Source organism: Pseudomonadota bacterium (assembly GCA_039033415.1).
Lineage (GTDB): Bacteria > Pseudomonadota > Gammaproteobacteria > Xanthomonadales > SZUA-38 > JANQOZ01.
Genome location: JBCCCR010000022.1, coordinates 57,451 through 114,472, shown reverse-complemented (window position 1 = coordinate 114,472; position 57,022 = coordinate 57,451). Strand labels below are relative to the sequence as shown.

Genomic DNA, 57,022 nt, shown 5'->3' with positions numbered 1-57,022 from the left:
CGGCGTTCTTCGTGCCGGCGACCACCAGGTCAAGCTTGGATTCCGTCATAGCGCTGCGGTCGGGGTTCAGCACGTAGCCGTCGTCGATGTAGGCAACACGCGCAGCCCCAATCGGGCCGGCAAACGGCAGGCCGGACAGCGCTAGCGCCGCCGAGGCGCCGATCAGCGCAGGGATGTCGGAATCAACTTCAGGATTCAGCGACATCACCGTGGCGATGACCTGGGTTTCGTTCATGAAGCCCTTGGGAAACAGCGGGCGAATCGGCCGGTCGATCAGGCGCGACACCAGCGTTTCTTTTTCCGTCGGCCGGCCTTCGCGTTTGAAGAATCCGCCCGGAATCTTACCGGCCGCGTAGGTACGCTCCTGATAGTTAACGGTGAGCGGGAAAAACCCGCGATCGCCGGCGTCGCCCTTGCGACCTACGGCGGTTACCAGCACCACGGTTTCATCGACGCTGACCATCACCGCGCCAGAGGCCTGACGGGCTACCTGGCCGGCTTCGAGCGTGACGTTTCGGCCACCGTAATTAAAGGTTTTAGTGATCTTCGCCACAAATTTATCCTTGATTTTCTAGGTCGGCACACCGTTGTGCCGGAGGCATATAAAAGCGAACCCGGAAATTCCGGGTTCGAGGGTCTAGCAGGGCTTCAGCGTCGCAGGCCAAGGCGCTTAATAAGCGACTTGTAGCGATCTACGTCCTTACCTTTGACGTAGGCCAGCAGGCGGCGCCGCTGGTTGACCATTTTGAGCAGACCACGGCGTGAGTGGTGATCTTTCTTATGACTGGCAAAGTGGCCGGAAAGATCGTTGATCCGTGCGGACAGCAGCGCTACCTGCACCTCCGGTGACCCGGTGTCCCCTGGAGACAGCTGGTATTCCTTGACAACTTCACTTACTTTTTCAGCAGACAGCGACACGATTCTTTTCTCCACAAAAACATGCGAGGTCGTTACCCGAACCCCTGTTGGCCCGCCAACGCCTCGCGAATAATAGGTATTGCCTGATTTTCGGACCGCGTATTGTACCGTTGCCCCAAACGCTTCACAAGCCTGCCGAAACCCGGAATTTCACCTGCCGAAACGGGCCGTAAGGGTTCGTTCGCAGGTTCACGTGCTACGGTCCCCTCGGGCGGGGGCCGCACCGGGCTCCGAAACCGGTCCTTCCGACACCGGCAGGATCTTGGCTGGCGCCAGGCCAGCCGGCGTTTGTCGGGCGAGGCCCAGGAACTCCTCGCCAGCGTAAAGCCTGATCAGGCTCTCAGCTTCGCCATCACCGGTTCCAGCGCCGCTGTCGGCTGGCTCGATTGGCGGGCTGCCGGTCAGCAGCTGCCCATGACGCACGGCTGTCGCATCCTGCGGAGCAAGAGACACCCGCGGCATCCAGCGCAGCGGAAAATCGACGGGCAGCAGCCGCTCGGCGGACGGTTGAGCCTCGAGCGCCTCCAGCGTAAGCATCGGCCGCTCGGCAAACGGCCCGACCCACAGGCGGCGGAGCTCAGCGCAGAACGCCACCGTCCCAAGCGCCCTCGCCAGATCTTCGACCAGCGTACGGATGTAAGTGCCTTTGGAACAATGAACCTCCAGCTCCAGCTGATCAGCGCCCAGTCGTCTCGCGGTAAGCCGGTGGATTGTGACCTGCCGGGCGGGCCGCGGGACCTCGATACCGGCCCGGGCCAGCTCGTAGAGCCGTTTGCCCTCGTGCTTCAGCGCGCTGTACATCGGCGGGCGCTGGTCGATCACCCCAGTTAGGTCCGTCACGACCGCCGCCAGCTCGGCGTCGCTGAAGTCCCCGACGGGCTGGCGCTCCACCACCTCACCCTCAGGGTCACCGGTTTCGGTCGCCTGCCCGAGCTGCGCCACGGCGCGATAGCACTTGCTGGCGTCGAGCAGATATTGACTGAAGCGCGTGGCCTGTCCAAAACACAGCGGCAGCATTCCGGTCGCAAACGGATCGAGGCTCCCGGTGTGGCCCGCCTTGCGGGCATTCAGGATGCCGCGAGCCCGCTGCAGCGCGCGGTTGGAGCTGATCCCCGCGGGCTTATCGAGCAGCAGAATTCCGTCGATAGCTTGACCACGCTGGCGGCGTCCCATGAGGTCTCCCGATCATGTCGAAGCGCGCCTGGGTCCGTGGTGTACTGCGGCAGGCGCGCACTGGTTGGTGGCGATAAGGTGGCGCCGGAACCCGGCGAGGCTTCGCGTAGGGCTACTGCCTAGGAGTCTCTCTTGGTACCCGGCTCGTCGCCGGTCTCTTCTCCGTCGGCGCCCAGCGTGTCGTCCTCCGGCTCGCTGCCCTCCTCTGGCGCGTCTGCCGGCAGCACCGATTTCAGCAGCGATTCAATGTGGTCACCGCGCTGCGCGGAATCGTCCCCGAGGAATCGAAGCTCAGGGACCATGCGCAGCGTAAGCCGCTGACCGAGCTCGCGCCGAAGATACCCAGCGGCGCGCTTCAGACCCGCCACCGATTCGGGCAGCGTTTTTTCATCAGCGCTCGCCACATACACTTTCGCCAGCGACAGGTCGCCGGTCACCTCCACGTCAGTAACCGTTACGTCCCTGACGCGCGGATCTTTGACCTGACGCTGGATCAGCAGCGCGAGTTCTCGTCGCAGCAGCGCCGCGACGCGATCATGGCGTCCGTACTCGCGATCCATCAGCTGGCCAGCGCGAAGCCTGGATCAGTCGAGCGTGCGAGCAACTTCTACCCGCTCAAAGCACTCGATCTGGTCGTTCGGCTTAACGTCGTTGTACTGCTTCACGCCGATGCCGCATTCGGTGCCTGACTGCACTTCCTGCACGTCGTCCTTGAAGCGCCGGAGCGACTCCAGCTCACCTTCGTAGATCACCACGTTGTCGCGCAGTACACGAATAGGGTTAGACCGTCGCACGACACCTTCCAGCACGATACAGCCAGCGATGGCGCCGAGCTTGGAGGAACGGAACACGTCCCTGACCTCAGCCAGACCCACAATCTGCTCCTTGGTCTCGGTGCCCAGCACGCCGGTGATAGCTTTCTTGACCTCGTCCAGCGCGTCGTAGATGACGCTGTAGTAGTGCAGGTCGATCTCCGCCTCGCGGATGATGCGGCGCGCCGTAGCGTCCGCCCGAACGTTGAAGCCGATCACAATCGCGTTGGACGCCTGAGCGAGTACCGCGTCAGACTCGGTGATACCGCCGACGCCGCTGCTGATGACGTTGACCGTCACCTCGTCGTTCGACAGCTTGGTCAGCGAGTCGCGGAGCGCCTCGGCACTACCCTGCACGTCAGCTTTGATCAGCAGGTTCACCTGCTTGACCTCACCCTCTCCCATCGAGGAGAAAACGCTTTCGAGCTTGGCCGCCTGCTGCTGCGCCAGCCGCGCATCGCGCAGCCGCGCCTGACGCTGAGAGGAAGCCTCTTTGGCCTTCCGCTCGTTGTCGACCACCAGCACCTCGTCACCCGCCATTGGCGTTCCGGACAAACCGAGGATCTGCGCGGGAATGGACGGCCCCGCTTCCTCGATGGTGTCTCCCGCCTCGTTGAACATCGCGCGAACGCGCCCGAATTCCTGACCGGCCAGCAGCATGTCGCCCTGGCGCAGCGTGCCGTTTTGAACCAGGATCGTGGCCACCGGACCGCGGCCTTTGTCGAGCGAAGACTCGACGACCACGCCGGCAGCCCGCCGGGTGGCATCGGCCTTCAGCTCCAGCAGCTCAGCCTGCAGCAAGATCGCCTCGAGCAGCTCGTCCACACCCTGGCCGGTGATGGCCGATACGTGCACAAACTGGTCTTCGCCGCCCCACTCCTCGGAGATCACCTCGTGGGTGGACAGCTCCTGGCGTGCCCGCTCAGGATCCGCTTCCGGCTTGTCGATCTTGTTAATCGCCACGATGATCGGCACCTCGGCCGCACGTGCGTGCTGAATCGCCTCGATCGTCTGAGGCTTGACGCCGTCATCAGCGGCCACCACCAAAATCACAATATCGGTGGACTGGGCGCCGCGGGCCCGCATCGCGGTGAAGGCCGCGTGGCCGGGCGTGTCCAGGAAGCTCACGACCCCCTTGTCGGTGGTCACGTGGTAGGCACCGATATGCTGGGTGATACCCCCGGCCTCGCCGGCCGCCACACGCGTCTGCCGGATGTGGTCCAGCAGTGAGGTCTTGCCGTGGTCGACGTGACCCATGACGGTCACGACCGGCGGGCGTACGTCGGAGTCTTCCGAGGCCTCGTCGTACTCTTCGCGCAGCTGCGTCTCGATGTCCTTTTCCTCAGCGGCGCGCGCGGTGTGGCCCATCTCCTCAACGACGAGGATCGCCGTGTCCTGATCCAGCGTCTGGTTGATGGTGGCCATCATGCCCATCTTCATCATCTCTTTGATGACTTCGGTGGCCTTGACCGCCATCCGCTGGGCCAGATCACCCACGGAAATGGTTTCCGGAATATCCACTTCGCGCTTGACCGGCGCGGTGGGCCGGGAAAATCCATGCTGATCGGAGGTTTCGGTCGTTTTGCGCCGCGAACCTCGTCGGCCGCTGCGCCGCATGCCGCTCTTGTCGGCGGCCACGTGCAGCTCGGAACGCCCGTAGCGCGTGTCGCCTTTCTTTTCCTTGCGCTTGGACTTCTTGCGCTCCGACTCCCGCTCCGCCGCCTCTTTTCGGGCGCGCTCCTGCTGAGCCTTCAGGCGGGCCTCTTCTTCGCTCTTGCGGGCCGCTTCCTCAGCCGCCAGGCGCGCCTCCTCGGCGGCCTTTTCAGCTTCCTGCGCTTCTTCTTTCAGCCGGGCCTCTTCCGCCAGCCGGGCCTGCTCAGCCTCCTGCTCGGTGCGAAGCCGCTCGCGCTCCTGCTCTGCGGCGGTCTCCTGCTCCTTGGCGGCGGCCCGCTCAGCCTGAACCTCTTCGAGCCGGCGCTGCGCCTCTTCGCGCATCGGGTCGGCCTTTTCCTTTTCGTCGATGACGCTGCGCTTGACGTAGGTCCGCTTCTTGCGCACCTCGACGTTCACCGTCTTGGCACGTCCTGTGCCCGCCGGCACCTTGAGTTCGGTTACAGAACGGCGCTTCAGCGTCACCTTGTCGGGTGCGGTGAAGTCGCGCTCCGCCTTGCCGTGGCTTTTACGCAGGTGGGTAAGAAGCTGCATTTTGTCAGCGTTGGAAATGGTCGAATCCGGGTCGCTGATAGACAGGCTGGCTTCGCTCAGCTGTTCCATCATTCGATCGATCGGAATGCCCACCACTTCGGCAAGCTGCCTTACGGTCACATCAGACATAGTTACTCCGCTTACTCTTCCTCGGCGAACCACGGCGCACGCGCCGCCATGATCACCGCGGCCGCCGACTCTTCGTCGAGACCGTCAATTTCCAAGATTTCGTCAACCGCGCATTCAGCCAGGTCTTCCTGGGTGACAATGCCGCGGGCTGCGAGCTGGAACGCCAGCCGCTCCGAAACGCCATCGAGCGCCAGCAGGTCGTCAGCCGGCTTAACGTCGTCGAGCTTCTCTTCAACCGCAATCAGCTGGGTCAGCAGCGCATCACGAGCCCGCGACCGCAGCTCCTCGACAACACCCTCGTCAAACTCCTGAATCTCCAGCAGCTCGCTCGCTGGCACGTAGGCCACCTCTTCGACGCTGCTGAAGCCTTCCTGGACCAGGATGTTGGCGATCTCTTCGTCAACGTCGAGCTTCTCTACAAACAGGGCCCGGGCCGCGCCGGCCTCAGCGTCCGACTTCTCTTCCGCCGCTTCCTCGGTCATCACGTTGAGCTGCCAGCCGGTCAGCTCGCTGGCCAGACGCACGTTCTGGCCGCCGCGACCGATCGCCTGAGACAGCTTGTCCTCCGCAACCGCGATGTCCATCGACTGACTCTCTTCGTCCACCATGATGGACACCACCTCAGCGGGCGCCATGGCGTTCACCACAAACTGCGCCGGGTTGTCGTCATACAGAATGATGTCGATGCGCTCGCCCGAAAGCTCGTTGGATACGGCCTGGACTCGCGAGCCGCGCATACCGACACACGCGCCGATGGGATCGGTGCGCGGATCGTTCGACCGCACGGCAATTTTGGCGCGCATGCCCGGATCCCGGGCCGCGGCGATCACGTCGATCAGGCCCTGGCCGATCTCCGGCACCTCCAGCTTGAACAGCTCGATCAGAAACTGGGGTGACGTGCGGGTCACAAAAAGCTGCGGACCGCGCAGCTCGGAGCGCACCTCGTAGAGGTAGCCCCGAAGGCGATCGCCGGGACGGACCGATTCGCGCGGCACGGTGCGTTCGCGCGGAACAAACGCCTCGGCATTGCTGCCCAGGTCCAGGTAAATGTTGCCGCGTTCGACGCGTTTAACGATGCCGTTCACCAGGGTGTCGGCTTTGTCAGCGAAGGCTTCGACCACCTGCGCTCGCTCCGCTTCGCGAACCCGCTGCACGATCACCTGTTTGGCAGCCTGCGCCGCAATCCGACCGAACTCCGGGTTCTCCATCGGCTCTTCGATAAATTCACCGACCTCGATATCCGGATGATCTTTGCGGGCGTCCTCGAGCATGATGTGGCGGTCTTCAGTTTCGAACAGCTCTTCGTCGTCCAGCACCTCCCAGCGCCGGAAGGTCTCGTACTCGCCCGTCTGCTGGTCGATGGAAACACGACACTCGATGTCGTCCATTCGCTTTTTCTTAGCAGCAGAAGCCAGTGCGGCCTCAATGGCGCCAAAGATGACGTCTTTCTCAACGCCCTTTTCGTTGGCGACGGCGTCCACCACCATCAGGATTTCTTTGCTCATCGTTTCACCCTCAACACTCTTTAGGTCCGGATCTGCCGCGCCCTGCGTCAGAACTCCGGTACGAGACGCGCCTTGGCCACGTCCGCATGATCAATCTCGACGGCCTCGTCATCGACCAGCAGCCTGATCGTTTGACCTTCGACAGCCCCGATCGTGCCCCGGATCTTGCGTCGACCTTCCACCGGCGCATGCAGCGAAACCTTCACCTGCTGTCCCGCAAAACGGGCAAACTGGTCGACGCTGAACAGCGGCCGGTCCATTCCTGGCGAACTCACTTCCAGGTTGTAATGACCTTCGATCGGGTCGTTCACGTCCAGCAGCCCGCTGATTTCGCGGCTCACCAGCGCACAATCTTCGAGCCCGATGCCGGTTTCCGGCTGATCGATGTAGACGCGCAGCACACCGTTGCTCGGATGGGGGTGATACTCGAGCCCCACCCACTCGTAGCCCAGGTCTTCTACCAGGGGCGCCAACAGTTCTTCGATGTCCGTCTTGATCGACAAAGCCAAAAAAAATGGGCCAGCGGCCCATCCCTCAAAATCCTTGGGGAAATAAAAAGGCCTCGCAAGGGAGGCCTCCATAAACCCGTTCTTTAAGACGTGCTGCACTCTGTGAGCCGCGTCTGAAGTTCCGCTTGCCAGCTGCGTTACTGTCCGAATTCGGAGGGAGCCCGCGCTTGGCGAAGCGGGATTTTACCTTTTGCGCCCGGTAGCGGCAAGCGTTGTCGGTGAGGCTCGCGAGCCGCGCTACGCTTTACGTTTCGCCCGGATCGGATGAAACACCAGCGAGAGGATCACCAGCACCAGCATTGCGATATGACTGACCTTCAAAACCAGCGAAGCGTAGCGACGAACCCCCTGCTGCTCGCTGGCGATCCGCTGCACCAGTTCGCTGCCGCTGGACTCCCCCGCCAGCCGAGCGACGTCCGCGTAGGCGGCAGTCAGAAGCTCGAGCTGGGTGCTCATCTGACCATAGTTGATTGCCGCAAACCCGAGGTAGACCGCAATGCCAAACAGCTTCTCCGCCGGGTGCAGCGGCTTATCGACATACGCCAGCGCGCCGAGCAGGGCCATGTGTACCGTCACAAACAGCCCCCACTGGACGTCGATCCGATTGCCGATTTCCAGGGACAGCGTAATGATCTCAGCCGGGGTCATGCGCTCACAATCCAGGTGGTCCGTGTGGGGTCAGAGGCTCAGCCCGTGATGCTAACCCAACGGCGGCACGGCCTAAAGTCGGCGGCCGATCGTTTCACGCCCGCCATTCACCGATGCAGACCCACAAAAAAAGCCCGGCGAGAACCGGGCTTTTTGAATATTGGTAGCGGGGGCAGGATTCGAACCTGCGACCTTCGGGTTATGAGCCCGACGAGCTGCCAGACTGCTCCACCCCGCAACTGGGACGCGAATTATATATGGACTTCTTTTCGCCTTGCAAGACCACTACAAGAATACTGGCGAGAATTCTGCCGCGCGACGCTATGCCGGCCAACTAGCCGGGGAACGCGGCCGCGCACAAAGCGATCAGCGGTCCGGGGAAGATGCCCAGAGCGAGCTGAACCAGGCCGTTCGCGCTCAGCACCGCGCCCACGTCGCTGCCGGTGGTCACCGGCTCCGGCGTGTCCGGTTCGTCCATATACATCAGCTTGATCACGCGCAGGTAGTAAAACGCGCCGACCACGGCAAACACCACGGATACCACCGCAAGCCAGACCAGATCAGCTTCGACCGCGGCCTTGACCACCTGCAGCTTGGCAAAGAAGCCCACAAACGGCGGAAAGCCGGCGAGCGACGCCAGAATCATCATCATCATCAGCGCCAGCCACGGGCTGCGCTGGGCAAGCCCCTTGTAGTCTTCCAGATTCTCCGCCTCAAAGCCGGCCCGGGAAACCACAATGACAACCGCGAAAGCCCCCACCGACATCATTGAGTAAACGATGGCGTAGAACATCGCGGCCTCGAAGCCCGCTTCAGTCCCGGCGAGAATGCCCATGAAGATAAAACCAACGTGAGACACGGTGGAATACGCCAGCATGCGCTTGATATTGGTCTGCGCAATTGCCACGACGTTGCCGATCGCCAGCGACGCCACCGACAGCAGCACCAGCATCAGCTGCCAGTTCTGCAGCTGACCGATCAGGCCATCGCTCAGCAGGCGGATGGCCAGCGCAAACGCGGCCAGCTTGGGCGCTGAGCTGATAAATAGCGTGACTGCCGTCGGCGAGCCCTGGTAGACGTCCGGCACCCACATGTGGAACGGCACGGCCCCAAACTTGAAGGCGAGACCCACCACAACAAACGTCAGGCCAAACGCCAGCACAACGCTGTCAGCGGCACCCGCGACCGACGCCTGGATGGCCAGCAGGTCCAGACTGCCCGTGGCGCCGTAGATCATCGACATGCCGTACAGCAGCATGCCCGACGCCAGTGCCCCCAGCACAAAATATTTCATGGCCGACTCGCTGGCCATCGGGTTGTTGCGGTCCAGCGCCACCAGCGCGTAGGTGGACAGCGCCAGCAGCTCCAGCCCCAGATAAAGGCTCAGCATGCTGCCCGCGGAAATCATCACCATCATCCCGAGCGTGCCGAACAGACACAGCACAAAGAACTCACCTTTGTACAGGTTTCGATCGCGTAGATAGGTCTTGGCGTAGACAAACACCATGCCCATCACCAGATAGACAAACAGCTTGAGCACGTCACCCATCTGGTCCCGAACGAACGTTCCGCTCAGCAGGCGCTGCGTCTCGATGATGCTGTCGCCATCGTGCACGCGAAGCGTGGCGAGCGCCGCAAAAATCAGCGTCGCCAGCGACAGAATCTGGATGATGCCCCGGCGCTGTTCGCTGATGTAGAGATCGACGATCAGCACCACGCAGGCCATCAACAGCACGATCATCTCCGGCAGGAGAGGAATCAGTTCACTGGCTTCAAACACCGGTCTTCCTCACAGTCTTATTCTTGGTCATAGCTGCACCTGGATCTTCGACTGGGCGACGTGGGTCAACAGGTTATCCACGGAGACGTGCATCAGCTCAACCAGGGGCTCCGGCCAGATGCCAAAACCCAGGACCGCCACCGCCAGGGCGCCCAGCGTGACCGCCTCGCGGAAGTTCAGGTCTTCCAGCCGCTCGACCTTCTTGTTGCCGATCTCGCCGAAGATTACCCGCTTGACCAGCCACAGCGAATAGGCGGCGCCGAGAATGAGCGTCAGGCCAGCCAACACGGCGTACCAGAAGTTGGCCTGGAAACTGGCCAGGATCACCATAAACTCCCCGACAAACCCCGATGTGCCCGGCAGTCCGCAGTTTGCCATCGCAAACAGCACCATAAACGTCGCGAACCAGGGCATGGTGTTCACCACGCCGCCGTAGTCGGCGATCTCGCGCGAGTGAATGCGGTCGTACATCACGCCGACACAGAAAAACAGCGCCGCCGACACAAAGCCGTGTGACAGCATCTGCACCATGGCGCCTTCAACCCCGAGCACCGCCCCGCTGCTGCCCTCCCCGCGCGCCAGAATCGCAAAGGCGATGAAAATCCCGAGCGTGACAAAACCCATGTGCGAGATCGACGAGTACGCGATCAGCTTTTTCATGTCCTGCTGAACCAGCGCCACGAGCCCCACGTAGACGACGGCAATCAGCGACAGGGTGATCAGCAGCCAGTCCAGGCTCAGGCTGGCATCGGGCGTGATCGGGAGGGAGAAACGGACAAAACCGTAGCCCCCGATTTTCAGCATGATCGCCGCCAGCACCACCGAACCGCCGGTCGGCGCCTCCACGTGGGCGTCCGGCAGCCAGGTGTGCACCGGGAACATCGGAATCTTTACCGCAAAGGCCAATAGGAACGCCACAAAGATCCACAGCTGTTCCGTCAGGCTGAGCGGCAGCGCGTGCAGATCCAGGATCGCTGCGGAATCGGCTTTCAGGTACAGGTAGATCAACGCCACCAGCATGAAGACCGAGCCCAGGAAGGTGTAGAGGAAAAACTTGATGGTTGCGTAAACCCGGTTGGGGCCACCCCACACGCCGATGATGAGGAACATCGGAATGAGCATGGCCTCAAAAAAGACGTAGAAAAGAAACGCGTCCAGCGCGCAAAACACCCCCACCATCAGGCCTTCCAGAATCAGGAACGCCGCCAGGTACTGCGCCACGCGCTGCTGGATCGCGCCCCAGGCGCCCATGATGACCAGCACGGAGATGAAGGTCGTCAGCAGAATCAGCGGCAGGGACAGACCGTCCACCCCCAGGTGGTAGTTCAGATCGAAGGTTGGGATCCAGGGCGCCAGCTCCTGAAACTGCATCTCGGCCGTACCGCGGTCGAAAGCGCCGAACAGCGGCAGGCTGGCGATGAAGGTCGCCAGCGTCGCGGCGAGCCCAACCCAGCGGGCCAGCTCCGCCCGGCGCTCTCCCACCAGCAGCACCGCTACGCCGCCGGCGATGGGCAGCCAGATCAGGACACTCAGCACAGGCCATTCGATAGTCATGCCTGCCCCCGATAGACCATCAGGCCCAGCAGTCCGATCAGTCCGATAATCATCGCAAACGCGTAGCCGTAGAGCCGGCCTGTCTGGATCTTGCGAACGATGCCCGCCAGCCAGCCGACGGTTCGAGCGCTGCCGTTGACCAGCAGGCCGTCGATCACCGTCTGGTCACCGCCGCGCCAAAACAGCTTGCCCATGCCCCGGCTGCCGCCGGCAAAGAGAAACTGGTACAGCTCGTCGAAGCCATACTTTTTCTCCAGCACAACCCTTAACGGTGCTAGGGCCTTCGAAGCCGTGGCGGCCAGCGCCGGATTAAAGAGATACACGTAGGTCGCGAGCGCGGTACCACCCAGCGCAAGCCAGACCGGCAGCGTCACAAAGCCATGTAGCGCAAAGGCGGCCGGACCGTGCCAGATCTCCCGGAGGTGGGACAGCGGGTCATGGCCGGGCGCTACGTAGATGGCATCACCCCAGAAATCACCAAACAGCAGGGGTTCGGTCGTGAACCAGGCAATGCCGATGGAGGGAATCGCCAGCAGCACTAGCGGCAGGGTCACCACCCAGGGCGACTCGTGCACGTGCGACCGCGTTTCCTCGTCCATCCGCGGCGTGCCGTGGAACGTCAGATACAGCAACCGAAAGCTGTAAAGCGCCGTGACAAACACGCCGGCGATCAGCAGCACCTCAGCCAGGCCCGTGCCGACACGATCGATATGGCCAACGGCCGAAATGATGGCGTCCTTGGAGTAAAACCCCGAGAAGCCCGGAAACCCGATCAGGGCCAGCGTGCCGACGACGCCGGTGATGTAGGTGATCGGCATGTACTTGCGCAGCCCGCCCATCTCCTGCATATCCTGTTTGTGGTGCAGCGCAATGATCACGGAGCCGGCGCCCAGGAACAGCAGCGCCTTAAAAAACGCGTGGGTCATCAGGTGGAAGACCGCTGCTGAGTAGGCGGACGCGCCGAGCGCCGCCGTCATGTATCCGAGCTGGGACAGCGTCGAGTAGGCCACTACCCGCTTGATGTCGTTTTGCACCAGGCCGATCAGCCCCATAAAAAACGCGGTCAGCGCACCGATCACCAGCACCACGCTCAGCGCCGTTTCGGTGAGCTCGAACAGCGGCGACATGCGCGCCACCATAAAAATACCGGCGGTCACCATCGTGGCGGCGTGGATCAGCGCCGAGATCGGCGTCGGGCCTTCCATCGAGTCCGGAAGCCACACGTGCAGCGGCGCCTGCGCCGACTTACCCATCGCCCCGATGAACAGCAAAATGCAGGTCACGGTCATCAGGTTCCAGGGTTTGCCGTCAAACAGCTCGATGGTCTCGTTGCTGAGCGCGGGCGCAGCGGCGAACACCTCCGCATAATCGAGGCTATTGAACGTCATCAGCACCGCAGCGATCCCCAGCAGGAAGCCGAAGTCCCCGACCCGGTTCACCAGGAACGCTTTCATGTTGGCAAAGATGGCCGTGGGCTTTTTGTACCAGAAGCCGATCAGCAGATAGGAGACCACGCCGACCGCTTCCCAGCCAAAAAACAGCTGCATAAAGTTGTTGGCCATCACCAGCATGAGCATGGCGAAGGTAAAGAGCGAGATGTAGGCGAAAAACCGCTGATAGCCCGGATCGTCTTTCATGTAGCCGATGGTGTAGATGTGCACCATCAGCGAGACGAAGGTCACCACACACATCATCAGCGCGGTCAGCTTGTCCACCAGAAACCCAACCTCAAAGCGGACGCCGCCGCTCACCAGCCAGGTGTAGACCGTCTCGTTGTGAACCTCCAGTCCCTCAAACAGGAACCGGCGCATCACGTCCAGGGACAGGACCGTGGACACGGTCACCGCGGCAATCGTCAGCCAATGCGCGCCCGCGCGGCCGATCTGGCGTCCGAAAAGCCCGGCCACGATGGCGCCAAAGAGCGGAGCAAGGGCAATCGCAAGATATTGATTCTGCATCGTCAGCCCTTCAGGGAGTCCAGTTCTTCCACGTTGATGGTTTCACGGTTGCGGAACAGCACCACCAGGATCGCAAGCCCGATGGCCGCCTCCGCCGCCGCCACGGTGAGGATAAAGAACACAAAAACCTGGCCGTCGGTGTTGCCGAGGAACCGGGAGAACGCCACAAAGTTCATGTTCACGGCCAGCAGCATCAGCTCGATGGCCATCAGCAGAATCAGCACGTTTTTCCGGTTGAGGAAGATGCCCGCTACGGAGATGCAGAACATCACCGCGCCCAGCACCAGGAAATGGTTGAGGCCAATCATGATTCCACCTCACGCTTTTCCGCCGGCATGGAGATGATCTTCAGCCGATCCTCGCGCTTGACCTGCACCTGCTTGGAGGGCGTCTGGTGCTTCACCTGCGGCCGACGTCGCAGCGTCAGCGCAATCGCCGCCACGATGGCAACCAGCAGGATGACGGCCGCGATTTCAAACGGGTAAACGTACTGGGTGTAGAGCACCTCACCCAGCTCCCGGGTGTTGTTGTAGTCAGGCGGATTGGGCACCGGTGCGGGGAATCGCTCCAGGCCAAAGCGCTGTGCCCCGAGCACCAGGAGCATCTCGGCGAGCATGGCCGCCGCCACGAGCAGCCCAACCGGCAGGTAGCGGGCAAACCCTTCCTTGAGCGGCGCGACGTTCACATCCAGCATCATCACCACAAACAGGAAGAGCACCATCACTGCCCCGACGTAAACCAGGATCAGCACAATCGCCAGGAACTCCACCTCCAACAGCAGCCAGATGGCCGCGCTGGTGAAAAAGCAGAGCACCAGGTAGAGCGCCGCATACACCGGATTGCGCGCGCTGATCACCGCCAGCGCCGATGCAACCAGGGCTGCCGCCAGCGTAAAGAAAACGATTTGTTCGAGCATTACCGGTACGCTGCGTCCTGGCGGCGGGCCGCAGCCAGATCTTGCTCAAAGCGATCCCCGATGGCCAATAGTTGTTGTTTGGTCACCACGTTCTCCCCGCGGTTTTCGAAATGGAATTCATGGATATGGGTTTCGACGATGGAGTCCACCGGACAGGACTCTTCGCAGAAACCGCAGTAGATACATTTGAACAGATCGATGTCGTAGCGCGTTGTGCGCCGCGACCCGTCGTCGCGCGGCTCGGAGTCGATCGTAATCGCCAGCGCCGGACAGACCGCCTCACACAGTTTGCAGGCGATGCAGCGCTCCTCGCCGTTGGGATAGCGGCGCAGCGCGTGCAGCCCGCGAAAACGATTCGATTTCGGCGTCTTCTCTTCCGGATACCGGATGGTCACCTTGGGCGCAAACATGTAGCGCAGCGTCACGGACATGCCCTTCAGCAGTTCCAGCAGCGCCAGAGACCGAAAATAGTTAGCAACGCTGTTCATGGTGCCCACCACAGCCACTGTTTAACCACCATCAGCGCAACCACTAAGATCCACACGATGGTGATCGGAATGAAGACCTTCCAGCCCAGCCGCATGATCTGGTCATAGCGGTACCGGGGAAAGGTCGAGCGAAACCACAGGTACAGGAAACAAAAGAAAAAGGTCTTCAGGAAAAACCACAGCGAGTGGTCCGGGATCAGCGCCGGAAACGGTGACAGCCAGCCGCCGGCGAACAGGGTCGTCGACAGCGCCGCGATCAGAATCATGTTGGCGTACTCGGCCAGGAAGAACACCGCAAACGGCGCGCCTGAGTACTCGACGTGGAAGCCGGCGACAATCTCCGACTCCCCTTCCGCCACGTCAAACGGCGCGCGGTTGGTTTCGGCCACGCCGGAGATAAAGTAGATGACAAACAGCGGCAGCAGCGGCAGGAAGAACCAGTTCCAAACGCCACCCTGCTGAGCTTCAACAATCTCGACGAGGTTGAGGCTGCCCGCGGCAATCAGCACCCCGACCAGCGCAAACCCCATGGCAATTTCGTACGACACAATCTGCGCTGCGGATCGCATGGCGCCCAGAAACGCGTACTTCGAGTTGGACGCCCAGCCGGCGATGATGATGCCGTAGACGCCCAGAGACGTCATCGCCAGGACGTAGAGCAAGCCAGCGTTGATGTTGGACAGGACCAGCTTTGCGCTGAAGGGAATCACGGCCCAGGCGGCCAGCGCCGGCGCGAGAGTAATGAGCGGCGCCAGGATGAACAGGAAGCGATTGGCCGACGTCGGCAGAATCACCTCTTTCATGATCAGCTTGAAGACGTCGGCAAACGTCTGGAACAACCCGAGCGGCCCCACGCGGTTGGGCCCCATGCGCGAGTGCATGAAGCCGATCACCTTGCGCTCGGCGTAAACAAACATCGCGACTGAAATCGTGACCGGTATGACGATGGCCAGGATCTTGGCCACCGTCCAGGCCAGATAGATCAGCGAATCATTCATCAGCGTCAACCGCCAGTTTGAGGAAGTCCTCCGCCACCAGCGCGCTCGACGCGGCGGTGCCGGCGGTGACCCGGACCGTGTTCGGCGCCAGCGTGTCATCCGCCTGCAGCATCACGGCGACCGCTTGCTCAGCAACGGTTACCGAGATTTCTCCGGCCGCCAGCCCGGCGGTTGCCATCGTGTCGGGGTGCACGCTCAGGTGGCCGTGTTCCCCGTGGGCAGTCTCCTGCAGAGGATGGCTTCTGCGCACGACGCTGCTGCCGGCGTAGATCGGCGTTTCCAGCAAGACGCTGAGCCCGTCACCCGAGGGCGCTGACGCCAGCTCGGGAGGCAGCTGATAACCCCGGGCTTCGAGATCCTTGAGTTCACCCAGGACCGCCTCGTGGACGGAGACAAAGTCGACGTAGTCAAAGCCGGCGACGTCAGCGGTGTCCGCCAGCGCCTTGAGGATTTTCCAGCCGGGGCGCGCTTCACCCGGGGGCTTCTGCGCCGCCGCGCTACCCTGCACCAGCCCCGCCAGATTGGTCAGGCTGCCCTCACACTCCGGCAGCGGCGCAAGCGGCAGAATCACGTCCGCGTACTGCTGAACCTCCGGCGTCAGGAACGGGCCGATGTGAATGACGGTCGGGATCCGAGTGAGATGCTCGGTCGCCTGGGTACCCTCCGCCGTGTCCAGCATCGGCTCGAGGTCGTACACCAGCGCCAGGTCGAGATCGGCGGCCAGCATTTCGCGGGCGTTGAGGCCACCGGCGGGCGCATCCGCGCCGCCGGCCAGCCGATGCGGTACGGCGCCAAGCCGCCAGGCACCCACGCTGTTCGCGCCCAGCGGCGGTTCGGCATAGGTTGCACCGGCGGCCTCGCAGATCGCGTGGCAGAGCGCACGCAGCGTCGCCGCCCGGTCGCTGATCAACGCCACGTGCCCGAGCATAACCGTGGCACGCTCAGCGCTCTTCAGGCCATCAGCAATACGCTGGCCGGCGTCGGAGGCCGGCGCATTACCCACCAGTTCTGCCAGCGCGCCGTCCGCTTTGACGCTGAGTGCAGCGGCCACCCCAGCCAGCGCGGCGACAAGCTCTGTCGGCGGCACCAGCAGCGATTCGCTGAGCTCGAAATGATTGGCATAGTCGCGCGAGGACAGGCTGTAGATCTTGGCGCCGGATCGCCAGGCCTGCCGAACCCGATGCCCGATGAGCGGCTGCTCGTGGCGGACGTTCGCGCCGATGAGAAAAACCGCGTCGCTGGCCGCCAGCTCAGCCAGACTCTGGCCAAGCCCAGGTGCGGTGCCAAGCGTCGCCTGGTCGGAAAGATCGCGTTCGCGCAGCCGGTGATCCACATTGTGGCTGCCGAGGCCACGGGCCAGCTTCTGGGCCAGGTAGAGCTCTTCGTTGCTGGCGTGGGGCGACAGCAGAAAACCGCTGGTGCCCGCTGCCTTCAGCCGATCGGCGGCAACGTCGAGCGCTTCTCGCCAGCTGACCTCCTGCCACTGCCCGTCACGCCGCAGCATCGGCGCGGTGATACGGTCGTCACCCTCCAGCCCATGGAAACCCCAGCGATCGCGGTCCGACAGCCAGCTTTCGTTGACCGCCTCGTTGTCGCGAGGAACGCTGCGCAGGATCTTGCCGCGCCGCGCGTGGTAGTGCAGATTTGAACCGACGCAGTCGAAGTTGGCGATGGATGGCTTCGCGCGCAGCTCCCAGGAGCGGGCGGTAAAGCGGAACGGTTTGTTGGTCAGCGCGCCGACCGGACACAGGTCGATAATGTTGCCCGACAGCTCCGAGTCGATAGAGCGTTCGATAAAGGTGCTGATGAAGGTGCGGTCTCCGCGGCCGATTCCGCCCAGCTCGTTGGTGCCGGAGATCTCGTCGAGGAAACGCACGCAGCGGGTGCAGTGGATGCAGCGGGTCATCTCGGTGCTGATCAGCGAACCGAGGTCCTCATCTTTGACCACCCGCTTGCGCTCGGTAAAGCGCGACGCCGAGCGTCCGAAGCCCATGGACACGTCCTGCAGCTCGCACTCGCCGCCCTGATCACAGATCGGGCAATCGAGCGGGTGATTGATCAGCAGAAACTCCATCACGTTCTGCTGTGCTGACTGAGCGCGCTTGGACTGGGTATACACCTTCATCCCGTCCATCACCGGCGTGGCGCAGGCGGGCAGCGGCTTCGGCGCCTTCTCCACGTCCACCAGGCACATGCGGCAGTTGGCCGCAATCGAGAGCTTCTCGTGGTAGCAGAAGCGCGGAATGGTCATGCCGGCCTTGTCAGCGGCCTCGATGATCATCGAGCCTTTCGGCGCCTCCATTTCGACGCCATCGATTTCGATCGTGACGGTATCGGTGGCTACGGGGGTCTCGCTCATGCCGCCACTCCGGTAGCGCCGCCGTCAACCATCGAGCGGCCGTGCTCCACGTAGTACTCAAACTCGTGCCAGAAGTGACGCAGGAATCCCTGTACCGGCCACGCGGCGGCTTCGCCAAACGCGCAGATGGTATGCCCCTCGATCTGGCCGGCTGCCGACTTAAGCAGCTCCACGTCTTCGCTGCGGCCTTTGCCGTCGACGATGCGGCTCAAGACCCGATACATCCAGCCGGTACCTTCGCGGCAGGGCGTGCACTGGCCGCAAGACTCTTTGTAGTAAAACCGAGAGATCCGTTGGCAGGCTTTGACCATGCAGGTGGCATCGTTCATCACGATGACCGCGCCAGATCCAAGGCCAGAGCCCGCCTTCTGCAGGCTGTCGAAGTCCATGGTGATGTCCATCATGGTTTCCGCCGGCAGCACCGGCATCGACGATCCGCCGGGGATCACGGCCTTCAGCTGACTGCCGTTCAGCATACCGCCCGCCATTTCCAGCATGTCCTTAAAAGGGGTTCCGAGCGGAATCTCGTAGTTGCCGGGTCGATTGACGTGACCAGACACCGAGAAACACTTGGGACCGCCGTTGTTGGGAATGCCGATGTTGAGAAACCAGTCGGCGCCGTTGCGCATGATGGCCGGCACCGAGGCAAAGGTTTCGGTGTTGTTGATTGTGCTGGGTTTGCCGTACAGCCCAAAGTTCGCGGGAAACGGCGGCTTGAAGCGCGGCTGGCCTTTTTTGCCCTCCAGCGATTCCATCAGCGCGGTTTCTTCCCCGCAGATGTAGGCGCCGGCGCCGAGCGCGGCGTAGAGATCAAAATCGATCCCGCTGCCTTTGATGTTTTTGCCCAGATACCCCGCCTCGTAGGCTTCTGCCACGGCCGCGTCAAAACGCTCAAACGGCTCGTGGTGAAACTCGCCCCGCAGGTAGTTGTAGCCGACGGTACATCCCATGGCGTAACCGCCGATGATCATGCCTTCCACCACCGAGTGCGGGTTGAAGCGCAGGATGTCCCGATCGTGACAGGTCCCCGGCTCGGACTCGTCCGAGTTGCAGAGCACGTATTTCTGACCGGGCGCGTTGCGCGGCATAAACGACCACTTCAGGCCCGTCGGAAAGCCGGCACCACCACGGCCGCGCAGCGCGGAAGCCTTGATGGTTTCGATGATTTCTTCCTGCGGCGTCTTGTCAGCCAGAATTTTCTCCAGCGCCTCATAGCCGCCCAGCGAACGATAGGTTTCCAGCGACCAGGGCTCGTCCCGGTCGACCGTTGTCAGTGAAACCAAACCCGATTCAGACATGTATTGCTCCAGCATCGCGGCCCGCCATCAGGACAGACCGTCCAGAATTTCATCCACCTTCTTTTCGTCGAGATTTTCGTGATAGTGGCCGTTCACGATCATCATGGGTGCACCGACGCAGCCCGCCAGGCACTCCTCTTCCTGCACCAAGGTGATGCGGCCGTCGTCGGTCGTCTCACCCATTTCGATGCCGAGTTTTTTCTCCAGGTAGCCGGCGAGATCATTGGCGCCCCGCAGCCAGCAGGAGATGTTGGTACACAGCGCCACCTTGTTGCGCCCGCAGGGCTCCAGGTGGAACAGGGAGTAAAATGACGCCACCTCGTAGGCCCAAGCGGCGGGGATATCCAGATATGCCGCAACGTCGGTGATCAGCGCTTTGCTGAGCCAGCCGCCGTTCTGGTCCTGTGCCGCCGTCAGCGCCTGGATCACCGCCGAGCGCTTTTGCTCGGGCGGAAATTTGGCCACCCAGTGATCGATTTTGCTTTGGGTATCAGCGGACAGCGTGGTCATCGGTCGATTTCTCCGAAAACAATATCCTGAGTTCCGATCACGGCCACCACGTCCGACAGCATGTGGCCGCGCACCATTTCGTCCATCGCCGCCAGGTGGGCAAAACCCGGCGCGCGCAGGTGCAGGCGGAACGGTTTGTTCGAACCGTCGGAAATAATGTAGGCCCCAAACTCACCCTTGGGCGCCTCAACGGCCGCGTAGCTCTCCCCTTCCGGCACGCAGTATCCCTCGGTGAACAGCTTAAAGTGGTGAATCAACGACTCCATGTCGTCTTTCATCTCTTCCCGGGTCGGCGCGATGATCTTCTGGTTGTCGACCATCACGGGGCCAGGGTTCTCGCGCAGCCACTTTACGCACTGCTGGATGATCCGGTTGGACTGACGCATCTCTTCCATCCGCACCAGATACCGGTCGTAGCAGTCGCCGTTGGTGCCGACGGGGATGTCGAACTCGACCTCGTCATAAGCGGCATACGGCTGCTTTTTCCGCAGGTCCCAGGCAACGCCTGAGCCCCGCAGCATCGGCCCGGAAAAGCCGAGCTCGATGGCCCGTTCAGCGCTGACCTCAGCGATGTTGACCGTGCGCTGCTTCCAGATCCGGTTGTCGGTCAGCAGCGTTTCGTATTCGTCGACCCGGTCGTAGAAGTCGTTCGCGAAGGCGTCGAAGTAGTCCAGCATACTGCCCTCGCGCCACTCGTTGACCCTTTTCAGGTCGTCACCCTTGGTCCAGGGCGTCTCGGTGTATTTGGGCATCTGCTCCGGCAGATCACGGTAGACGCCGCCGGGCCGGTAATAGGTGGCGTGCATGCGAGCACCGGACACCGCCTCATAGCAGTCGAGCAGCTGCTCGCGCTCCCGGAAGGCGTAGAGAAACAGGGCCATGGCACCCAGATCCAGGCCGTGGGTGCCGATCCACATCAGGTGATTGAGGATTCGGGTGACCTCGTCAAACAGCGTGCGGATGTACTGCGCTCGCTTCGGCGCCTCGACCCCCAGCAGGCCTTCGATGGCCCGCACGTACGCGTGCTCGTTGCACATCATCGAGACGTAGTCGAGCCGATCCATGTAGCCGATCGACTGGTTGTAGGGTTTGCTCTCGGCGAGCTTTTCCGTGCCGCGGTGTAGGAGCCCAACGTGCGGATCCGCCCGCTGGACCACCTCACCATCCATTTCCAGAATGAGGCGCAGCACCCCGTGCGCGGACGGGTGCTGCGGGCCGAAGTTCATGGTGTAGTTGCGGATCTCAGCCACGGGAGCCCCCTTTGGCGCCCTGCTGGCCGTAGCGCGAGTCGGAGCGAATTACCTTGGGCACCAGCACCCGCGGTTCGATGCTGACCGGCTGATAGATCACCCGGCCCTTTTCCGGATCGTAGCGCACCTCAACGTTGCCGATGAGCGGGAAGTCTTTGCGGAAGGGGTGGCCGATAAACCCGTAATCGGTCAGCAGGCGCCGCAGATCCGGATGCCCCTCAAAGATGATGCCGAACAGATCGAACGCCTCGCGCTCGAACCAGTTGGCGGACGGCCAGGTGTCGACCAGCGACGCCACCGCCGGCACCTCATCGTCGGGCACCTTGCAGCGCAGCCGCAGCCGCTCGTTGTTGCTGATGGACAAGAGGTGGGCAACCACCGCAAATCGCTGCCCGCTGACGTTGGTCGGTCGGCCCGCCCAGTCAAAGCGGCCCGGACCGCCGTCACCCTCGATGCCGCGGGAGAACGTCTCCGAGGTGGCGTCATCGGTATCCCACTCATCTTCGCCGTAGCTCAGGTAGTCGACGCCACAGAGGTCGATCAGCTGCTCAAAGCCCAGCTCGTCGCGGGCCAGGCGGCAGCATTCGACCCAGCTGGCGGCCGCCACCTCGGCGGTCACGCCGGTCGGCGCCTCGATGATGTTCAACGCCAGATCGCCGAGCGTGTCGCGCAGGCGATCGGGCAGCATTGCAGATTTTTCTAGCATCTAGACTCTGGCCGTAGGTTTCAGCGGGCGATGGTGCTGGTTTTTCGCACCTTGGACTGGAGCTGCAAAATGCCGTACATCAGCGCTTCAGCGGTCGGCGGGCAGCCCGGCACGTAGATGTCGACCGGCACAATCCGATCGCAGCCCCGCACCACCGAATAGGAGTAGTGGTAATACCCACCGCCGTTGGCACAGGAACCCATGGAGATCACCCACTTGGGGTCCGCCATCTGGTCGTATACCTTGCGCAGCGCCGGGGCCATCTTGTTCACCAGCGTACCGGCCACAATCATGACGTCCGACTGGCGGGGGCTGGGGCGGAAGATCACGCCGAAACGATCCAGGTCATAACGCGAGGCGCCGGCATGCATCATCTCGACCGCGCAGCACGCCAGACCAAAGGTCACCGGCCACATCGAGCCGGTGCGGGCCCAGTTCATCAGCGCGTCCACCGAGGTCACGGCAAAGCCCCGGTCCATGACCGGGTTGTCGTCTTCGGGGCGAAGAATGTCGTCAACGATCCCGAGCCCGTACTCGTTGCCCGGGTCGGTGGCGTTGCGCGAAGACATCAACATTTTCATCAGCAAACGATCCTGTTTGGCAGCGGCAGGGGGGCAGCGTCAGTCATCATTCCCAATCCAACGCACCCTTTTTCCACTCGTACACAAAGCCGATCACCAAAATCAGCAGGAACAGCGTCATGGAAATCAGGCCGAATAATCCGATTCGATCGAGGACCACCGCCCAGGGAAACAGAAAGGCGATCTCGAGATCAAAGATGATGAATAGGATTGCGACGAGGTAATAGCGAACGTCGAACTTCATCCGCGCGTCTTCGAAGGCCTCGAAGCCGCACTCATAGGGCGCAAGCTTTTCCGCGGACGGGCGGTTCGGGCCAATAATGCCGCCCGCGAGGACCAAAACAGCGCCAAACGCGAGGGCCACGATAAGAAACAACAGTATGGGCAGGTAATTAGCTAGCATGGGCTAATTTTACCGTATCGACTCCGCGAACCAACATCTTTACGCTCGCAATTTCGTCGTTCAATGTTCGACTTTTCAAATGGTGCCGAAGGCCGGACTCGAACCGGCACGGCTTGCGCCACTGCCCCCTCAAGACAGCGTGTCTACCAATTCCACCACTTCGGCTTTGATGATCTCCGGGCTCAGGGCTCCGGCGTTTCCTCTCCCTCAGGCTGGGCGGCCTCCATCGCCGCACCGCCGGCACCCTCTTCACCCGCGCCTTCCGGCGCCGGAACCACCGGGACGTCGTCGGTCTGCGACGGCGTGCTGACTTCCGGTACCTCCAGCGTCGGCACGTCGAAGGCCGGAACCTCCGGCGTGCTTTGTTCGATTTCACCCATCACGCCAAGATCCGGGCCGGCAGAGGTGCTGGCGACGCGGCTGGCGAGCACCGCCATCGTCATGCTGACGGCAAAAAACGCGATCGCCAGCAAACCGGTGGTGCGGGTGAGAAATGACCCGGATCCGCGGGCCCCGAAAACCGTGCCTGAAGCACCGGCGCCGAAACCCGAACCGGCGGCGGCACCCGGCCCCCGCTGGATCAGGATGATGGCGATCATCGCGATCGCGATTAACACCTGAATAATGCTGAATATGGCGTCCATGTAACTATCCGTTCAGATCACTGCACTCAGACCCGCGCGCCTCAGGCTTGTTCCCCGGCGTGGCAGATCGGCAGGAAATTTTCGGCAGACAACGAAGCACCGCCAATCAGGCCGCCGTCGATGTCCGCCATGGCAAACAGCTCGCCGGCATTGCTGCCCTTCACGCTGCCGCCGTAAAGAATGCGAAGTTGACCGCCTATTGTAGCATCCAATGCGGCGATTTTGGACCGGATAAACGCGTGTACGTCCTGCGCCTGTTCCGGGCTCGCCGTGACGCCGGTGCCGATGGCCCATACCGGCTCGTAGGCCAGCACGCAGCGGCCTAAGCCAGCTATTTCGAGCTGATCGATGACGGCGTCAATCTGTTCGGCGACCACCGCTTCGGTGGTGCCGGCCTCGCGCTGCGCGAGCGTCTCCCCGATGCACACGACGGGCGTCAGCCCGGAGCCCAGCGCCGCTTTGGCCTTGAGCGCTACCTGCTCATTACTCTCGCCGTGAAGGGTACGGCGCTCGGAGTGTCCTACCAAGGTCATGGTGGCGCCACAGTCACCGATCATCGCGCTGCTGGTTTCGCCGGTGTAGGCACCTTGCTCATGGACGCTCACATCCTGCGCGCCGACTGCAACCGGCGAGCCTCGGACCAGCTCGACCGTGGCCGCCAGGTATGGCCCAGGCACAAACACCGCCACGTCCACCGACGACTCCGCCGGCAGCCCCGCGCTGATCGCCTCGACCAGCTGGCGGTTACCCGCGAAGCTTCCATGCATTTTCCAGTTGCCGGCGACCATCACGCGGCGCATAGACATCACTCCCCGAAAATTGACGCGCAAGGATAACGGCGGCGTTGCGGGGGCGCAAGCCTGACGAGGTGGCCCTGAAACAGGACCTCATGGACAGGGGGTCAGGGGCAGCTCAGACCAAACGGCTGGCCGGTGAATCGCACCAGGGACAGGCTCCCGGCCTGATCTGACCCGCCGTCGAACGCCCCCTCGTACTGAACCGCCAGGCCGTTACAGGCGGAGAAGCTAAGCGTCGCCTGGCCCCAGGGGCGGTTGAACACATCCTGCGGATTGAAGGCGGCGCCAAACTGCGCGCCGGCCGGTTCGACCAGCGACAGCGGCTCAACTATGCCGCTTGCCGGGTCAAAGGCTGCGCTGCCCACCAGCCAGCGCTGGGCGCCGTCGTGGTAGGTAAACCAGCTGAAAAACAGCGTCGGCTGGGCGCCCCGCGTTTCCAGGTCCACTACCACACCTTCGCCAGCCCGCGCCGGATCCCACCAGGCGCCGGCGCTGCCCGCGCCCAGGCTGGCACCCGCCGCGCCTTTGGCATCCGAGTTGTCGGTGCAGCCGGGCTGCTGCAGCAGGTCGCTGAGCAGCGGCAGGAACTGGCGCTGGCCGCCGCCGATTTCGGGTGGCCCCTGATAGCGCCACAGCAGCTGATCGCACGCAACTCGGGTGAAGGTGACGCTGCCCCAGACGTCAAACGCCACCGCATCAGCGTCAAAATCAGCGCCGAAGCTGCCGCCCGAGGTGCTCAGCAGGTCCATGGTGACCTCCGTCTGGTCAGGCTCCAGGCTCACCGGCCCGGCAGCCAGCCAGAGCTGCTCACCGCCAACGTGCGTATACCAGGTCACAAACAGGGACGGACCGCCGTCCAGGGTGCCCACCTCAACCATAATCCCCTCGCCGGCGCGCTGCGGGTCGTACCAAGCCCGGCTGTCAGCCCCCACCAGGCCAGCCAGCGAGCCGCCTTGGCCATTGATCGCGTAGATACGTCCATCGTTGGCTCCCGCCACGTCCACCTGACGAGCGCCGACCAAAATCTCGGGGTTGCCGTCCCGATCGAGATCGCGCCCGACGGCGAGCCGATCACCGACGCTATCGTCTACCGCTTCGCCGAGGAGCTTCTGCCCCTGGTCACTGGCGCTCAGGCCCGCGACTTCCACCCGCGCCGGAAAGCCGCCGGCTCGGCCGTAGACCACATAGACGGCACCCGCCTCCTGGGCGCCCTGGCCGTCCGCCTTGGCGCCAACCAGGAAATCGTCCAGCCCGTCACCGTTGAAGTCACCCGCACCCGCGATTGCGTCACCGAGTTCCTGCCCCGGGGCGCCGACCAGCACAAAGCCATCGCTGCCGTCGCCGCCGTTCTCCGGCAGCAGCCCGGCCAGCGAATAGCTCTCCGGCACCGGTCGCGAGGCTGGCCGACCATAGAACACGTAGACGCTGCCGCTGTCTTCGCCGTTGTGGTCAGCCAGGGGCGCACTCACCGCCAGATCCGGCCGTCCATCACCGTTGACGTCGCCCAGGCCGGCCACCGCTTCACCCGCCTGGTCCTCGGCCACGTCGCCGAGCAGGCGGTGGACAAAAACCCGCTCCTCTTCAAGCGACAGGTTAAGCCCGCTGCCATAGCCCTCACCCGGACCCGATACACGGCCGGGTATCAAAAAGCCCGCGCTGTTGCCAATGCCGTCCGACGCGCTCGCGCTGGGTGAACCCATCACAAAATCATCGAAACCGTCCCCGGTAAAATCGCCCGTAGCGGCCAGGCGGCTGCCCAGCGCGCTTGAGGCCACGTCGCCGATAATCTGAAAGCCTTCGTCACCGGTGCCGAGGTTGTCGCGCAGATCGATGAGCCGCTGAACCGCCGGCCACGGGTTATCGGCCGAGCGGCCATAAAGCACGTTGATGATCCCCGGCCGCGGGGTCCGACCCGCGCCGAAAAAGAGGCTGCCAATCACCATATCTGACCGGCCGTCGACGTTGACGTCGATGTTGCCGACCAGGGCGGTGCCGGACCGGCCACCGGCCTGACTGCCCTCCAGCACAACACCAAAGCCGCTGTTGACGTTGTCTGAGGTCCGCAGGTTGCTCAGAAAGAACTCCGCCGGCATCGGGTCAGCGGCGCTGCGACCGAAAATCAGGTAGACACCGCCGCCCCCCAGGGCGTTTTGCATCGTGGTGGAGCCGATCAGCAGATCGTCGATACCGTCGCCATTCACGTCGCCAGCGCTCGCCAGCGCGTTGCCGACGTTTTCGTTGGTGAGCTGGCCAAACAGGACAAAGCCGCGGCTGCCGTCGCCGCCGCCAGCCGCCGTGAGCCCGGCCAGATCGATTTGATCGAAGCCTTCGCTGCTGCCGAAGACCACGTAGACGGCACCGGCGTTGTTGGACGTACCGTTGGCACCGACAACGTCGAAACCCTGCGCGGCGATCGCCAGATCGTTGATGCCGTCGCCGTTGTAGTCGCCGTCCCCGCTCACGGCCCAGCCGAGGAGGTCCCCGGCTGAAGCCCCGTCAACGGCCGCGCCGTTGCTGTCCGAGACAGCCTTCGTCAGGTTCAGCTCAATGGATTGCGCCAGCACGTCAGCGCAAAGCCATAGCCCCAGAAGAGCCGACAGGCTCTGGATCTTGTTCTTTTTCAACATCGTGGCACTCGATGAAAAACAGCACTTTTATTGTAGGGCGACTGACCAAGTACGCAAGTCGTCGTAGTTCAGCGCCCTGGGCGCTGGCCCGATCAACCCGCTGGCTGAGGCCTGAGTGAGGACGAAGAAAAGGCTGACTAATGCGTATTCGGGCCAGAATCGGAGGCTTCCGGGGCCGGCTAGCGAGGCGTCGGATGCTCCACCCAGGCCTCACGCTTGAGGTAGCTGTCGAGGTGCTCCTGAAAAATCGCTTTGACTTCCGGGTCCTCCTCCATCGCCAGCGCCTCCCGCTGAGCCACCTCAGCGCTCAGAAAATCGCCGGCGGCCGCGTAGGCGGCGGCGAGGTTGTCCATCTGATTGGCGGTCTTCATGCCTCGTCGATAGACCTGATCGAAGGCCAGGCGCAGCGCGCGGGATCCATCGCGCTGACCCTCCACCGGGCAGGTCGCCAGCACCCACACGAGATTGCTCTGGGCGGTCTCGTGACCCACCGCGTCCGCTTTCTCCAGCCAGCCGGCCGCGGCGGTACAGTCGGGCGTGCTGCCGTCCAACCCCTGAAACAGGTACATACCAAACAGCGCCTGGGCATCCGCCAGCCCGGCCTCAGCCGCGCCGCGAACCCAGGTCATCGACTGCCCTTCATCGCGCAGGCTATCGAATCGGTTAAGCATGACGCCGAGGCGGAACATGGCGTGAACGTGCTGCTGGCGCGCTGCCTGCAGCAGCCAGTCCCGGGCCTGTTCCAGCTCGGACTGCGACGCGTGGTTTTCCATGTACCAGGTACCGAGCCCGTACTGCGCGTCAGCGTCACCCCGGTCGGCCAGCTGGGCCAGCAGCGTCACCCCGGCGGGAATCGTCTCGCCGACCGCGGTCCTCAGGCCCGATGCAAACGTCAGCAAAAGCAAAACGGGCAGCATCACCCGCCGGGCTCTGATCGACGTGAGATCGACGCGCGCCACCGTCAGCTTTTGAGCCCGATTTCGACCAGCCGCTGCTCGAGGTAGTCGTGCGACGACAGCGCCTCGGGGTAGCGGTTGGGCCGATCTTCGCTGATACAGGTCGACAGCGTTTCGATCATAAAATCGGCGTTGGGATGCAGGAAAAAGGGAATCGAGTAGCGCGGCTTCAGCGCCTCGTCCCCGGGCGGATTCACCACCCGGTGGGTGGTCGACGGAAACACGTGGTTGGTCAGCCGCTGCATCATGTCGCCGATGTTGCACATGATGGCCCCGGGAACCGTGGTCACGGGTACCCAGTCACCGCTGCGGCTCAAAATTTCCAGGCCCGGCTGCTCGGAACCGATCAGCAGCGTGATCAGGTTGATGTCTTCGTGCCGTCCCGCCCGCACCGATGGCGTTTCTTCCTCGATGGGCGGATAGTGAATCGGTCGAAGGATGCTGTTGCCCTCGTTGACCCGGGAGTCGAAGTAGCGTTCGTCCTGTCCAAGGTAAAGCGCCATCGCTTGCAGCACGCGGCGACCCAGGTCGTCGAGCGCCTCGTAGAGTGCGTAGGCGTTTTCCCGGAACTCGGCCACCTCCGTGGGCCACTGGTTGGGCGGCATGCGGTCTCGCTGCGGATGATCGACCGGCAGTTCCCGGCCCACGTGCCAGAACTCCTTGAGGTCGGGATGCTGCGCATCCTTGGCCGTTTCGATCCCGATGCCGGTATAGCCTCGGGCCCCGCCCTCACCGGCGGCATACGCCTGCTTAACCGCCGCGGGCAGCGCAAAAAATTCCTGGAACACGCGATACGCGGAGCCCATCACGGCGTCGCTGATGCCATGGTTGCGGATGCCGCAAAAACCGTAGCGCTGGTAGGCCTCGCCCAGCGCCGTCACAAACCCTTCGGGATCGACCTCAAACGTCGACAGGTCCAGCGTCGGGACCTTCTGGGTTTCCTGCACTAGCTAAATTCCTCCTGTACCACCTGCGCCAGCTGCTGCGCGAGTTCGTCAACCTGGCCGCCACGTCGACCCTCGACCGTCACCCGAACCACAGGTTCGGTGCCGGAAGGACGGAGAATCACCCGGCCGTCATTGCCGAGGCTCGCCTCAACATCTTTGACGGCGTCGAGCACGGTGGCGGAGCTGTCCATCGCCACCTTACCCTTCACCGGCACGTTGATCATGGTCTGCGGAAACTTCTCAAAGCCATGGGCGGCCTGCGCCAGGGTCTGCCCGCTGGAGGACAAAATCTCCAGCACCTCCAGAGCACTGATAATGGCATCGCCGGTGGTGGTTTTGTCAAGACAGAGAATGTGCCCGGACGCCTCACCACCCACCAGCCAGCCACGCTTGAGCAGCTGCTGGTGCACAAAGCGGTCGCCGACGTCAGCCCTCACGAAGTTGATGCCCCGCTCTCGGAAGCAGGTCTCCAGCCCAAAGTTGGTCATCAGCGTGCCGACGATACCGCCACCGAGGCGGCCCGCGTCCTCGCGGTGTCGGGCGATGATGTAGAGGAGCTGATCACCATCGATCAGCTCGCCGGAACCGTCGACCATCTGCACGCGGTCGCCGTCGCCGTCGAACGCGATGCCAAGATCTGCCTGGTGTTCCACGACCGCCTGCTGCAGCAGCTCAGGATGCAGGGACCCGGCCTTTTCGTTGATATTGAGCCCATCGGGCTCGTTCCCGATGGCAACCACCTCCGCACCCAGCTCGGTGAACACGGCTGGCCCCACGTCGTACGTGGCACCGTTGGCGCAGTCGAGCACCATCTTGATGCCGGCCAGCGAGCTTGTATAAGGAATGGTGCGCTTGCAAAACTCGACGTAGCGCCCGGCCGCATCTTCCACGCGCTGAGCCCGTCCTAAGCTGCCGGAGTCCACTGTGCTGAACGGCCGGTCCAGCTCCAGCTCAATCTCTGCCTCCACTTCGTCCGGCAGCTTCTCGCCGGCGCTGCTAAAGAACTTAAAGCCGTTGTCGTAATGAGGATTGTGCGAGGCGCTGATCACGATGCCGGCGCCGGCTCGCAGGGTGCGGGTGATAAATGCCACCGCGGGGGTCGGCATGGGTCCCAGCAGTCGAATATCGGCCCCGGCTGCCGCCAGACCGGCTTCCAGCGCGGCCTCAAACATATAGCCCGAGATACGTGTGTCTTTGCCGATCACCACCAGCGGAGCGCCGCGGCGTCGCAGCACGCTACCCATCGCATGGCCCAGCTTGAGGGCAAACTGGGCGTTGATAACCTCATCCCCGACACGGCCCCGAATGCCGTCAGTACCAAAATATTTTCGGCTCATGGTGGTTTCCCCTGGCCGGCGTTCCCTGGCCGACCATCGTTTAAGTTGAGTTGTGTCGCAGCGCGCGTACGCGTTGCCAGACCTGGCGCATATCGTGGTGCTCCGCCACGTCGTGAACCCGCAGGACGTGGGCGCCACCGTCCAGCGCCAGCTGCCCTGCCGCCAGCGTTCCGGCAAGCCGTTCGTCAACCGCCCGATCCAGCAGCTGTCCAAACATCGACTTGCGGGACACGCCAACCAGCACGGGGCAGCCCGTCGACTGTAGCTCAGGCAAGCGCGCGAGCAGGGTTAAATTGTGTTGCAGCGTTTTGCCAAAACCAAAGCCCGGATCGATCATGATTCGGCTCCGGGTGATGCCGGCTCCCTCGCAGCGCTGCACCGCGTGCTCAAGAAACGCCGCGACCTCATCCACCACCTCAGCATAGTCTGGATTCGTCTGCATGGTGAGCGGTGTACCGCGCATGTGCATCAGGCAAACGGCGGCGTCACTTTCCGCGACCGCCTCCAACGCACCTGGCCGCGACAGGGCCCGTACGTCGTTGACCAGCTGAGCACCTGCAGCCAGCGCGGCCCGCATGACCTCAGGGTGAGAGGTGTCGACCGAGATCGGCGTTGCGATCCGGGACGCCAGCGCTTCAACCACCGGCACAACCCGCGCCAGCTCCTCTTCGGTGCTGACCGGCTCCGCGCCCGGTCGGGTGGACTCCCCGCCAACGTCGATCAGATCAGCACCTTGCGCCGCCATCCGCTCGGCAGCCGCCACGGCGCGGTCCAGCGTAGCGTAGCGACCGCCGTCAGAAAAAGAATCGGGAGTGACGTTCAGCACGCCCAGCAGCGCCGGCTTTGGCAGCGTCAGCGGCCCGACCGTAAAGGTGTCCGAAGGTTGCGTCACCATGGCAAGAGATCGTGCTGCACAAGCCGGCCAAAGAAAACGCGCCGGTGGAAAGGATGGGGCCCGAACGAGGTTCGGGCCCTAGGTTCTCTGTCTGGGTCTCTTAGTGCTGTTCGGCCGGGCCGCCCAGCGGGGGCTCGTCCTGGGTCGAGGCGGTGACGCGAGAACCGCCGCTGCCGGTGTCGTCGTCCGGCGTGTCCCACCAGTCGCGCGGTGGTCCGGGCGTGCGTCCGTCCATGATGTCGTCGATCTGACCGGAATCGATCGTCTCGTACTTCATCAGGGCCTCGGCCATGACGTGCATCTTCTTCTCGTTTTCCTTGAGCAGGCGAGTCGCCCGACCGTAGGCTTCATCGAGAATGCGACGGACCTCCGAATCAATCTGCCGGGCCGTCTCTTCGGCAACCGCCTTGTGCTGGGTGACCGAACGACCCAGGAAAACCTCCTCCTCCTGCTCGCCGTAAGCGACCGGTCCGAGCGCGTCAGACAGACCCCAGCGCTGAACCATCAGGCGCGCGAGATCGGTAGCCCGCTCGATGTCGTTGGAGGCACCGGTTGTAACCCTGTCCTTGCCGAAGATCAGCTCCTCGGCAATCCGGCCGCCGTAAAGGCTGCACAGCTGGCTCTGGAGCTGGGTGAGGCTCTGGCTGTACTTGTCCTCCTCAGGGAGAAACATCGTGACACCCAGCGCTCGCCCGCGAGGGATGATGCTGACCTTGTAAACCGGGTCGTGCTCAGGCACCAGCCGGCCGACTATTGCGTGACCCGCTTCGTGGTAAGCGGTCAGACGCTTTTCGTCTTCGCTCATCACCATCGAACGACGCTCGGCGCCCATCATCAGCTTATCTTTCGCGCGCTCGAAGTGCTCCATGTTGACGTCTTTGGAGTCCTCGCGAGCCGCAAACAGCGCCGCCTCATTAACGAGGTTCGCGAGGTCCGCCCCCGAGAACCCCGGCGTGCTCCGGGCCAGAACCCGGGCATCAACGTTGGAGCTGTAGGGCACCTTTCGCATGTGCACTTTGAGGATCTGCTCGCGACCGCGCACGTCCGGCAGCGGCACCACCACCTGGCGGTCGAAGCGACCGGGGCGCAGCAGCGCCGGATCGAGAACGTCGGGGCGGTTGGTTGCGGCCACCACAATGATGCCCTCGTTGCCCTCAAAGCCGTCCATCTCAACGAGCAGCTGGTTCAGAGTCTGCTCGCGCTCGTCGTGCCCGCCACCGAGACCGGCGCCACGATGGCGGCCGACCGCATCGATTTCGTCGATGAAAATGATGCACGGCGCGTGCTTTTTGGCTTGATCGAACATGTCGCGCACTCGAGAGGCGCCGACACCGACAAACATTTCGACAAAATCCGAGCCGGAGATCGTAAAGAACGGCACCTTGGCCTCGCCCGCGACCGCCTTGGCCAGCAGCGTCTTACCGGTACCCGGCGACCCAACCATCAGCACGCCGCGTGGAATTTGACCACCCAGGCGCTGGAACTTGCCCGGGTCCTTCAGGAACTCCACCAGCTCGGTGACTTCCTGCTTGGCTTCCTCAACGCCGGCAACGTCTGCGAAGGTGACCTTCACCTGATCCTCGCCCTGCAGCCGCGCGCGTGACTTCCCAAAGGACATGGCTCCACGGCCGCCACCACCGCCCTGCATCTGGCGCATGAAGAAGATCCACAGGCCGATCAGGAGCAGGAACGGGAACCAGGAAATAAAGATGTCCACCAGCAGCGAACGACGCTCGGGCGGCTTCACCTCGATCTGCACGTCCCTTGTGACCAGATCGTCGATCAGCTTTTCATCGTCCGGCGCAAAGGTTTCGTTGATATCACCATTGCTCGACTCGTAGGCGATAACCCGGCCGTCGGGCGACTCTTGAATGCGGACCTTGGAAACCTGGCCGTTGCGAACTTCGCTTAAAAACTCCGAGTACGCGACCGGAGCATTTGCGGATCCGCGCGGCGAGAAGGTGTTGAACACCGACATCAGGACAACCGCGATGATGATCCAAAGGACCAGGTTCTTTGCCATATCGTTTCTCAATGCTCTACCTCTTGAAAGGACGCGCCGCTCGGCGGCTTTGCGCCCACCCTTGCCTTACGAAATCGGCAAGTGTCAACTTCTCTTGACCGGCACGATAGCACCGCCTCTCAGCGTGCGCCACGTGCCAAAACGTACACCTCTCGGCTCCGGGGTCGGGACGCTTTGGGTTTGACCACGCTGACGGTCGAAAAATCCGTCCGCAGCTGCCTCACCAGTTCGTCAAAACCCTCACCCTGAAACACCTTCATCAGCAGCGTGCCGCCTTTGCGGAGGTGCTGCCGGGCGAAGTCTTGCGCCAGCTCCACCAGGTACATCGCACGCGGCTGGTCGACCGCGCGCATACCGGAGATATTGGGCGCCATGTCCGATAACACAAGATCGACCGGCTGACCCTCAAGCGACTCCGTCAGGGCCGCCAGCGGCTCGTCTTCGGTGAAGTCGCCCTGAATCAGCAGCGCGCCCTCCATCGGCTCGATCGGCAGCAGGTCCAGACCCACCGCCCGGCCCTTGCCCTTAAGCCAGCGAAGCACCAGCTGGACCCAGCCCCCGGGAGCAGCGCCAAGGTCCACCACGGTCATCCCCGGTCGGACCAGCTGATACCGCTCCTGCAGCTCCTGCAGCTTGAATGCTGCCCGCGACCTTAGTCCCTCGCGCTGCGCGCGAAGCACGTACTCGTCGTCGAAATGCTCAGCCAGCCATTTCTTGCTGCTCTTGGATCTCGCCAAGGGTCACCGACATAAGCGATACTGGGACGGACACTATCCCACACCAGATGAGAACATTGTGAACAATCTGACCCGCAGCCAGACGCGCTTTCTGCGCGGCCTGGCGCATGGACTAAAGCCGGTTGTTACGGTCGGCAATAACGGCCTGACGGAGGGTGTGCTGGCGGAGCTGGAGCTGGCGCTGGACACGCACGAGCTGGTCAAGCTAAAGCTGCGCGGCGACCGGGAACAGCGCAGCGGCTGGATCGACACCGTTCGCGACTCAACCGGGGCAGCGGTGGTTCAGCAAATCGGCCAGGTGTGCTGCCTTTACCGACCGCACCCGGAGAAACCGCAGCTGGCCCTGCCCCGCTGATGGATCTGACGCTTCATAACGCGCCCCCCAACGCCATTCGCAGCCTGAGCGACGACGGCGTGATCATCGGGCAGCAGCATTACACCCAAAGCCTGCTCGTTTCCGGCCAGCAGCTAAACGCCGAGTGGTCGGTGACCGACGCCGCTCAGCTCGACCGCGACCAGGCGGCGATGATGCTCGACTGGCGGCCGGAGCTGGTGATCCTGGGCACAGGCGCCACGTTGACCTTTCCACCGCCGCCCTTCGCAGCCTCGATTATGGCGGCTCACGTCGGGCTGGAGTCGATGCACAACGCCGCCGCCTGCCGCACTTTTAACATCCTGCTCGACGAGGGTCGGGCGGCCATGCTGGCGCTGATCTTTCCGGTGACCTAAGAGTCGCCGGCGGCCACAGGCCTTAATCGAACAGCGGTGTTTCCTCAACGCCGCAGGCACTGGAGATTTGCCGCAGGCGACGGAGCGCCTGGATCTGGATCTGGCGGACCCGTTCCCGGGTCACACCCATTTCCCGACCGACATCGGACAGCGTTTGGCTGGTATAGCCGTGCAGGCCGAAGCGTCGTTCCAGCACCTCCCGCTCGCGGTCGGGCAGGCGCCCCAGCCACTCATCGACCTGTCCCCCCAGCCGATTGTCCGCAACGATTTCGCACGGGTCGGGGTTGTTGTCGTCCGCCAGGGCATCGAGGAGCTGGCGGTCGCCGTCTGTCCCCATGGGCCCGTCGATGGAGGTCGAGCGTTCGTTCAGACAGGCCAACCGATCCACCTGCTCGAGCGAAACGTCAAGCTGCTGCGCAATCTCTTCGCGCGTCGGTGCCCGATCGAGCTGCTGCGCCAGTTCCCGCGCTGCGCGCAGGTAGGCGGCCACGTCCCGCACCACGTGGATCGGTAGTCGCACCGTCCGTGCCTGGTTCATGATGGCGCGCTCCACCGCCTGGCGAATCCACCAGGTGGCGTAGGTGGAAAAGCGGAAGCCCCGTTCGGGATCAAATTTTTCGACGGCCCTGATCAAGCCGAGATTGCCTTCCTCTATAAGGTCTAACAGCGGCAGGCCGCGATTGGCGTAGCGGCGGGCGATATTGACGACCAGTCGCAGATTCGATTCGATCATCCGCTGGCGACCGTTTTGATCGCCCTGGCGCCAGGCCCTGGTGAAGTGAACTTCCTCCTCGGCGGTGAGCAGCGGCGCGGCGCCGATCGACGAGAGGTAAACGGTGGTTGAGTCTGCGCTGGCTGCACCAACACCGGATGCCATTGGCTCCAGCGCTGACGAGCGCTCCTGCGCTTTCAGTGCATGCATATTCCCTTATCCCTGCCTGATCCTCAGGCGTCGTTCCATCCTTGAAACGCCATGCTAGCCCAAACACCTCAAATCTTTGTTAAAAAACCGTGCACCACCCTTGACGTTTAGCGCTTCGGCAGGTGTTTCCGGGGGTTGACCGGTTTTCCGTTTTCCCGAATTTGGAAGTGCAGTCGTGACTTTTGACTGCCATTCGACCCAACTTCGGCGATCTTTTCCCCAGCACCAACCGCCTGCCCTTCCCTCACAAAACGCTGGCGGTTGTGGGCGTAGGCGCTGAGATAGCGATCGCTGTGTTTAATGATAATGAGCTCGCCATACCCCACCAGCCCGTTGCCGCTGTAGACCACTTCCCCGGCTGCGGCCGCCTGGACCGCGGTGCCCGGGGCGGCCGCAATGTCGAGACCTTGAAGGTTGGGCGCCGCGTTCGAAAACTCGGCCAACACCTTTCCCTCCAGAGGCCAGCGCCAGGCGACGGCCCCGCTGGTGGCGGCCGGTTTGGGTTTGGCCGGGGTCGCGGCGGTGGCTCGCGGCTTCGCTGACGGTCGCACTGCGGGGGTATTGCTTGAGGCTGTCGGGGGAGTCGCGGCGGACAGCCTCGGCGTCGACTCCTGGGCTCTCGGCGGCGGCGCCGCTGTCGATGCAGTTGACGATGTTCGAACCGGAGTCGCCACAACCCGCGGCGGATACAGACGCAGCGGCTGCTGCGGATGGATCACAAACGGCGCCTGAACGCGATTCCAGCGCGCCAGATCCCGATAGTCCAAACCATAGCGCCAGGCGATGGCGTAAAGCGTGTCCCCGCGCTTTACCGTATAGAACGAGGGGCGCTGAATCCGAGTAGATCCGGGCGCCGCCGGCTCATAGCGCGGCGCGGGTCGGCGCTTTTCCGGCGGCGCGGCGCGATAGCTGCACGCCGCGAGCGCGGTGACCAGAAGCGAGACCAGGGCGATCGAAAGCCGCCCGGTGGGCCGGCGCCCTAGTGGCGCAGCCACAGCACCGCCGCCACCACCAGCACCACCAGCAGCCAGCCCAGTACCTCAACGTACTGCCGAATCTTGTCCGCCGCCTTGACGCCGCCCAGCCGGATCAGGCCAGCCACCAGGAAAAACCGGCCGCCCCGACCGATCAGGGAGCCGATCGCAAAGGGCAGCAGCGCCATGCCGACAGTGCCGCTGGCGATGGTAAAGATCTTGTACGGAATCGGCGAAAAGCCCGCCAGCAGGACCACCCAGAAGCCATACTCCTGAAAGCCAGCTTGCGCTTTTTCGAAGGTTTCCCAGTAGCCGAAGCGATGGAGCAGCGGCTCGATCAGCTCGAACGCAAAGACCCCGATCAGATAACCAAACAGGCCACCCAGCACCGACATCACCGTGCACAGGCCCGCCAGCTGGAGCCATCTTGCCGGCTTGCCGAGCACCATGGGAATCAGCATCACGTCCGGCGGCACCGGAAAAAAGGTGGACTCGGCGAAACTCAATCCCGCCAGATAGCGGGGCGCAAGACGGTGCTGCGACCAGCGCAGCGTCGTGTCGTAGAGCGGCGCAAACAGCCCCATTTAGGGCCTGCGAACGCTGCGGAAATGGACCCTGCCGGAGTCCCTGTTTTCGTCCGGCAAGGCGGAGGGAGCGCCGTTTAGCACCGCTAAACAAGCGACTGACAACGCCGCCGGCGGGAACAGGGGCCCGGCCCTGCGGGTTGCCCCTGAAAAAGCGTCACTGGGCGTTGCTCGTCGTTCATTTGGACCCACCAGATTTCTCTCCTCGCGCCTACATTGACGCTTTTTCAGGGGCAACAGGATTCATTTCCGCAGCGTTCGCAGAACCTATTCCAGCCCACTAAGCAGCGGCACAAACACCACCGCCCCAAGATCCTGCCGGCGGAAACCCGCCGCCCGCCGCGAGAACTTAAGCAGCCGCTGAACGCCGCCCACCGGCCCCACCGGCGCCACCAGCACACCGCCGGGCGCCACCTGATCGAACAGCGCCTGCGGCACGTGGTCAGCGGCGGCGGTGATCATGACGCCGTCATACGGCGCGTTCTGGGCCCAGCCCTCGCCGCCGTCCGCCTGCTTGGCGCGAATGTTGCGGATCTTCAGATGGCGAAAGCGTCGCCGCGCCTGCCGCGACAGCTCATCGATTCGCTCCACCGTAAACACCTGCGGCACAAGCAGCGCCAAAACGGCGGCCTGGTAACCCGACCCGGTGCCGATTTCCAACACACTCTCCAGCGGTCCGTCCGTCAGCAGCGCCTGCGTCATGGTCGCCACCACCAGCGGCTGCGAAATGGTTTGCCCGCGTCCGATGGGCAGCGCCGTATCCTCGTACGCGCGGCTGGCCATGGCCTCGTCGACAAACTGATGGCGCGGCACGGCGGCCACCGCGTCCAGCACGCGCTGGTCGGTGACCCCACCCTGGCGCAGCCGCTCGATGAGCCGCTGGCGCGTGCGCGCAGAGGTCATGCCGATGCCGGCGACCGACTGCGTACCCGGGTTGTTCAACGGCGTGACACGTCCGTCGTCGCGGCGGGCGCGGCAGCCTCCGCCGGGTTGGTCAGCGCCCGGTCCAGGCCACTGACCCAGCTGCCCACCGTTTCCAGCGCCGTGTAGCGGGTCAGATCCACGTGGATCGGCGTGACCGACACGCAGCCGCGGCTGATCGCGTGAAAATCGGTACCGGGACCTGCGTCCAGCGCGGGACCGGCCGCGCCGATCCAGTAAACCGGTCGCCCGCGGGGATCGTGCTGCTTGACGAACGGTTCAGCGCGATGGCGGTGCCCCAGCCGGGTCACTTCAAAGCCGGCAACCTGATCCCAGGGAATATCCGGCACGTTGACGTTGAGTATCGTGTCCGCCGGCAGCGGATCGCTCACCAGGCGCTGGACAATCTGCACCGCCGCCAGCCCGGCGGTCTCGAAGTGACGCGGCCGGTTGTCATAAACCAGCGATACGGCCACCGCCGGCAGCCCGCAGTAGCGCCCCTCCATGGCGGCGGCGACGGTGCCGGAATAGATCACGTCGTCACCGAGGTTAGCGCCGGCGTTAATGCCGGAAACCACCATGTCGGGTTCCGGGTCCAGCAGCCCGGTCAGCGCGAGGTGCACGCAGTCGGTAGGCGTTCCGGCGACGCGATAGCGGTGGCCGGCATGGTGCAAAATTCGGATGGGCGCGCTCAGCGTCAGCGAGTTGGACGCACCGCTGTGGTCGCGGTCGGGCGCCACCACGGTGACCTCGGCGACCCGGCTGATCTGACGCTCGAGCATCTCGATGCCCGGCGCGTCCAGTCCGTCGTCGTTGCTGATCAGAATATGCATCCGTGCGCTTCTCAAAAAAGAAGCGGGTAATATACTGGAATTGCCCGGCAGCCGCCTGAATGAGTCACCGTTTCACCCGCCATGAGCCCGCCCCCGCCCAGCGATTCGACCAAGCCACCCAAAGGCGATTCGCGAGCGCCGGAGGCCGATGATCTGGATCTTTTTCGTCAGGAGATGGCCGACGTGCGGCCCATCAAAAGAACCCGCGAGCGCCGGCGCAAACCGCCCCCGCCACCGTCGAATCGACACAGCCGCGCCGACGAACGCCGGGTGATGGACGAGCTGAAGCGGGGCGAGATCGACTGGGCCGAGGTCGAGTCCGGGGAGGAGCTCAACTTTGTCCGCGACGGTTTGTCGCCCAAGCTGCTGAAGAAGCTGCGCCGCGGTCAGTACAGCGTCGGCGCCGAGCTCGACCTGCACCAAATGAACATCGAGGCCGCGCGGGTCAGCGTGCTGGACTTCATCGACTACTGCCAGCAGCGCGGCATCACCTGCGTCAAAATCATTCACGGCAAGGGCTTGCGCTCAAAGTCGCGCGGTCCGGTGCTGAAGGGTTTGACCAACAGCCTTTTGCGCCGGCGCAAAGCGGTGCTCGCCTTCACCTCAGCCCGCCCAAACGACGGCGGAACGGGCGCGGTTTACGTGCTGCTGAGCGCCGGCTGAGCCGGCGCGATACGGACTGCGCCGGCAACCCCTGGCACGGGCCAAGCGACCCTGGCGTCTGTAGGGTAATGCTCTCGACTTAGGCCGGCAGATGAACGAACCCGCTCAGCCCGCAAATACGCCGGACGCCGCTCCGGCTAACGCCAGCCGCTCGCCGCGGCCAACGGTCCCCGACGCTGCGCTCCGGCGCGCTCGCCGGCGAAGCATCACCGCGTTAGTACTGGTCCTCCTGCTCGCAGCGACGGCAGCCGTCCTGCTCTGGGATCTGGAGATGGATCTGGTTCAGCTGCTCACCGACGCGCGGCAGACGCCGGCGCTGCTGATTTCCAGCGGCGTCAGCTACGCGCTGTTGCTGGCGCTGCCGTTTATGCCGGGCATCGAGCTGGGGCTGCTGATGATGCTGGTCTTCGGCAAGGTCGGCGCCCTCGTGGCCTATCTGGCCACTCTCGCCGGTCTGAATCTGGCCTTCGGCGCCGGCGTTTATCTCCGCGGCCACTGCCTTCAGCTCCCCATCCTGCGCCGCTGGCGGGAGCAGGCGCGCCACTTTGACGATCAGCGGGATGCCGCGCTGGCCGGCCACCGGCTGACCCACCGTGCCGCGGGCTGGCTGAGGAACCGCGGCGGTCCGGCGGACTACGTGCTCCTCGGGCTCCTGCTCAACGTGCCGGGCAATTTTCTTCTGGGCGGCGGTGGCGGCATCGCGCTGCTGGCCGGGCTGTCGGGCCGCCTGGGCTGGCCCGGGTTTGTCCTCACCGTCGCGCTCGCTACCTGCGTGGTGCCCCTGCTGGCAGCTACCGGCGCCATCGATCTACGAGAGTGGCTTATCTACCTCACGGACTGAGCGTCAACATTGATCAGCTCCCGGAGCACAACGGTGGCAAACTCGCCGCGCGCCAGCTCAAAAGACAGGCTGAGCTGGTCGCCGTCGACCGTCCACTGAAAATTGTGAGGTCTCAGGCTCAGGCGGCGGCGCGCCGGCCGGGCGCCCGCAGCATCGAGACCGCCGGTCAGCTCGGGGTGACGCTCCAGCAACGCCTTCTCCCAGACTGGCCATAGGGTGCCGCCCGACCGACCGTAGAGCGGACCGGTCGGCGTAACGTCACCCGCCACACGGCGCGCCCGCAGCTCGTCTGTCATTGATTCGGGGCCAAAGATGGAGCGCGTGCCGGCCAGCATCCAGATATCGCCGTCCCGCCCCATGGCCCAGTCGCCGTCGCGCACGCGTTCGGCCAGCACCTCGTTGAATAAAAATGCGCGAGCCGTCGAGTGGAGCAGCCCTTCGAGGTGGCGGCCGCGTCGCCGCGAGCGCTGTCCACTCTGCTGGGCCGCGTACCAGCTTTGGACCTGTCGCAGGTTGTCGCCGTTGCGGCCGAAACGCTGTCCGCCGAAGTAGTTGGGGACACCCTCGCGCGACACCTGGTCACAGCGTCGGCTGAGGTCATCGAGCTCCAGGCGGCAGTCCCTCAGCAGGATCTGAAAGCGATTGGCGCGGTGGGTACCGCGGCGCAGCTTTTTCTGGTGGCGAACGCGCTCCAGAATCTCTATTCCCGGGCTGAGCGCGTCGGGGAGGTCAGGATCGGGCAGACCTGGCAGGTGGAGGCTGAACCACTGGGTGGCCACGGCCTGCCGGTCCTTGAGACCCGAATAGCTCACGGCCCTGGCGGGCAGTCCGGCACCCTCGGCCAGCAGCTTTGCAACGTCCGCGGTGTTAACCGCACGCTTGGCGACCCGAAGCCAGAGGAATTCGCCCGTGCCCGTCAGGTCGAGATCGAGCAGCTCATCCACCACAAAGTCGTCGGGCTGAACTTTCAGCCGGCCCGTGGCGGTCGGGGGTGGGTTTACGGTGGGCCAGTCAGGCAGCCGGGAGGTCGGCTGCGAGGCGGTGACGTCGGTCAGCGCGAGCTCCGGCCGATTTCGACGATCTGATAAAACGACTCATCGGGGCCCAGCAGCCCCAGCTCGCTTCGCGCCAGCTCCTCGACCGCTTCCGAGCCGGTCTTCAGGTCCTGGACCTGAGCCCGCAGCGAGCGATTGCGATCCAGCAGCCGCTGATTCGCCGCCTGCTGGTCCTCCACCGCGCGCTGCAGCCGCCAGCTATCACGCAGGCCACCCTGCGCGAACCACAGCTGCTGCTGAAGCAGCAGGAGAATCGCAATAAACATGAGGTTGATCAGTCGCATAGCGCCACTTAATCACGTGATTTGCGCATTGTCACCGGTGCCGGATGAAAGGTCAACGGTGGAACCCGCGCCGCCGAAGCGGCCCGATCAGCCCAACCAACGACTGAATGCGGCCTGTCCCGCATACCGGGCCTCAGCCCCGAGCGCCTCTTCGATCCGCAGCAGCTGGTTATATTTGGCCACGCGATCAGACCGGCAGAGTGAGCCGGTTTTGATCTGGTTGGCGCTGCTGGCGACCGCCAGGTCAGCGATGGTGGTGTCCTCGGTCTCGCCGGAGCGATGTGACACCACCGAGGTGTAGTCAGCCTGGGTCGCCATGCCGATGGCGTCCAGCGTCTCGGTCAGCGTGCCGATCTGGTTGAACTTGATCAGGATCGAGTTGGCCACGCCCGTATCGATGCCGCGCTTGAGAATCTGCGTGTTAGTCACGAAAAGATCATCGCCGACCAGCTGCGCCTTGCCGCCCACCTTGTCGGTCAGATACTTCCAGCCGTCCCAGTCGTCTTCAGCCATACCGTCTTCGATGCTGATGATGGGGTACCGGCTCACCCAATCCGCCAGGTAGTCGGCAAACGCCTCCGGCGCAAAGCTGCGACCCTCCGATTCCAGGACGTACTCGCCGTCCTTAAAGAACTCGGAGCTGGCCACGTCAAGGCCCAGATAGATTTCGCGCCCCACCGCATAGCCGGTCTGCTCGATCGCTTCCAGCAGGGTCTCCACGGCTGCTTCGTTGGAGCTCAGGTTGGGCGCAAAGCCGCCCTCGTCACCCACCGCCGTGTTCAGGCCCTGCTGCTTGAGCACCGATTTCAGGCTGTGGAACACCTCCGTACCGCAGCGCAGCGCCTCGGAGAACGATCCCACCCCGATGGGCAGGACCATAAACTCCTGCATATCAACGCTGTTGTCCGCGTGCGCGCCGCCATTGAGGATATTCATCATCGGCACGGGCAGCTCGGGCGTCACCGTTTCACTCAACAAATGCTCCCAGAGCGGCAGACCCGCGTTCAGCGCACGGGCGTGGGCCAGCGCCAGGGACACACCGAGCGTGGCGTTGGCGCCGAGCGTCGCCTTGTTGTCGGTGCCGTCGAGCGCAATCATGGTCTCGTCGATCTCGCGCTGATTGTCGCCGGACATGCCCTGCAGCTTGCCGGCGATCGCGCCGTTGACGTTGTCGACGGCTTTCCGCACGCCTTTGCCAAGGTAACGGTCCGGATCACCGTCGCGCAGCTCCAGCGCCTCCCGAGCGCCGGTGGACGCGCCAGACGGCACGGCGGCACGACCCACGTGTCCGCTGGACAAACGCAGCTCTGCTTCCAGCGTCGGATTGCCGCGCGAATCCAGGATCTCCCGGGCGTGGACCTGTTCAATGGTGCTCATGCTTGGACCTCTTATTTTAGGTAGACGGGTTCAGTCGGGATTCCATGTAGGGCTGGGACTTGGCCACCAGATCGAGCTGCTTCAGCTGGGCCAGCAGCACCGCCATCATGGGTAGCGGCCAGGCGTTGGGCCCGTCGGACAACGCGTTTTCCGGATCCGGGTGTGTTTCCATAAACACGCCCGCCACGCCGACCGCAACCGCAGCCCGCGCCAGCACCGGCACGTGCTCGCGCTGACCGCCGGACGAGGCCCCCTGCCCGCCGGGCAGCTGAACGCTATGGGTTGCGTCGAAGACCACCGGGCAGCCAGTCTGTCGAAGCGTCGGCAGCGACCGCATGTCCGACACCAGGTTGTTGTAGCCGAAGCTGGCGCCGCGTTCGCAGACCATCACCTGCTCGTTGCCGGTCGAGCGGGCTTTGTCGACCACGTTCTGCATGTCCCAGGGCGCCAGAAACTGGCCTTTTTTGATGTTGACCGGCTTGCCCTGGCTGCAGACGTCGAGAATAAAGTTGGTCTGCCGGCAGAGAAAGGCCGGGGTTTGCAGCACGTCGACCACCGCGGCTACCTCCGCCAACGGCGTGTCTTCGTGCACGTCGGTCAGAACCGGAACGTCGAGCTCTGCCTTGACCTTTTCCAGGATCTGAAGACCCGTCTCGATGCCCAGACCGCGAAAGCTTTTCAGGCTCGAGCGGTTGGCTTTGTCGAACGACGATTTGTAGATCAGCGGGATGTCGAGACCCTCACAAATCTCCTTGAGCTCACCCGCCGTATCCAGCGCCAGCTGCTCGGACTCGATGACGCAGGGGCCGGCGATCAGGAAGAACGGCGAGGCGTTGCCCGCCTCAAAACCACACAGCTTCACGAGTTGACGGCCGCGTCGCGGCTGGCGGTTTTGTATTCCCGGGCAGCGCGGATAAAGCGCGAAAACAGCGGATGGCCGTCGCGCGGTGTGGACGTGAACTCCGGGTGGAACTGGACCGCCACAAACCACGGATGGTCCGGCAGCTCGACAATTTCTACAAGGTTCTGGTCGGTGGAAAATCCGACCAGCGCCAGGCCTCGCTGGGTCAGCAGATCCCGATAAAAGTTGTTGAATTCATAGCGATGGCGGTGACGTTCAGAAATCACCTCAGCACCGTACACGTCAGCGATCAACGACCCCGGCTCGAGATGACAGTCCTGCGCCCCAAGGCGCATGGTGCCGCCCAGGTCACTGTTCTCATCGCGCTGTTCAACCTCGCCGTTGGGGCCGCGCCACTCGGTGATCAGGCCGATCACCGGATGCGGGCTCTCCGGGTCCATTTCGGTGCTGTTGGCCCCCTCCAGCCCGCAGGCCTCGCGAGCGAAATCCACCACCGCCACCTGCAGCCCCAGGCAGATGCCGAGATACGGAATCCCGTTTTCTCGCGCGTAGCGCGCGGCGGCTACCTTGCCCTCGAAGCCACGCTCGCCGAAACCGCCGGGCACTAAGATCGCGTCAGCGCCTTCCAGGCAGCTTGGGCCTTCCACCAGCACGCGCGCTGAGTCGACGCGCTGGATATTCACCTTTATCCCCTGGTGCAGCCCGCCGTGGTCCAGCGCTTCGGTCAGCGATTTGTAGGCGTCGGAGTGCTCCATATATTTGCCGACCATGGCCACCGTGACGTCGGACTTGGGCCGCTTGTTGGCGTCCGCGACCGCCTGCCACTTAGACAGGTCGGCGTCCCGCGCTTCCAGGCCCAGCCGCTCGATCACAATCTCGTCGAGCTCCTGGGTGCGGAACCACAGCGGCAGCTCGTAGATGTTGGGTACGTCCACCGCGGAGATAACCGCCCGCTCCTGGACGTTGGTGAACAGCGCAATCTTGCGCCGATCCTCTTCCGACAGCGACTGCTCGCTGCGGCAAAGAAGGATGTCGGGCTGAATACCGATCGACCGTAGCTCTTTAACCGAGTGCTGCGTCGGCTTCGTTTTGATCTCCCCGGCGGCCTTGATGAACGGTACCAGCGTCAGGTGCATGAACAGCGCCTGGCGGGGTCCGAGCTCCACGCCGAGCTGGCGAATCGCCTCGAGAAACGGCAGCGACTCGATGTCACCCACGGTGCCGCCAATCTCGATCATCGCGACGTCGAAGCCGTCCGAGGCGCGCCGGATACAGGCCTTAATTTCGTCGGTGATGTGGGGGATGACCTGGACGGTGCCGCCCAGGTAGTCGCCCCGCCGCTCCTTGCGGATCACGTTCTCGTAGATCTGACCCGTGGTGTAGTTGTTGTCCCGGCTCATGCGGGTGCGGACAAATCGCTCGTAGTGTCCGAGGTCCAGGTCGGTCTCCGCGCCGTCTTCGGTGACGTAGACCTCACCGTGCTGGTACGGGCTCATGGTGCCCGGGTCAACGTTGATGTAGGGGTCGAGCTTCATCAGCGTCACCTTGAGCCCGCGGGCCTCAAGGATCGCCGCCAGCGACGCGGCGGTAATGCCTTTACCCAGCGACGAAACCACGCCGCCGGTCACAAAAATCAGCGCGGCCATGCAGCACTCCAGGGGTTGTTGACCCGATGCGTGCACGGACGCCACAGGTGGGGGTGAGAGAGTCGAAATCCGTTAGACATAACGGGCCGGTATTGTAGCCGATTCCCGGCGGCGCCCCAACGGCTGTTTGCGATCTAGCTGAGGTCTCCGGGAGATTTCGGTCGGCAGGCGCTTCCCTGGCCGGAGAAAGTGGGGCTCCGGCGGCAGCTTCGGGTCCGAGCCCTACGATCGGCGCGCCGGCACCTGTCAGTCAGTTTCCTTACACCCCCAGATCTGGGGCGAGATACGGGATTTTTCGCTACATCTTGTGTTTTTTGCACGATTGTTGCATTGCCCCTGGAAAAGCGCCAATATCGTTCGACTAACCACCTGACGCCGTTTTCGGCCGCTTTTCCATGAGTCGCTACACCGCTGAAGATATTGAGATCCTGTCCGGACTGGAGCCGGTGCAGCGCCGCCCCGGCATGTATACCGACACCACCCGGCCCAACCATCTGGCGCAGGAGGTCATCGACAACAGCGTCGACGAGGCGGTGGCCGGCCACGCCAAGCTGTTGGACGTGACGGTCTATAAAGACGGCTCGGTGGAGGTGTCGGACGACGGGCGCGGCATGCCGGTGGATCTGCACCCGGAAGAAGGTATCCCCGGGGTTGAGGTGATCCTGACCAAGCTGCACGCCGGCGGCAAGTTCTCCAATAAAAACTACCAGTTTTCTGGCGGACTGCACGGCGTCGGCGTGTCGGTGGTGAACGCCCTGTCGTCGAAGCTGGACGTGTGGATCAAGCGCGACGCCACCGAACACCACATCGCGTTTGCGGCCGGCGAGAAGACCAGCGATCTAAAAAAGGTTGGCACGGTTGGCCAGCGCAATACCGGCACCCGGGTGCGCTTCTGGCCCGACGCGAGCTATTTCGACAGCGCCCGCATCTCGCTCACCAAGCTGCGCCACGTGCTGCGCGCCAAGGCGGTGCTGTGCCCCGGCCTGACCGTCCGGCTGAAGGACGAAAAGACCGGCGACAAGGACGAGTGGTACTACGAGGACGGCCTCTTTGACTACCTGAGCGGTGAGCTTGAGGGTTTTGCCACGCTGCCCGAGCAGGCCATTGTCGGCGCCAAGGACACGGAGACCGAGGCGGTTGAGTGGGCGCTGTGCTGGGTCCCGGAAGGCGAGCTGGTGCAGGAAAGCTACGTCAACCTGATCCCGACGGGCCAGGGCGGCACCCACGTCAACGGGCTGCGCACCGGTTTGACCGAAGCGCTGCGCGAGTTCTGCGACATCCACAACCTCCTGCCCCGCGGCATCAAGCTGGCGCCGGAAGACGCCTGGGAGCGCATCAGCTACATCCTGTCGATCAAGCTGGAGGACCCGCAGTTTTCCGGCCAGACCAAAGAGCGCCTGTCCACGCGCGAGGCGGCGGGGCTGGTCACCGGCATCATCAAAGACGCCTTTAGCCTCTGGCTGCACAACAACGTGGCCGACGGCGAGGCGATCGCCCAGCTTGCGATCGCCAACGCGCAGAAGCGCCTCAAGGCGGCCAAAAAGGTGGTGCGCAAAAAGATCACGGCCGGCCCGGCGCTGCCGGGCAAGCTGGCGGACTGCACGTCGCAGGAAACGTCGCGCACCGAACTCTTTCTGGTGGAGGGCGACTCCGCCGGCGGATCAGCCAAGCAGGCGCGCAACCGCGAGTTCCAGGCGATCCTGCCGCTGCGCGGCAAAATCCTGAACACCTGGGAGGTGGAGTCCGGCTCGGTGCTGGGCTCCCAGGAGGTACACGACCTGTCGGTGGCGATCGGCGTCGACCCGGGGACCGATGATCTGGACGGCCTGCGTTACGGCAAGGTCATTGTGCTGGCGGACGCCGACAGCGACGGCCTGCACATCGCCACCCTGCTCTGCGCGCTGTTTCTGCGCCACTTCGAGCCGCTGGTCCGGGAGGGTCACGTGTTTGTCGCCATGCCGCCGCTGTTTCGCATCGACGTCGGCAAAGAAAAGTATTACGCGCTAGACGAGGCCGAGCGCGATCACCTGACGGAAAAGCTCAAGCGCGAGAAGCGCAACGTCAAAATCTCCGTGACCCGCTTTAAGGGCCTCGGGGAGATGAGCCCCGCCCAGCTCAAGGAAAGCGCGATCGAGCCGGACACCCGCCGGCTGGTGCAGCTCACCGTTACGCCCGGAGATAAGACCCGGCCGCTGATGGATATGCTGCTGGCCAAAAAGCGCGCGGGCGACCGCAAGGCCTGGCTCGAAAAGAAAGGTGACCTCGCCGAAGTCTGATTCGGCGGTCCGCTAAAGGTAAGAACCATGACGCAAACAATTGAAGCGCCACCCGGCGGCTTTGAACAGCTGTCGCTGCGGGAGTACGCCGAGAAGGCGTACCTCGACTATTCGATGTATGTGGTGCTCGACCGGGCGCTGCCGAGCATCGCTGACGGCCTCAAGCCGGTCCAGCGGCGCATCGTCTACGCCATGTCGGAGCTTGGCCTGTCCGCCAGCTCCAAGCATAAGAAGTCGGCCCGCACCGTGGGTGACGTGATCGGCAAATTCCACCCGCACGGCGACAGCGCGTGCTACGAGGCCATGGTCCTGATGGCCCAACCGTTTTCTTACCGCTATCCGCTGGTGGACGGCCAGGGCAACTTTGGCTCGGTGGACGACCCCAAATCGTTTGCCGCCATGCGCTACACCGAGTCGCGGCTGTCAGCCTACGCCAAGGTGCTGCTCAGCGAGCTGGGCCAGGGCACGGTGGACTGGCAGCCCAACTACGACGGCACCCAGACCGAGCCGACCCTGCTGCCGGCCCGGCTGCCCAACGTTTTGCTCAACGGCGCCTCCGGCATTGCGGTGGGTATGGCGACGGACGTACCGCCGCACAACATGAAAGAGGTGGCCTCCGCCTGCATCCGGCTCCTGGCCAACAGCCGCACGCCGGTTGCCGAGCTGTGTGAACACATCAAAGGACCCGACTTTCCCACTGGCGCAGACATCATCACGCCGCCGGAGGACATCCGCGCGATGTATGAGACCGGCCACGGCTCGATCAAGCTGCGCGCCGTGTGGAAACGCGAGGACGGCAACATCGTCATCACCGCTCTGCCCCACCAGGTTTCGCCCAACAAGATTCAGGAGCAGATCGCCGCACAGATCCGCGCCAAGAAGCTGCCGATGCTGGACGACTTCCGGGACGAGGGTGATCACGAGAACCCCACCAGGCTGGTGCTGATCCCACGGTCCAACCGCGTGGACGTCTACGGCCTTATGAGCCACCTGTTTGCGACGACCGACCTGGAACGCAACGTGCGGGTCAACCTGAATCTGATCGGCACCAACGGCCGCCCGCAGGTCAAAAACCTGGCGCAGATCCTGAACGAGTGGCTGGCCTTCCGCACCGAGACCGTGCGTCGCCGGCTGCAGTGGCGCCTGGATAAGGTGCTGGACCGGCTGCACATCCTGGAAGGTCTGCTGGTTGCGTACCTGAACATTGACGAGGTGATCCGGATCGTCCGGGAAGAAGACGGGCCCGGACCGGTCCTGATGAAAACCTTCAACCTGTCGGAGCGGCAGTCCGAGGCGATCCTCGACCTCAAGCTGCGCCACCTGGCCCGCCTGGAGGAAATGAAAATCCAGGGTGAGCAGGCGGAGCTGGAGGACGAGCGCAAAACGCTCGAGGGGATACTGAATTCACCCCGCAAACTGAAGAAGCTCATCGCCGACGAGATTGCCTCGGACGTCAAAACCCACGGCGACGAGCGACGCTGTCAGATCGTCGCCCGAGAGCCTGCCGAGGCCATGAGCGAAACCGACCTGATGCCCACCGAGCCGGTCACGATCGTGCTGTCTCAGGGCGGCTGGGCGCGCGCCGCCAAGGGTCACGAGATCGACGCCTCGACGCTCAACTTCAAATCCGGGGACGGGTACCTTGCCAGCGCCCGCGGCCGCAGCAATCAGCAGGCGGTCTTTCTCGACAGCAAAGGCCGCAGCTACTCGCTGGCCGCCCACACCCTGCCGTCAGCCCGCAGCCAGGGCGAGCCGCTCACCTCGCGCTTCAGCCCCGCCGCCGGCGCTCAGTTCTGCGCCGCCATCGCGGGCCGGCCTGAGGACAAGGTGCTTCTGGCATCTAGCTTCGGCTACGGCTTCTTTACCAGTCTGGAGAACCTATATACGCGCGCCAAGGCCGGCAAAGCCTCGCTGACGGTACCCGCCGGCGCGACCGTGCTTGCTCCATCGATGGTCAGTGAACCCGCCACGGACCGGGTGGTGGCGGTCACCTCCGGGGGTTACCTGCTGGCCTTTAGCCTGGCTGACCTGCCGGAAATGGCGCGAGGAAAAGGCAACAAAATCATCAACATACCGCCAAAACTTCTGAAAGCCGGTGATGAGCACGTTGTCGCGGTCGTGTGCGCACCCGAGGGCGCTGACGTGCTGGCGCACTCCGGCGGTCGACACCTGAGGCTCAAGCCAAAAGACCTCGAACACTACACCGGCGAGCGGGCCAAGCGGGGTCGCAAGCTCCCCCGCGGATTCCAGAAGGTGGATTCGCTGGTTGTCGAGGTTTAGGTCGAGGTAGGGCGAGCTTATTCGAAGCCGTCAGAGAAGATCTCAACGACCCGCTCGACGGTGAAATCGACCGTCTGAATGTCAAATTCGGGGAACGGATCCAGCAGCACGGGCGCAGCGGTGAACTCCGTTGACACCACGCTGATCCGGTTGGCGCTGTTGGCGGGAATGAACACGCGATAGGTGCCGTCAGTCGGATTGGCCGCAGTAGCGTTGTTGCTGTCGGTCAGCAGAAATACGCCGACGCCGGCCGAACTGCTGTCGGTGACGGTGCCGACAATCTGAACACCGCCGACAAACGAAAACAGTTGATCCACCGCAAACGTCACTTCGTAAGCGCGCGGGGCGGCGACAGGGACACAGTTTCTGACGCGAAGCAGCACCAGGTTCCTCCCCACCGACACATCGCCGACCGGCTCCCGAGGTCCGCCAGGCTGGCAGGTGCCAATCGTTACTAGCGGCGCAACCTGATCATCCGCCAACCGGCTGGACGGGAACACCTCCACGACGGCCTGAAAGTCAGTCGGCACCGACGCAGCGGTCGACAGCACCTTGAACTCGTACTGGATGATGATCGAACTATCGTTGCCCGGAAAATACATCCAGTCTTCGTCGCCGGTCGGATCAAAGGTCCGCTGCTGCAGGTCCGCAATCTCCCGGGCGAGCGAAGGCGAGTTGTCGTTCTCAAAGGCGTCTTGAGCGTGGACACCACCTGCCCCAAGCAGAATCAGCAGCAAAAGCCAGGCCAATCGACCCACCATCACCAGTCGATCGCCCCGGCCGTGGAACCTCACACTACAGCGCTGGAACGGTTTCTGGATCTGGCGCCACCCGGACCACGCAGTTGCCGACGTTGGCGCCGGTAAACAGGCTTGTCAGCGCGTCGGGCGTGCGCTCGATGCCCTCCAGAACGTGGTCGGTCAGCTTGAGCAGGCCGTCGGCGTACCACCGGCGAAGCTGCGCTTCGAACTCCCCCCAGCGGGACAGGTAGTCGAACACGAAGAAGCCTTCCATCCGCGACCGCCGATACAGCAGGTTGTAATAGTGGGTGGGCCCAGGCGGGCGGGGGCGCAGGTATTCCGTTGAGATGTGGCCGCAGACCGCGACCCGAGCCCCGACCGCCAGGTGCTGGAGCGCCGCGTCCAGGGTGTCGCCGCCCACGTTGTCGAGGTAAATGTTGAGGCCGTCCGGCAGCGCCTCGCCGATCTGCGCTTCGAGGTTTTCCTGCCGATAGTCGATGGCCGCGTCGCATAACCCCTGATCGACCAGCCAGCGGCACTTCTCCTCGCCGCCGGCGATGCCGACAACCCGGCTCGCGCCCCTGGCGCGGGCGAGCTGGCAGGCGATGGAGCCGACGCCGCCAGCCGCTGATGACACCAGAACCTGGTCCCCGGGCTGCGTGTCGCCGATTTCGACCATGCCGACGTAGGCGCTGAAGGCCCGCTGGCCGAACAGGCCCAGTACGGTAGTCAGGGGCCGCACTGGATTGTCCACCTTTTTCACCGGGGTCACGTGGGAGCCGTCTTTAACCTGCGGATCCGGCGACATCGCCACGTACTCCTGCCAGCCCAGCGTGCCCTCCATGATGTCGCCCGCCTGGTACTGAGGGTGGCGGCTCTCGATCACCTCCGCCACGCCACGCCCGCTCATGATCTCGCCTGGCGCCACCTTGATGTGGAATTCGCTTTCTTTGGTCACGTACATCCGCTGCGCCGGGCTGGTTCCCAGCAGCAGCGTGCGTAGCAGCACCTCACCCTCGGCCGGCGACGGCATTGGCGCTTCCACGAGCTCAAAGTGTTTTTGCGTGGGAATTTCGTCCGGCGGGACGTAGCTGGCGCACAGCCATTGTCGATTGACCACCCCTGGCTCCCTTGGTTACTTCTCCTCGAGCCAGGATTGTACCCAATCCCGCCGTCGGGGCTCGCTTTATGCGGCAACGGCGGTGCGCCATAATGCGCCCCTTTTTCGGTGCCTTGCCATGACGGACGAATCCCGCGTAGCGCCCCTGCCCCGCAGCGCATTTGTGCATTTTCAGACGCTACAGACCCGCTGGAGCGACAACGACATCTATCGACACGTGAACAACGCGGTGTATTACCACCTCGTCGACACGGTGGTGAACGGCTATCTGGTCGAAGAAGGGGCGCTGGACATCGAGCGCAGCGACGTTGTGGGTCTGGTGGTCGAAACGCGCTGCAACTATTTTGCGCCGCTCGTGTATCCGCAGAACATCGACGGCGGGTTAGCGGTCCAGCGAATCGGCCGCTCCAGCATCATCTATCAGGTGGGTCTGTTTGCCGAGGGCGCAACCGAAACGGCCGCGCTGGCGAAGTTTGTTCACGTGTACGTCGACCGGGACAGCCACCGACCGACCGCCATCCCGGCGCCGATGCTGGCCGCCGTCGAAAAGCTGACCGTTTAGCCCGACGAGGGGCGGTAGCTGTAAAGGGTGATGACGGCGTCACCGCTCTGCAACACGTCGATCAGCAGCCCCTCGCCGTCACGTGCGCCGCCGCCGAACCAGGTTCCCCGCGCCGCCGCCGGCGCCAGTCCCTCGGCCTCACACTCCTGCTGCGCCAGATTGGGCGCCACCCGCTGGACGTCATACGCACCCGAACCGTAGGCCGCTTCCAGCCCAGACCAGCGGTAGCTGGCGCTGGCGCAGCCGGTCAGCTCAAACTCCAGCGTCCCCCAGGGCACGCGCCTGACTTGTGCGGGATCGAAGTCGGCACCGAACGCGGCCCCATCGGTGATCACCATCTCGGCCACGAGCGTGTTGCCCTCAAAACCGCCGACGCCAATGAGCCACGCCTGATCCGCCTCACTGGCCGGCGGCGCGTCCCCCTCGGTACCGAGCAGCGTGAGAAACGTCGCGCCCAAAACGCCCCCCTGCCCGGCTTCGATCAATACCTCCTGCCGGGTGCCGTCCGCACCATGCCGCACAACCTGGGCCTGCTGATCGGACACCACCAGCAGACTGCCGGAAGGCTCCTGGACCAGGCCGCTGGGCCCGTTGCGGAGCAGCAGGCGCTCGATGAATGTTCCGTCGAACCCAAAAGACAGCACGCTGCCCGAACCCCAGGAGCTCACCAGCAGCCGTTCGCCGCCAGCGTCGATCACAATGACCCGGGGTGATGCGAGCCCGCCGCTCCCTGCCGCTATCAGCTCCGTGGCCGTACCGGTATCGACGTTGAGGCTGACGATGTTCCCCGAGTTGAAGCCGGGCACCAGGAGCCGGTCCGTCGGATCGAACACCATCCCAGCGTCGATGCCGGAAATCTGCCCGGCGAGGCTGTACCGGCGTTTTTCGCTTCCCGACTCCCCGTCGACGCGCACCACATCGGTTGTGGTGAAGCCCGCGATGTACAGGTCCCCGTCCGGACCGACCGCCAGACCGGTCGGTTTGCTGATGCCGATGGCGCTGGTTTCGACAAACACGTCGATAAACGCGAGGGTGGTTTCGTCGTAGCGCACCACGCGGTTGTTCTCCTCACTCGCCACATACAGGTACCCGTTGCCGCGCCGGACCGCCTGCACCCCGTTGAGGCGTCCGCCGGTGTCCAGCAATCGTATAAACTGACCGCTGCACAAATCGAAGCTGTGAACATTGTCGGAGGTATAGCCGCTAACCAGCAGCTGCTGCGCGCAGCCCTTCTCAGCGGCGACTGCCCCGGTTGACGCCAGCAGCGCCAGCGTGATTAGCGCCAGCGTGCGCGCGGCAGCCCCTGTGCCGGCCCACTGGCCAGCCCTGTGTGTTACACCAAACATGGACTCTCCCGGTAAACTGAACGCCGTCGAAACCTACAGGGAGTGGCGGTTGAGTCCTTTCGGTCGTCTTCGAAAGTTCTTCGGTTTTTCTTCAGCGCAGCCCCAGCAGGCCTGACTTGGGCAAGCTACGCATCCATCCCTGGTGGTTCGATCCCGATGCCAACGAACTGGTCGGCCACCGGCAACAGGTCCGGTTAACGCCAAAAGCGTCACACACGCTGCTGCTGCTGGCGGAGGTGCCGGGCCGGGTCCTGAGCCGCGCCGAGCTCGCCGACCGGGTTGGGCTGAGCGACGAAGGCCTGTCTCGGATCATCAACGAACTGCGCCAGGCCCTCGGCGACGAGGCCCGCAACCCCCATTTCATTGAAACGATCCCACGCCGCGGCTACCGGCTGCGCGAGCAGGCGGCCTCGCCCCCCAGCGCCGACCCAGCGTCGCACTCCCGTCGAGCCTGGCCGTGGATCGCTGGCCTAGCCACCGCGGCCGTTGCCGGTGTTGTCGCGTTGGGCCTTGGACGGTCCGTGGCGCCTCAGGCGGAGGTGCCGCCGACGGCGCAAACCGAAATGCCGGCCGACCGCGAGGCCACGCGGCTGACCTCCTTCACCGGCGCGGCGCGCTGGCCGGTGCTTTACGACCAGCAGGTGTGGTTCAACGCGGCTGACTCGCAGGGTGTGGTCACCCATCCGGGGCAACGGCTGACGCTGGCTTCGCTCAAGATCGAGGCGGGGGAATGGCCCGCGAGCGTACGGCATGTTCATCCGGGACCAATATTTCGGGCGCTGATGATTGAGGCGGAGGACGGGTGCCAACTGCAGATCCACTCAAACACGGCAGCGGCCGGCCCGATCGATACAGCGGTTACACCCTGCCGTCGGGCGCCCGGCGGACTGGACTGGTCGAAGGACGGCGGGCAGCTGGCCTTTGAGAACCGTCGCGGCGGCATCTCCGTGCTCGATGTCGCAACGGGGGTTACCACCGTTCGGACCCGGCCCAGGCCACCCGCCGAGGACCTGACGCCGCGCTTTCACCCGGACGGCGTGAACGTATCGTTTGTGCGCAGCGACGGCCGAGTCGGCGAACTGATGCAAACCGAGCCCGGTGGCGCTACGCCGCTGACACAAGACCACCAGATGGTCTTTGGTCACGCGTGGATCAACCGGGACCAGGTCATGCTCAGCAGCGACCGTTCGGGCGTCAGGCGACTTTGGCGCCACCATACAGGCAGCGACACGTGGCAAGACTATGGGCAAACCGGGGTGATGAACCTGGATTTTGAGGCTCCCAACCTGGTTTTCGAACTGCCGCGCTATCGCGCTGATATCTGGCGCTGGGACGGCAGCCAAACCAAGCTGACGGTGGGCTCTCAGCACTATGATAATCACCCGAGGTTGTCGCCTGACGGCCGCGTCCTGGCCTTTGTCTCCACCCGGAGCGGCACCACCGGCCTGTGGCTCAGCGAGCCCGACGGCAGCGAGGCATCGCTGCGGGCGGGTCTCAGCGACGGTCGAATCACCCGGCCCTCCTGGCAGAACAACCGCCGGCTGCTCTACGTGGTGTACAGCCCTCGTGGTTCCGAGGTTTTTGCCGTAAGCCTGTCCCGCGGCGAACCGGAGCTGATGGTGCCGGCCGAGTTTGCGCCCAGCGAAGTGGTGGCCGATCCGGCGGGGACCCTTTACTTCCTGGGTTCCGACGGCGCAAGTCAGGGGCTATTCCGCTGGCAGGGCGGCACCGCCATGCTGATTCGCGAAGGGACATTCAACCGCTTGGAGCAAGATCGCAGCGGCCAGCTCTATCTCGGGGTCGGAGGCCAGGCTGGCGTGGTGCGGCTGGAGAACGACCGCACGCTCTCCCCCACCGTGGCGCTGCCGGCCAACCGCGAACTTGATTGGACCATCGGCGGCAACCGGCTCTATTTTGTTTCGGCGGACGGCCTTGAGTGGCGCTCCCTCAGCGGGCCGGAACGGGGTGTGGTCGACTCGCCGGCGCCCAGCACGGTGGGACTGGCGCTCGGAGCGTCAGCTGACGGCCAGGTGCTTTATATCTCGCGCTTTCACAGCCTGCAGGTTGACCTGCTCCACAGCACCCTCAGTCCCGGTCGCTGACCGCGATTGCCAGTGGAGCCAGGCCGGTGACGCTGGCCTCGAGCTGATCCCCGGGTATCAAGGGCCCCACGCCGGCCGGCGTGCCGGTATAGATCAGGTCGCCGGGCGCCAGGGTGTAGTGAGTCGACAGGGTCTGGATAATTTCGAGGCAGCCCCAGACCATATCCTGGATGTCCCCCCGCTGACGGACCTCACCGTTCACCGACAGCACGATCTCGCCGCTTGTGGGCAGTGGCGCGCCGTCCAGCGGCGTCAGCGGCGCAATGGCCGCCGAGTGATCGAACGCCTTACCAATTTCCCAGGGGCGTCCGGCCTTCTTCGCCACGGCCTGGAGATCGCGGCGGGTGAAGTCGATGCCGACAGCCAGTCCATAAACCGCGTCTGCGACGGCGCTCGCCGACAGCCTGCGGCCCCCGCTCTTGAGCGCCATGACCAGCTCCACCTCGTGGTGCAGGTCTTCGGTCAGCGGCGGATAAGGCAGCACCTTCCCGCTGTGCAGAAGAGCGTCAGCTGGCTTTTGGAAAAAGAACGGCGGGTCGCGGTCGTCACCCCCCATTTCCCGGGCGTGCTCAGCGTAGTTCCGACCGACACAGTAGATGCGGCGCACGGGAAATCGCTCCCACCCCTCACCCACCGGCACCCAGGCCTGCGGTGGCGGTTCGATCACGTAAACGGGGTTTGGATCAGTGGCGGTCATGGCAAACGGCGCTGCAATTCAGGAAGCTGGCGGCACTCTACCCGGCCTCCGGCAAATCCGCCAACTCGACGAACGCGGAGGCTATAATCTCCCGTTAATTCAGTCGCGGGACGCTCAGTGGCCATCGAAGAAATCCGGGTAGAAAACTGGGCGCATCTCAACCAGGTGTTGTTCGACGAGCCGCCCCATCCTCAGATCGGTCGCTACCGCTCGAACTTTGCCTATCGCGGCGTCTCGGACGCCCGCTACGGGCTGGAAACCACCCTGATGCGCCTCGGCGGGGACTACGCCCGGCTGGAGCCCCACATCCTGCGCAGCTTCCAGAAGTACGCCCACCTGGAGATGAACGAGGAAGCCTATATCTGGAACTGGCTGGCGCTGGCGCAGCACCACGGGCTGCCCACCCGGCTGCTCGACTGGACCTACTCACCTTACGTTGCTCTAAATTTCTGCACCGACCACACGGACAAGTTTGAGCTGGACGGCGCTATCTGGTGCGTGAACTTTGTGGCGACCAACCAGCACCTGTCCTCACAGCTCATGAG

At 63.7% G+C, this 57,022-nt stretch carries 53 protein-coding genes, 2 tRNA genes and 1 pseudogene (2 of these 56 running past the window's edge); 9 read left to right on the top strand and 47 right to left on the bottom strand.

Features of this window, described 5'->3' with window-relative positions; all coding sequences use genetic code 11:
• The 33 genes from pnp to rlmE form a co-directional block, all read right to left on the bottom strand.
• Positions 1 to 553, bottom strand: partial view of a polyribonucleotide nucleotidyltransferase gene (pnp, locus tag AAF358_18000; GenBank protein ID MEM7707455.1) — the start only. It extends 1,547 nt beyond the left edge of the window; only the first 553 of its 2,100 coding nucleotides appear in the window; the start codon lies at positions 551 to 553; the stop codon falls past the left edge of the window.
• Positions 554 to 648: 95 nt separating this feature from the next.
• A complete protein-coding gene (gene rpsO, locus AAF358_17995) occupies positions 649 to 918 on the bottom strand; it encodes a 30S ribosomal protein S15 (protein ID MEM7707454.1) in 270 nt (89 codons plus the stop codon).
• A gap of 189 nt (positions 919 to 1,107) precedes the next feature.
• Positions 1,108 to 2,091: a tRNA pseudouridine(55) synthase TruB gene (gene truB, locus AAF358_17990; GenBank protein ID MEM7707453.1), complete on the bottom strand. Its 984-nt coding sequence runs from the start codon at positions 2,089 to 2,091 to the stop codon at positions 1,108 to 1,110.
• Between the two features lie 119 nt (positions 2,092 to 2,210).
• Positions 2,211 to 2,651 (bottom strand): 30S ribosome-binding factor RbfA, encoded by a 441-nt coding sequence (gene rbfA, locus AAF358_17985; GenBank protein MEM7707452.1) that lies wholly within the window; start codon positions 2,649 to 2,651, stop codon positions 2,211 to 2,213.
• Positions 2,652 to 2,675: 24 nt separating this feature from the next.
• On the bottom strand, positions 2,676 to 5,237 hold the full coding sequence (infB, locus tag AAF358_17980) for a translation initiation factor IF-2 (protein ID MEM7707451.1): 2,562 nt from the start codon (positions 5,235 to 5,237) through the stop codon (positions 2,676 to 2,678).
• Between the two features lie 11 nt (positions 5,238 to 5,248).
• Positions 5,249 to 6,742 (bottom strand): transcription termination factor NusA, encoded by a 1,494-nt coding sequence (gene nusA / locus AAF358_17975; protein MEM7707450.1) that lies wholly within the window; start codon positions 6,740 to 6,742, stop codon positions 5,249 to 5,251.
• 47 nt (positions 6,743 to 6,789) lie between these two features.
• Entirely contained in the window at positions 6,790 to 7,323 is a 534-nt protein-coding gene (gene rimP, locus AAF358_17970; GenBank protein ID MEM7707449.1) for a ribosome maturation factor RimP, read from the bottom strand.
• A 165-nt stretch (positions 7,324 to 7,488) separates the two neighbouring features.
• Positions 7,489 to 7,899: a hypothetical protein gene (locus AAF358_17965; protein MEM7707448.1), complete on the bottom strand. Its 411-nt coding sequence runs from the start codon at positions 7,897 to 7,899 to the stop codon at positions 7,489 to 7,491.
• Between the two features lie 161 nt (positions 7,900 to 8,060).
• A tRNA-Met gene (locus AAF358_17960) sits at positions 8,061 to 8,137 on the bottom strand.
• Between the two features lie 96 nt (positions 8,138 to 8,233).
• Positions 8,234 to 9,679: an NADH-quinone oxidoreductase subunit NuoN gene (nuoN, locus tag AAF358_17955; protein MEM7707447.1), complete on the bottom strand. Its 1,446-nt coding sequence runs from the start codon at positions 9,677 to 9,679 to the stop codon at positions 8,234 to 8,236.
• Positions 9,680 to 9,706: 27 nt separating this feature from the next.
• Positions 9,707 to 11,233: an NADH-quinone oxidoreductase subunit M gene (locus tag AAF358_17950; protein MEM7707446.1), complete on the bottom strand. Its 1,527-nt coding sequence runs from the start codon at positions 11,231 to 11,233 to the stop codon at positions 9,707 to 9,709.
• Positions 11,230 to 13,191, bottom strand: coding sequence for an NADH-quinone oxidoreductase subunit L (gene nuoL / locus AAF358_17945; protein ID MEM7707445.1), 1,962 nt, complete (start codon positions 13,189 to 13,191; stop codon positions 11,230 to 11,232). Before nuoL ends, AAF358_17950 begins: the two co-directional genes overlap by 4 nt.
• A gap of 2 nt (positions 13,192 to 13,193) precedes the next feature.
• Positions 13,194 to 13,499 carry an NADH-quinone oxidoreductase subunit NuoK gene (gene nuoK, locus AAF358_17940; GenBank protein MEM7707444.1) on the bottom strand — a complete coding sequence of 102 codons (306 nt, stop codon included), beginning with the start codon at positions 13,497 to 13,499 and terminating at the stop codon, positions 13,194 to 13,196.
• Entirely contained in the window at positions 13,496 to 14,107 is a 612-nt protein-coding gene (locus tag AAF358_17935; GenBank protein MEM7707443.1) for an NADH-quinone oxidoreductase subunit J, read from the bottom strand. The genes nuoK and AAF358_17935 overlap by 4 nt, the downstream gene beginning before the upstream one ends.
• On the bottom strand, positions 14,107 to 14,595 hold the full coding sequence (gene nuoI / locus AAF358_17930; protein MEM7707442.1) for an NADH-quinone oxidoreductase subunit NuoI: 489 nt from the start codon (positions 14,593 to 14,595) through the stop codon (positions 14,107 to 14,109). Before nuoI ends, AAF358_17935 begins: the two co-directional genes overlap by 1 nt.
• Positions 14,592 to 15,593, bottom strand: coding sequence for an NADH-quinone oxidoreductase subunit NuoH (gene nuoH / locus AAF358_17925; protein ID MEM7707441.1), 1,002 nt, complete (start codon positions 15,591 to 15,593; stop codon positions 14,592 to 14,594). Before nuoH ends, nuoI begins: the two co-directional genes overlap by 4 nt.
• Positions 15,586 to 17,952 (bottom strand): NADH-quinone oxidoreductase subunit NuoG, encoded by a 2,367-nt coding sequence (gene nuoG, locus AAF358_17920; protein MEM7707440.1) that lies wholly within the window; start codon positions 17,950 to 17,952, stop codon positions 15,586 to 15,588. Before nuoG ends, nuoH begins: the two co-directional genes overlap by 8 nt.
• Positions 17,949 to 19,250, bottom strand: a complete 1,302-nt coding sequence (nuoF, locus tag AAF358_17915) for an NADH-quinone oxidoreductase subunit NuoF (protein ID MEM7707439.1) — start codon at positions 19,248 to 19,250, stop codon at positions 17,949 to 17,951. Before nuoF ends, nuoG begins: the two co-directional genes overlap by 4 nt.
• Positions 19,251 to 19,277: 27 nt before the next feature.
• The gene (nuoE, locus tag AAF358_17910; GenBank protein MEM7707438.1) at positions 19,278 to 19,760 is read right to left on the bottom strand and encodes an NADH-quinone oxidoreductase subunit NuoE; all 483 of its coding nucleotides are present in this window, start codon (positions 19,758 to 19,760) and stop codon (positions 19,278 to 19,280) included.
• A complete protein-coding gene (locus AAF358_17905; protein ID MEM7707437.1) occupies positions 19,757 to 21,010 on the bottom strand; it encodes an NADH-quinone oxidoreductase subunit D in 1,254 nt (417 codons plus the stop codon). Before AAF358_17905 ends, nuoE begins: the two co-directional genes overlap by 4 nt.
• Positions 21,003 to 21,716 carry an NADH-quinone oxidoreductase subunit C gene (locus AAF358_17900; protein MEM7707436.1) on the bottom strand — a complete coding sequence of 238 codons (714 nt, stop codon included), beginning with the start codon at positions 21,714 to 21,716 and terminating at the stop codon, positions 21,003 to 21,005. Before AAF358_17900 ends, AAF358_17905 begins: the two co-directional genes overlap by 8 nt.
• Positions 21,717 to 21,736: 20 nt before the next feature.
• Entirely contained in the window at positions 21,737 to 22,297 is a 561-nt protein-coding gene (locus AAF358_17895; GenBank protein ID MEM7707435.1) for an NADH-quinone oxidoreductase subunit B family protein, read from the bottom strand.
• A 46-nt stretch (positions 22,298 to 22,343) separates the two neighbouring features.
• Entirely contained in the window at positions 22,344 to 22,700 is a 357-nt protein-coding gene (locus tag AAF358_17890; GenBank protein ID MEM7707434.1) for an NADH-quinone oxidoreductase subunit A, read from the bottom strand.
• Positions 22,701 to 22,780: 80 nt separating this feature from the next.
• A tRNA-Leu gene (locus tag AAF358_17885) sits at positions 22,781 to 22,865 on the bottom strand.
• 17 nt (positions 22,866 to 22,882) lie between these two features.
• Positions 22,883 to 23,344, bottom strand: coding sequence for a preprotein translocase subunit SecG (secG, locus tag AAF358_17880; GenBank protein ID MEM7707433.1), 462 nt, complete (start codon positions 23,342 to 23,344; stop codon positions 22,883 to 22,885).
• A 41-nt stretch (positions 23,345 to 23,385) separates the two neighbouring features.
• Entirely contained in the window at positions 23,386 to 24,150 is a 765-nt protein-coding gene (gene tpiA / locus AAF358_17875; protein MEM7707432.1) for a triose-phosphate isomerase, read from the bottom strand.
• Positions 24,151 to 24,245: 95 nt separating this feature from the next.
• The gene (locus AAF358_17870) at positions 24,246 to 26,768 is read right to left on the bottom strand and encodes an integrin alpha (GenBank protein ID MEM7707431.1); all 2,523 of its coding nucleotides are present in this window, start codon (positions 26,766 to 26,768) and stop codon (positions 24,246 to 24,248) included.
• A 179-nt stretch (positions 26,769 to 26,947) separates the two neighbouring features.
• On the bottom strand, positions 26,948 to 27,727 hold the full coding sequence (locus AAF358_17865) for a tetratricopeptide repeat protein (protein ID MEM7707430.1): 780 nt from the start codon (positions 27,725 to 27,727) through the stop codon (positions 26,948 to 26,950).
• A gap of 2 nt (positions 27,728 to 27,729) precedes the next feature.
• Complete coding sequence (locus tag AAF358_17860; GenBank protein MEM7707429.1) at positions 27,730 to 28,671, bottom strand: 2-oxoglutarate and iron-dependent oxygenase domain-containing protein; 942 nt, start codon at positions 28,669 to 28,671, stop codon at positions 27,730 to 27,732.
• Entirely contained in the window at positions 28,671 to 30,008 is a 1,338-nt protein-coding gene (gene glmM, locus AAF358_17855; GenBank protein MEM7707428.1) for a phosphoglucosamine mutase, read from the bottom strand. Before glmM ends, AAF358_17860 begins: the two co-directional genes overlap by 1 nt.
• Positions 30,009 to 30,048: 40 nt before the next feature.
• Positions 30,049 to 30,903 carry a dihydropteroate synthase gene (gene folP / locus AAF358_17850; GenBank protein ID MEM7707427.1) on the bottom strand — a complete coding sequence of 285 codons (855 nt, stop codon included), beginning with the start codon at positions 30,901 to 30,903 and terminating at the stop codon, positions 30,049 to 30,051.
• A 100-nt stretch (positions 30,904 to 31,003) separates the two neighbouring features.
• Complete coding sequence (ftsH, locus tag AAF358_17845) at positions 31,004 to 32,926, bottom strand: ATP-dependent zinc metalloprotease FtsH (GenBank protein ID MEM7707426.1); 1,923 nt, start codon at positions 32,924 to 32,926, stop codon at positions 31,004 to 31,006.
• A 119-nt stretch (positions 32,927 to 33,045) separates the two neighbouring features.
• Entirely contained in the window at positions 33,046 to 33,663 is a 618-nt protein-coding gene (gene rlmE / locus AAF358_17840) for a 23S rRNA (uridine(2552)-2'-O)-methyltransferase RlmE (GenBank protein ID MEM7707425.1), read from the bottom strand.
• 55 nt (positions 33,664 to 33,718) lie between these two features.
• Here rlmE and yhbY point away from each other — a divergent pair, with 55 nt between their 5' ends.
• Both yhbY and AAF358_17830 read left to right on the top strand, forming a co-directional pair.
• On the top strand, positions 33,719 to 34,018 hold the full coding sequence (gene yhbY / locus AAF358_17835; GenBank protein ID MEM7707424.1) for a ribosome assembly RNA-binding protein YhbY: 300 nt from the start codon (positions 33,719 to 33,721) through the stop codon (positions 34,016 to 34,018).
• Positions 34,018 to 34,392: an MTH938/NDUFAF3 family protein gene (locus AAF358_17830; protein MEM7707423.1), complete on the top strand. Its 375-nt coding sequence runs from the start codon at positions 34,018 to 34,020 to the stop codon at positions 34,390 to 34,392. The genes yhbY and AAF358_17830 overlap by 1 nt, the downstream gene beginning before the upstream one ends.
• A 22-nt stretch (positions 34,393 to 34,414) precedes the next feature.
• On the opposite strand, the pseudogene rpoS reads toward AAF358_17830, so the two are convergent.
• From rpoS to surE, 5 genes and pseudogenes are all read right to left on the bottom strand, one after another.
• Positions 34,415 to 35,296: pseudogene (gene rpoS / locus AAF358_17825) on the bottom strand (RNA polymerase sigma factor RpoS).
• Positions 35,297 to 35,421: 125 nt separating this feature from the next.
• Positions 35,422 to 36,309 carry a peptidoglycan DD-metalloendopeptidase family protein gene (locus AAF358_17820; protein MEM7707422.1) on the bottom strand — a complete coding sequence of 296 codons (888 nt, stop codon included), beginning with the start codon at positions 36,307 to 36,309 and terminating at the stop codon, positions 35,422 to 35,424.
• Positions 36,294 to 36,872, bottom strand: a complete 579-nt coding sequence (locus tag AAF358_17815; GenBank protein ID MEM7707421.1) for a YqaA family protein — start codon at positions 36,870 to 36,872, stop codon at positions 36,294 to 36,296. The genes AAF358_17820 and AAF358_17815 overlap by 16 nt, the downstream gene beginning before the upstream one ends.
• A 267-nt stretch (positions 36,873 to 37,139) precedes the next feature.
• The gene (locus tag AAF358_17810) at positions 37,140 to 37,775 is read right to left on the bottom strand and encodes a protein-L-isoaspartate(D-aspartate) O-methyltransferase (GenBank protein MEM7707420.1); all 636 of its coding nucleotides are present in this window, start codon (positions 37,773 to 37,775) and stop codon (positions 37,140 to 37,142) included.
• A 35-nt stretch (positions 37,776 to 37,810) separates the two neighbouring features.
• Positions 37,811 to 38,626, bottom strand: coding sequence for a 5'/3'-nucleotidase SurE (gene surE / locus AAF358_17805; protein MEM7707419.1), 816 nt, complete (start codon positions 38,624 to 38,626; stop codon positions 37,811 to 37,813).
• Between the two features lie 81 nt (positions 38,627 to 38,707).
• Between surE and AAF358_17800 the strand changes: the two genes are divergently transcribed.
• Together AAF358_17800 and AAF358_17795 are read left to right on the top strand one after the other, a co-directional pair.
• Positions 38,708 to 39,289, top strand: coding sequence for a Smr/MutS family protein (locus AAF358_17800; protein MEM7707418.1), 582 nt, complete (start codon positions 38,708 to 38,710; stop codon positions 39,287 to 39,289).
• 91 nt (positions 39,290 to 39,380) lie between these two features.
• Complete coding sequence (locus AAF358_17795) at positions 39,381 to 40,130, top strand: hypothetical protein (protein MEM7707417.1); 750 nt, start codon at positions 39,381 to 39,383, stop codon at positions 40,128 to 40,130.
• Here AAF358_17795 and AAF358_17790 read toward each other — a convergent pair.
• The 5 genes from AAF358_17790 to AAF358_17770 all read right to left on the bottom strand — a co-directional run bounded on the left by AAF358_17790 (position 40,115) and on the right by AAF358_17770 (position 45,354).
• Complete coding sequence (locus tag AAF358_17790) at positions 40,115 to 41,101, bottom strand: tRNA pseudouridine(13) synthase TruD (GenBank protein ID MEM7707416.1); 987 nt, start codon at positions 41,099 to 41,101, stop codon at positions 40,115 to 40,117. The two genes, AAF358_17795 and AAF358_17790, sit on opposite strands and share 16 nt — an antisense overlap.
• An 80-nt stretch (positions 41,102 to 41,181) precedes the next feature.
• Positions 41,182 to 41,469, bottom strand: coding sequence for a septum formation initiator family protein (locus AAF358_17785; protein MEM7707415.1), 288 nt, complete (start codon positions 41,467 to 41,469; stop codon positions 41,182 to 41,184).
• An 87-nt stretch (positions 41,470 to 41,556) separates the two neighbouring features.
• Entirely contained in the window at positions 41,557 to 42,846 is a 1,290-nt protein-coding gene (eno, locus tag AAF358_17780) for a phosphopyruvate hydratase (protein ID MEM7707414.1), read from the bottom strand.
• Between the two features lie 16 nt (positions 42,847 to 42,862).
• Positions 42,863 to 43,708, bottom strand: a complete 846-nt coding sequence (gene kdsA, locus AAF358_17775; protein ID MEM7707413.1) for a 3-deoxy-8-phosphooctulonate synthase — start codon at positions 43,706 to 43,708, stop codon at positions 42,863 to 42,865.
• Positions 43,705 to 45,354 (bottom strand): CTP synthase, encoded by a 1,650-nt coding sequence (locus tag AAF358_17770; protein MEM7707412.1) that lies wholly within the window; start codon positions 45,352 to 45,354, stop codon positions 43,705 to 43,707. Before AAF358_17770 ends, kdsA begins: the two co-directional genes overlap by 4 nt.
• A 395-nt stretch (positions 45,355 to 45,749) precedes the next feature.
• Here AAF358_17770 and parE point away from each other — a divergent pair, with 395 nt between their 5' ends.
• Positions 45,750 to 47,630: a DNA topoisomerase IV subunit B gene (gene parE, locus AAF358_17765; protein MEM7707411.1), complete on the top strand. Its 1,881-nt coding sequence runs from the start codon at positions 45,750 to 45,752 to the stop codon at positions 47,628 to 47,630.
• 27 nt (positions 47,631 to 47,657) lie between these two features.
• Positions 47,658 to 49,910: a DNA topoisomerase IV subunit A gene (gene parC, locus AAF358_17760; protein ID MEM7707410.1), complete on the top strand. Its 2,253-nt coding sequence runs from the start codon at positions 47,658 to 47,660 to the stop codon at positions 49,908 to 49,910.
• A gap of 17 nt (positions 49,911 to 49,927) precedes the next feature.
• On the opposite strand, the gene AAF358_17755 is transcribed toward parC, so the two are convergent.
• Both AAF358_17755 and AAF358_17750 read right to left on the bottom strand, forming a co-directional pair.
• Positions 49,928 to 50,704, bottom strand: coding sequence for a hypothetical protein (locus AAF358_17755; GenBank protein MEM7707409.1), 777 nt, complete (start codon positions 50,702 to 50,704; stop codon positions 49,928 to 49,930).
• Position 50,705: 1 nt separating this feature from the next.
• The gene (locus AAF358_17750; protein MEM7707408.1) at positions 50,706 to 51,770 is read right to left on the bottom strand and encodes an NADP-dependent oxidoreductase; all 1,065 of its coding nucleotides are present in this window, start codon (positions 51,768 to 51,770) and stop codon (positions 50,706 to 50,708) included.
• 118 nt (positions 51,771 to 51,888) lie between these two features.
• Here AAF358_17750 and AAF358_17745 point away from each other — a divergent pair, with 118 nt between their 5' ends.
• Complete coding sequence (locus AAF358_17745; GenBank protein ID MEM7707407.1) at positions 51,889 to 52,332, top strand: thioesterase family protein; 444 nt, start codon at positions 51,889 to 51,891, stop codon at positions 52,330 to 52,332.
• On the opposite strand, the gene AAF358_17740 is transcribed toward AAF358_17745, so the two are convergent.
• Complete coding sequence (locus AAF358_17740) at positions 52,329 to 53,678, bottom strand: hypothetical protein (protein MEM7707406.1); 1,350 nt, start codon at positions 53,676 to 53,678, stop codon at positions 52,329 to 52,331. The two genes, AAF358_17745 and AAF358_17740, sit on opposite strands and share 4 nt — an antisense overlap.
• A gap of 116 nt (positions 53,679 to 53,794) precedes the next feature.
• On the opposite strand from AAF358_17740, the gene AAF358_17735 reads away from it, so the two are divergent.
• Positions 53,795 to 55,780, top strand: a complete 1,986-nt coding sequence (locus tag AAF358_17735; GenBank protein MEM7707405.1) for a winged helix-turn-helix domain-containing protein — start codon at positions 53,795 to 53,797, stop codon at positions 55,778 to 55,780.
• Here AAF358_17735 and AAF358_17730 read toward each other — a convergent pair.
• On the bottom strand, positions 55,764 to 56,477 hold the full coding sequence (locus tag AAF358_17730) for a fumarylacetoacetate hydrolase family protein (protein ID MEM7707404.1): 714 nt from the start codon (positions 56,475 to 56,477) through the stop codon (positions 55,764 to 55,766). The two genes, AAF358_17735 and AAF358_17730, sit on opposite strands and share 17 nt — an antisense overlap.
• A 117-nt stretch (positions 56,478 to 56,594) precedes the next feature.
• On the opposite strand from AAF358_17730, the gene AAF358_17725 reads away from it, so the two are divergent.
• Positions 56,595 to 57,022, top strand: the 5' portion of a protein-coding gene (locus AAF358_17725; protein ID MEM7707403.1) for an FRG domain-containing protein. Its footprint extends 364 nt past the window's final position; 428 of the gene's 792 nt are visible here — the first part of the coding sequence; the start codon lies at positions 56,595 to 56,597; its stop codon lies beyond the right edge, outside the window.

What these genes read in the sequence shown, in the direction of transcription:
- rimP (MEM7707449.1), bottom strand. Translation starts at nt 7,323, where the DNA reads ATGGAGGCCTCCCTTGCGAGGCCTTTTTATTTCCCCAAGGATTTTGAG.
- folP (MEM7707427.1), bottom strand. Translation starts at nt 30,903, where the DNA reads ATGGTGACGCAACCTTCGGACACCTTTACGGTCGGGCCGCTGACGCTG.
- parC (MEM7707410.1), top strand. Translation starts at nt 47,658, where the DNA reads ATGACGCAAACAATTGAAGCGCCACCCGGCGGCTTTGAACAGCTGTCG.
- glmM (MEM7707428.1), bottom strand. Translation starts at nt 30,008, where the DNA reads ATGAGCCGAAAATATTTTGGTACTGACGGCATTCGGGGCCGTGTCGGG.
- AAF358_17810 (MEM7707420.1), bottom strand. Translation starts at nt 37,775, where the DNA reads ATGACCTCTGCGCGCACGCGCCAGCGGCTCATCGAGCGGCTGCGCCAG.
- AAF358_17785 (MEM7707415.1), bottom strand. Translation starts at nt 41,469, where the DNA reads ATGCGACTGATCAACCTCATGTTTATTGCGATTCTCCTGCTGCTTCAG.
- nuoK (MEM7707444.1), bottom strand. Translation starts at nt 13,499, where the DNA reads ATGATTGGCCTCAACCATTTCCTGGTGCTGGGCGCGGTGATGTTCTGC.
- rbfA (MEM7707452.1), bottom strand. Translation starts at nt 2,651, where the DNA reads ATGGATCGCGAGTACGGACGCCATGATCGCGTCGCGGCGCTGCTGCGA.
- nuoE (MEM7707438.1), bottom strand. Translation starts at nt 19,760, where the DNA reads ATGACCACGCTGTCCGCTGATACCCAAAGCAAAATCGATCACTGGGTG.
- AAF358_17740 (MEM7707406.1), bottom strand. Translation starts at nt 53,678, where the DNA reads ATGTTTGGTGTAACACACAGGGCTGGCCAGTGGGCCGGCACAGGGGCT.
- nuoG (MEM7707440.1), bottom strand. Translation starts at nt 17,952, where the DNA reads ATGAGCGAGACCCCCGTAGCCACCGATACCGTCACGATCGAAATCGAT.
- AAF358_17730 (MEM7707404.1), bottom strand. Translation starts at nt 56,477, where the DNA reads ATGACCGCCACTGATCCAAACCCCGTTTACGTGATCGAACCGCCACCG.
- nusA (MEM7707450.1), bottom strand. Translation starts at nt 6,742, where the DNA reads ATGAGCAAAGAAATCCTGATGGTGGTGGACGCCGTCGCCAACGAAAAG.
- parE (MEM7707411.1), top strand. Translation starts at nt 45,750, where the DNA reads ATGAGTCGCTACACCGCTGAAGATATTGAGATCCTGTCCGGACTGGAG.
- infB (MEM7707451.1), bottom strand. Translation starts at nt 5,237, where the DNA reads ATGTCTGATGTGACCGTAAGGCAGCTTGCCGAAGTGGTGGGCATTCCG.
- AAF358_17950 (MEM7707446.1), bottom strand. Translation starts at nt 11,233, where the DNA reads ATGACTATCGAATGGCCTGTGCTGAGTGTCCTGATCTGGCTGCCCATC.
- AAF358_17795 (MEM7707417.1), top strand. Translation starts at nt 39,381, where the DNA reads ATGAACGAACCCGCTCAGCCCGCAAATACGCCGGACGCCGCTCCGGCT.
- surE (MEM7707419.1), bottom strand. Translation starts at nt 38,626, where the DNA reads ATGCATATTCTGATCAGCAACGACGACGGACTGGACGCGCCGGGCATC.
- nuoI (MEM7707442.1), bottom strand. Translation starts at nt 14,595, where the DNA reads ATGAACAGCGTTGCTAACTATTTTCGGTCTCTGGCGCTGCTGGAACTG.
- secG (MEM7707433.1), bottom strand. Translation starts at nt 23,344, where the DNA reads ATGGACGCCATATTCAGCATTATTCAGGTGTTAATCGCGATCGCGATG.
- nuoL (MEM7707445.1), bottom strand. Translation starts at nt 13,191, where the DNA reads ATGCAGAATCAATATCTTGCGATTGCCCTTGCTCCGCTCTTTGGCGCC.
- AAF358_17890 (MEM7707434.1), bottom strand. Translation starts at nt 22,700, where the DNA reads ATGCTAGCTAATTACCTGCCCATACTGTTGTTTCTTATCGTGGCCCTC.
- AAF358_17965 (MEM7707448.1), bottom strand. Translation starts at nt 7,899, where the DNA reads ATGACCCCGGCTGAGATCATTACGCTGTCCCTGGAAATCGGCAATCGG.
- eno (MEM7707414.1), bottom strand. Translation starts at nt 42,846, where the DNA reads ATGAGCACCATTGAACAGGTCCACGCCCGGGAGATCCTGGATTCGCGC.
- AAF358_17815 (MEM7707421.1), bottom strand. Translation starts at nt 36,872, where the DNA reads ATGGGGCTGTTTGCGCCGCTCTACGACACGACGCTGCGCTGGTCGCAG.
- nuoH (MEM7707441.1), bottom strand. Translation starts at nt 15,593, where the DNA reads ATGAATGATTCGCTGATCTATCTGGCCTGGACGGTGGCCAAGATCCTG.
- AAF358_17800 (MEM7707418.1), top strand. Translation starts at nt 38,708, where the DNA reads ATGAGCCCGCCCCCGCCCAGCGATTCGACCAAGCCACCCAAAGGCGAT.
- tpiA (MEM7707432.1), bottom strand. Translation starts at nt 24,150, where the DNA reads ATGTCTATGCGCCGCGTGATGGTCGCCGGCAACTGGAAAATGCATGGA.
- nuoF (MEM7707439.1), bottom strand. Translation starts at nt 19,250, where the DNA reads ATGTCTGAATCGGGTTTGGTTTCACTGACAACGGTCGACCGGGACGAG.
- AAF358_17935 (MEM7707443.1), bottom strand. Translation starts at nt 14,107, where the DNA reads ATGCTCGAACAAATCGTTTTCTTTACGCTGGCGGCAGCCCTGGTTGCA.
- truB (MEM7707453.1), bottom strand. Translation starts at nt 2,091, where the DNA reads ATGGGACGCCGCCAGCGTGGTCAAGCTATCGACGGAATTCTGCTGCTC.
- AAF358_17745 (MEM7707407.1), top strand. Translation starts at nt 51,889, where the DNA reads ATGACGGACGAATCCCGCGTAGCGCCCCTGCCCCGCAGCGCATTTGTG.
- AAF358_17900 (MEM7707436.1), bottom strand. Translation starts at nt 21,716, where the DNA reads ATGCTAGAAAAATCTGCAATGCTGCCCGATCGCCTGCGCGACACGCTC.
- AAF358_17895 (MEM7707435.1), bottom strand. Translation starts at nt 22,297, where the DNA reads ATGAAAATGTTGATGTCTTCGCGCAACGCCACCGACCCGGGCAACGAG.
- ftsH (MEM7707426.1), bottom strand. Translation starts at nt 32,926, where the DNA reads ATGGCAAAGAACCTGGTCCTTTGGATCATCATCGCGGTTGTCCTGATG.
- AAF358_17770 (MEM7707412.1), bottom strand. Translation starts at nt 45,354, where the DNA reads ATGGCCGCGCTGATTTTTGTGACCGGCGGCGTGGTTTCGTCGCTGGGT.
- AAF358_17830 (MEM7707423.1), top strand. Translation starts at nt 34,018, where the DNA reads ATGGATCTGACGCTTCATAACGCGCCCCCCAACGCCATTCGCAGCCTG.
- AAF358_17870 (MEM7707431.1), bottom strand. Translation starts at nt 26,768, where the DNA reads ATGTTGAAAAAGAACAAGATCCAGAGCCTGTCGGCTCTTCTGGGGCTA.